General features: G+C 70.7%; 57 protein-coding genes, 1 pseudogene and 1 riboswitch. Of the genes and pseudogenes, 32 read left to right on the forward strand and 26 right to left on the reverse strand.

All coding sequences use genetic code 11. From position 1 onward, the window contains the following. Positions 1–111: 111 nt before the first annotated feature. The 3 genes from ACGWYL_RS15900 to ACGWYL_RS15910 are packed head-to-tail and all read right to left on the reverse strand — an operon-like array spanning position 112 to position 3,001. On the reverse strand, positions 112–984 hold the full coding sequence (locus ACGWYL_RS15900; RefSeq protein ID WP_395487677.1) for a type II secretion system F family protein: 873 nt from the start codon (positions 982–984) through the stop codon (positions 112–114). Then, on the reverse strand, positions 981–1,835 hold the full coding sequence (locus ACGWYL_RS15905) for a type II secretion system F family protein (protein WP_269302729.1): 855 nt from the start codon (positions 1,833–1,835) through the stop codon (positions 981–983). Before ACGWYL_RS15905 ends, ACGWYL_RS15900 begins: the two co-directional genes overlap by 4 nt. After that, on the reverse strand, positions 1,823–3,001 hold the full coding sequence (locus ACGWYL_RS15910) for a CpaF family protein (protein WP_395487678.1): 1,179 nt from the start codon (positions 2,999–3,001) through the stop codon (positions 1,823–1,825). The genes ACGWYL_RS15905 and ACGWYL_RS15910 overlap by 13 nt, the downstream gene beginning before the upstream one ends. A 222-nt stretch (positions 3,002–3,223) precedes the next feature. On the opposite strand from ACGWYL_RS15910, the gene ACGWYL_RS15915 reads away from it, so the two are divergent. Both ACGWYL_RS15915 and glnA read left to right on the forward strand, forming a co-directional pair. Next, the gene (locus ACGWYL_RS15915) at positions 3,224–4,558 is read left to right on the forward strand and encodes a CHAP domain-containing protein (RefSeq protein WP_395487679.1); all 1,335 of its coding nucleotides are present in this window, start codon (positions 3,224–3,226) and stop codon (positions 4,556–4,558) included. A 225-nt stretch (positions 4,559–4,783) separates the two neighbouring features. Further along, positions 4,784–6,205 (forward strand): type I glutamate--ammonia ligase, encoded by a 1,422-nt coding sequence (gene glnA / locus ACGWYL_RS15920; protein ID WP_179424031.1) that lies wholly within the window; start codon positions 4,784–4,786, stop codon positions 6,203–6,205. Between the two features lie 27 nt (positions 6,206–6,232). Here glnA and ACGWYL_RS15925 read toward each other — a convergent pair whose 3' ends face one another. Beyond that, complete coding sequence (locus ACGWYL_RS15925) at positions 6,233–7,345, reverse strand: tyrosine-type recombinase/integrase (protein ID WP_395487680.1); 1,113 nt, start codon at positions 7,343–7,345, stop codon at positions 6,233–6,235. After that, on the reverse strand, positions 7,335–7,832 hold the full coding sequence (locus tag ACGWYL_RS15930; protein WP_395487681.1) for a hypothetical protein: 498 nt from the start codon (positions 7,830–7,832) through the stop codon (positions 7,335–7,337). Before ACGWYL_RS15930 ends, ACGWYL_RS15925 begins: the two co-directional genes overlap by 11 nt. A 97-nt stretch (positions 7,833–7,929) precedes the next feature. Between ACGWYL_RS15930 and ACGWYL_RS15935 the strand changes: the two genes are divergently transcribed. The 13 genes from ACGWYL_RS15935 to ACGWYL_RS15995 all read left to right on the forward strand — a co-directional run bounded on the left by ACGWYL_RS15935 (position 7,930) and on the right by ACGWYL_RS15995 (position 17,403). Beyond that, positions 7,930–8,106 (forward strand): helix-turn-helix transcriptional regulator, encoded by a 177-nt coding sequence (locus ACGWYL_RS15935; RefSeq protein ID WP_395487682.1) that lies wholly within the window; start codon positions 7,930–7,932, stop codon positions 8,104–8,106. Further along, complete coding sequence (locus ACGWYL_RS15940) at positions 8,076–8,396, forward strand: hypothetical protein (protein ID WP_395487683.1); 321 nt, start codon at positions 8,076–8,078, stop codon at positions 8,394–8,396. Before ACGWYL_RS15935 ends, ACGWYL_RS15940 begins: the two co-directional genes overlap by 31 nt. A gap of 380 nt (positions 8,397–8,776) precedes the next feature. Further along, a complete protein-coding gene (locus ACGWYL_RS15945; RefSeq protein WP_395487684.1) occupies positions 8,777–9,838 on the forward strand; it encodes an AAA family ATPase in 1,062 nt (353 codons plus the stop codon). Between the two features lie 235 nt (positions 9,839–10,073). Beyond that, complete coding sequence (locus tag ACGWYL_RS15950) at positions 10,074–10,256, forward strand: WhiB family transcriptional regulator (protein WP_395487716.1); 183 nt, start codon at positions 10,074–10,076, stop codon at positions 10,254–10,256. Further along, positions 10,253–10,534 (forward strand): hypothetical protein, encoded by a 282-nt coding sequence (locus tag ACGWYL_RS15955; protein WP_395487685.1) that lies wholly within the window; start codon positions 10,253–10,255, stop codon positions 10,532–10,534. The genes ACGWYL_RS15950 and ACGWYL_RS15955 overlap by 4 nt, the downstream gene beginning before the upstream one ends. Then, positions 10,531–11,481, forward strand: coding sequence for a hypothetical protein (locus ACGWYL_RS15960; RefSeq protein WP_395487686.1), 951 nt, complete (start codon positions 10,531–10,533; stop codon positions 11,479–11,481). Before ACGWYL_RS15955 ends, ACGWYL_RS15960 begins: the two co-directional genes overlap by 4 nt. Beyond that, entirely contained in the window at positions 11,478–11,765 is a 288-nt protein-coding gene (locus tag ACGWYL_RS15965; RefSeq protein WP_395487687.1) for a hypothetical protein, read from the forward strand. The genes ACGWYL_RS15960 and ACGWYL_RS15965 overlap by 4 nt, the downstream gene beginning before the upstream one ends. 125 nt (positions 11,766–11,890) lie before the next feature. Further along, positions 11,891–15,259, forward strand: coding sequence for a phage tail tape measure protein (locus ACGWYL_RS15970; RefSeq protein ID WP_395487688.1), 3,369 nt, complete (start codon positions 11,891–11,893; stop codon positions 15,257–15,259). A gap of 87 nt (positions 15,260–15,346) precedes the next feature. Continuing rightward, positions 15,347–15,547 (forward strand): hypothetical protein, encoded by a 201-nt coding sequence (locus tag ACGWYL_RS15975; protein WP_395487689.1) that lies wholly within the window; start codon positions 15,347–15,349, stop codon positions 15,545–15,547. 309 nt (positions 15,548–15,856) lie between these two features. Continuing rightward, positions 15,857–16,018 carry a hypothetical protein gene (locus ACGWYL_RS15980; protein WP_395487690.1) on the forward strand — a complete coding sequence of 54 codons (162 nt, stop codon included), beginning with the start codon at positions 15,857–15,859 and terminating at the stop codon, positions 16,016–16,018. After that, positions 16,015–16,674, forward strand: a complete 660-nt coding sequence (locus ACGWYL_RS15985; protein WP_395487691.1) for a Fic/DOC family protein — start codon at positions 16,015–16,017, stop codon at positions 16,672–16,674. The genes ACGWYL_RS15980 and ACGWYL_RS15985 overlap by 4 nt, the downstream gene beginning before the upstream one ends. A gap of 146 nt (positions 16,675–16,820) precedes the next feature. Beyond that, positions 16,821–16,994 carry a helix-turn-helix domain-containing protein gene (locus tag ACGWYL_RS15990; RefSeq protein ID WP_395487692.1) on the forward strand — a complete coding sequence of 58 codons (174 nt, stop codon included), beginning with the start codon at positions 16,821–16,823 and terminating at the stop codon, positions 16,992–16,994. A 217-nt stretch (positions 16,995–17,211) separates the two neighbouring features. Next, positions 17,212–17,403 carry a hypothetical protein gene (locus tag ACGWYL_RS15995; protein ID WP_395487693.1) on the forward strand — a complete coding sequence of 64 codons (192 nt, stop codon included), beginning with the start codon at positions 17,212–17,214 and terminating at the stop codon, positions 17,401–17,403. Positions 17,404–17,455: 52 nt separating this feature from the next. Here ACGWYL_RS15995 and ACGWYL_RS16000 read toward each other — a convergent pair whose 3' ends face one another. Both ACGWYL_RS16000 and ACGWYL_RS16005 read right to left on the reverse strand, forming a co-directional pair. Beyond that, positions 17,456–17,665, reverse strand: coding sequence for a hypothetical protein (locus tag ACGWYL_RS16000; RefSeq protein ID WP_395487694.1), 210 nt, complete (start codon positions 17,663–17,665; stop codon positions 17,456–17,458). Next, positions 17,665–17,907 carry a hypothetical protein gene (locus ACGWYL_RS16005; protein WP_395487695.1) on the reverse strand — a complete coding sequence of 81 codons (243 nt, stop codon included), beginning with the start codon at positions 17,905–17,907 and terminating at the stop codon, positions 17,665–17,667. Before ACGWYL_RS16005 ends, ACGWYL_RS16000 begins: the two co-directional genes overlap by 1 nt. Before the next feature lie 438 nt (positions 17,908–18,345). On the opposite strand from ACGWYL_RS16005, the gene ACGWYL_RS16010 reads away from it, so the two are divergent. From ACGWYL_RS16010 to ACGWYL_RS16035, 6 genes are all read left to right on the forward strand, one after another. Beyond that, positions 18,346–18,984 carry a M23 family metallopeptidase gene (locus tag ACGWYL_RS16010; protein WP_395487696.1) on the forward strand — a complete coding sequence of 213 codons (639 nt, stop codon included), beginning with the start codon at positions 18,346–18,348 and terminating at the stop codon, positions 18,982–18,984. Further along, positions 18,981–19,847, forward strand: coding sequence for a PhzF family phenazine biosynthesis protein (locus tag ACGWYL_RS16015; RefSeq protein ID WP_395487697.1), 867 nt, complete (start codon positions 18,981–18,983; stop codon positions 19,845–19,847). The genes ACGWYL_RS16010 and ACGWYL_RS16015 overlap by 4 nt, the downstream gene beginning before the upstream one ends. 44 nt (positions 19,848–19,891) lie before the next feature. Then, positions 19,892–21,457 carry a peptide chain release factor 3 gene (locus ACGWYL_RS16020; RefSeq protein WP_395487698.1) on the forward strand — a complete coding sequence of 522 codons (1,566 nt, stop codon included), beginning with the start codon at positions 19,892–19,894 and terminating at the stop codon, positions 21,455–21,457. A gap of 64 nt (positions 21,458–21,521) precedes the next feature. Beyond that, complete coding sequence (locus ACGWYL_RS16025) at positions 21,522–23,087, forward strand: hypothetical protein (RefSeq protein WP_179424021.1); 1,566 nt, start codon at positions 21,522–21,524, stop codon at positions 23,085–23,087. A 79-nt stretch (positions 23,088–23,166) separates the two neighbouring features. Beyond that, positions 23,167–24,708: a sodium-dependent transporter gene (locus ACGWYL_RS16030; RefSeq protein WP_395487699.1), complete on the forward strand. Its 1,542-nt coding sequence runs from the start codon at positions 23,167–23,169 to the stop codon at positions 24,706–24,708. After that, positions 24,705–24,833: a methionine/alanine import family NSS transporter small subunit gene (locus ACGWYL_RS16035; protein ID WP_179424019.1), complete on the forward strand. Its 129-nt coding sequence runs from the start codon at positions 24,705–24,707 to the stop codon at positions 24,831–24,833. Before ACGWYL_RS16030 ends, ACGWYL_RS16035 begins: the two co-directional genes overlap by 4 nt. A gap of 26 nt (positions 24,834–24,859) precedes the next feature. On the opposite strand, the gene ACGWYL_RS16040 is transcribed toward ACGWYL_RS16035, so the two are convergent. Further along, complete coding sequence (locus ACGWYL_RS16040) at positions 24,860–25,438, reverse strand: dihydrofolate reductase family protein (protein WP_269302748.1); 579 nt, start codon at positions 25,436–25,438, stop codon at positions 24,860–24,862. Positions 25,439–25,621: 183 nt separating this feature from the next. Here ACGWYL_RS16040 and ACGWYL_RS16045 point away from each other — a divergent pair, with 183 nt between their 5' ends. Continuing rightward, positions 25,622–25,912 (forward strand): hypothetical protein, encoded by a 291-nt coding sequence (locus ACGWYL_RS16045; protein WP_179424017.1) that lies wholly within the window; start codon positions 25,622–25,624, stop codon positions 25,910–25,912. A gap of 13 nt (positions 25,913–25,925) precedes the next feature. Then, positions 25,926–26,927, forward strand: a complete 1,002-nt coding sequence (locus ACGWYL_RS16050; protein WP_395487700.1) for a 5'-3' exonuclease H3TH domain-containing protein — start codon at positions 25,926–25,928, stop codon at positions 26,925–26,927. On the opposite strand, the gene ACGWYL_RS16055 is transcribed toward ACGWYL_RS16050, so the two are convergent. Genes ACGWYL_RS16055 through ACGWYL_RS16075 form a run of 5 tightly spaced genes read right to left on the reverse strand, consistent with a single transcriptional unit; the run spans position 26,924 to position 32,976 of the window. Next, a complete protein-coding gene (locus ACGWYL_RS16055; RefSeq protein WP_395487701.1) occupies positions 26,924–27,664 on the reverse strand; it encodes an NUDIX hydrolase in 741 nt (246 codons plus the stop codon). The genes ACGWYL_RS16050 and ACGWYL_RS16055 overlap by 4 nt on opposite strands. A gap of 17 nt (positions 27,665–27,681) precedes the next feature. Continuing rightward, positions 27,682–28,479 (reverse strand): DUF1295 domain-containing protein, encoded by a 798-nt coding sequence (locus ACGWYL_RS16060; RefSeq protein WP_395487702.1) that lies wholly within the window; start codon positions 28,477–28,479, stop codon positions 27,682–27,684. Beyond that, a complete protein-coding gene (locus ACGWYL_RS16065) occupies positions 28,473–29,741 on the reverse strand; it encodes a cyclopropane-fatty-acyl-phospholipid synthase family protein (RefSeq protein WP_179424013.1) in 1,269 nt (422 codons plus the stop codon). Before ACGWYL_RS16065 ends, ACGWYL_RS16060 begins: the two co-directional genes overlap by 7 nt. Continuing rightward, complete coding sequence (locus ACGWYL_RS16070; RefSeq protein ID WP_269302757.1) at positions 29,738–30,985, reverse strand: cyclopropane-fatty-acyl-phospholipid synthase family protein; 1,248 nt, start codon at positions 30,983–30,985, stop codon at positions 29,738–29,740. Before ACGWYL_RS16070 ends, ACGWYL_RS16065 begins: the two co-directional genes overlap by 4 nt. Further along, a complete protein-coding gene (locus ACGWYL_RS16075) occupies positions 30,982–32,976 on the reverse strand; it encodes an FAD-dependent oxidoreductase (protein ID WP_395487703.1) in 1,995 nt (664 codons plus the stop codon). The genes ACGWYL_RS16070 and ACGWYL_RS16075 overlap by 4 nt, the downstream gene beginning before the upstream one ends. 95 nt (positions 32,977–33,071) lie before the next feature. On the opposite strand from ACGWYL_RS16075, the gene ACGWYL_RS16080 reads away from it, so the two are divergent. Then, positions 33,072–33,473 carry a hypothetical protein gene (locus tag ACGWYL_RS16080; RefSeq protein ID WP_179424010.1) on the forward strand — a complete coding sequence of 134 codons (402 nt, stop codon included), beginning with the start codon at positions 33,072–33,074 and terminating at the stop codon, positions 33,471–33,473. Here the strand turns inward: ACGWYL_RS16080 and ACGWYL_RS16085 are convergent. The 3 genes from ACGWYL_RS16085 to thiM form a co-directional block, all read right to left on the reverse strand. Beyond that, a complete protein-coding gene (locus ACGWYL_RS16085) occupies positions 33,470–34,942 on the reverse strand; it encodes a bifunctional hydroxymethylpyrimidine kinase/phosphomethylpyrimidine kinase (protein ID WP_395487704.1) in 1,473 nt (490 codons plus the stop codon). The genes ACGWYL_RS16080 and ACGWYL_RS16085 overlap by 4 nt on opposite strands. After that, positions 34,939–35,589, reverse strand: a complete 651-nt coding sequence (gene thiE / locus ACGWYL_RS16090; RefSeq protein WP_269302766.1) for a thiamine phosphate synthase — start codon at positions 35,587–35,589, stop codon at positions 34,939–34,941. Before thiE ends, ACGWYL_RS16085 begins: the two co-directional genes overlap by 4 nt. Further along, a complete protein-coding gene (gene thiM / locus ACGWYL_RS16095; protein ID WP_395487705.1) occupies positions 35,586–36,395 on the reverse strand; it encodes a hydroxyethylthiazole kinase in 810 nt (269 codons plus the stop codon). Before thiM ends, thiE begins: the two co-directional genes overlap by 4 nt. After that, positions 36,386–36,479: riboswitch (TPP riboswitch) on the reverse strand. Its footprint overlaps the gene before it by 10 nt. 55 nt (positions 36,480–36,534) lie before the next feature. Between thiM and ACGWYL_RS16100 the strand changes: the two genes are divergently transcribed. Continuing rightward, positions 36,535–37,575: a hypothetical protein gene (locus ACGWYL_RS16100; protein ID WP_395487706.1), complete on the forward strand. Its 1,041-nt coding sequence runs from the start codon at positions 36,535–36,537 to the stop codon at positions 37,573–37,575. A gap of 3 nt (positions 37,576–37,578) precedes the next feature. Here the strand turns inward: ACGWYL_RS16100 and ACGWYL_RS16105 are convergent, their stop codons facing one another. From ACGWYL_RS16105 to ACGWYL_RS16115, 3 genes are all read right to left on the reverse strand, one after another. Beyond that, complete coding sequence (locus ACGWYL_RS16105; protein WP_269302773.1) at positions 37,579–38,226, reverse strand: response regulator transcription factor; 648 nt, start codon at positions 38,224–38,226, stop codon at positions 37,579–37,581. Between the two features lie 47 nt (positions 38,227–38,273). Next, entirely contained in the window at positions 38,274–39,560 is a 1,287-nt protein-coding gene (locus tag ACGWYL_RS16110; RefSeq protein ID WP_395487707.1) for a sensor histidine kinase, read from the reverse strand. A 148-nt stretch (positions 39,561–39,708) separates the two neighbouring features. Beyond that, complete coding sequence (locus tag ACGWYL_RS16115; protein WP_395487708.1) at positions 39,709–40,347, reverse strand: alpha/beta hydrolase family protein; 639 nt, start codon at positions 40,345–40,347, stop codon at positions 39,709–39,711. Between the two features lie 81 nt (positions 40,348–40,428). Between ACGWYL_RS16115 and ACGWYL_RS16120 the strand changes: the two genes are divergently transcribed. The 4 genes from ACGWYL_RS16120 (at position 40,429) to ACGWYL_RS16135 (ending at position 43,676) form a co-directional block, all read left to right on the forward strand. Next, positions 40,429–41,391 (forward strand): alcohol dehydrogenase catalytic domain-containing protein, encoded by a 963-nt coding sequence (locus ACGWYL_RS16120; RefSeq protein WP_395487709.1) that lies wholly within the window; start codon positions 40,429–40,431, stop codon positions 41,389–41,391. A 46-nt stretch (positions 41,392–41,437) separates the two neighbouring features. Then, positions 41,438–42,487, forward strand: coding sequence for an aromatic acid exporter family protein (locus ACGWYL_RS16125; RefSeq protein ID WP_179424001.1), 1,050 nt, complete (start codon positions 41,438–41,440; stop codon positions 42,485–42,487). A 107-nt stretch (positions 42,488–42,594) separates the two neighbouring features. Further along, on the forward strand, positions 42,595–42,942 hold the full coding sequence (locus ACGWYL_RS16130; RefSeq protein ID WP_269302781.1) for an STAS domain-containing protein: 348 nt from the start codon (positions 42,595–42,597) through the stop codon (positions 42,940–42,942). After that, positions 42,939–43,676 (forward strand): GAF and ANTAR domain-containing protein, encoded by a 738-nt coding sequence (locus ACGWYL_RS16135; protein ID WP_218845733.1) that lies wholly within the window; start codon positions 42,939–42,941, stop codon positions 43,674–43,676. Before ACGWYL_RS16130 ends, ACGWYL_RS16135 begins: the two co-directional genes overlap by 4 nt. A 4-nt stretch (positions 43,677–43,680) precedes the next feature. On the opposite strand, the gene ACGWYL_RS16140 is transcribed toward ACGWYL_RS16135, so the two are convergent. From ACGWYL_RS16140 to ACGWYL_RS16150, 3 genes are all read right to left on the reverse strand, one after another. Further along, on the reverse strand, positions 43,681–43,980 hold the full coding sequence (locus tag ACGWYL_RS16140) for a uracil-DNA glycosylase family protein (protein ID WP_395487717.1): 300 nt from the start codon (positions 43,978–43,980) through the stop codon (positions 43,681–43,683). Between the two features lie 76 nt (positions 43,981–44,056). Further along, positions 44,057–44,746, reverse strand: a complete 690-nt coding sequence (locus tag ACGWYL_RS16145; RefSeq protein WP_395487710.1) for a DUF981 domain-containing protein — start codon at positions 44,744–44,746, stop codon at positions 44,057–44,059. Positions 44,747–44,885: 139 nt separating this feature from the next. Continuing rightward, complete coding sequence (locus tag ACGWYL_RS16150; RefSeq protein ID WP_395487711.1) at positions 44,886–45,719, reverse strand: sulfurtransferase; 834 nt, start codon at positions 45,717–45,719, stop codon at positions 44,886–44,888. A 70-nt stretch (positions 45,720–45,789) separates the two neighbouring features. Between ACGWYL_RS16150 and ACGWYL_RS16155 the strand changes: the two genes are divergently transcribed. Continuing rightward, entirely contained in the window at positions 45,790–46,578 is a 789-nt protein-coding gene (locus ACGWYL_RS16155) for an MBL fold metallo-hydrolase (RefSeq protein ID WP_395487712.1), read from the forward strand. On the opposite strand, the gene ACGWYL_RS16160 is transcribed toward ACGWYL_RS16155, so the two are convergent. After that, entirely contained in the window at positions 46,575–48,296 is a 1,722-nt protein-coding gene (locus ACGWYL_RS16160) for an AMP-binding protein (protein WP_395487713.1), read from the reverse strand. The genes ACGWYL_RS16155 and ACGWYL_RS16160 overlap by 4 nt on opposite strands. Before the next feature lie 179 nt (positions 48,297–48,475). Continuing rightward, positions 48,476–49,585, reverse strand: a complete 1,110-nt coding sequence (locus tag ACGWYL_RS16165; protein WP_395487714.1) for a ScyD/ScyE family protein — start codon at positions 49,583–49,585, stop codon at positions 48,476–48,478. Positions 49,586–49,773: 188 nt separating this feature from the next. Here ACGWYL_RS16165 and ACGWYL_RS16170 point away from each other — a divergent pair, with 188 nt between their 5' ends. Next, positions 49,774–50,370: a TetR/AcrR family transcriptional regulator gene (locus ACGWYL_RS16170; RefSeq protein WP_395487715.1), complete on the forward strand. Its 597-nt coding sequence runs from the start codon at positions 49,774–49,776 to the stop codon at positions 50,368–50,370. 38 nt (positions 50,371–50,408) lie between these two features. Further along, entirely contained in the window at positions 50,409–50,954 is a 546-nt protein-coding gene (locus ACGWYL_RS16175) for a MarR family winged helix-turn-helix transcriptional regulator (protein WP_179423995.1), read from the forward strand. A 2-nt stretch (positions 50,955–50,956) separates the two neighbouring features. Here the strand turns inward: ACGWYL_RS16175 and ACGWYL_RS16180 are convergent, their stop codons facing one another. Both ACGWYL_RS16180 and ACGWYL_RS16185 read right to left on the reverse strand, forming a co-directional pair. After that, entirely contained in the window at positions 50,957–51,136 is a 180-nt protein-coding gene (locus ACGWYL_RS16180) for a hypothetical protein (protein WP_179423994.1), read from the reverse strand. A gap of 240 nt (positions 51,137–51,376) precedes the next feature. Beyond that, a pseudogene (locus ACGWYL_RS16185) lies at positions 51,377–51,632 on the reverse strand (tetratricopeptide repeat protein); the annotation flags it as partial.

Consider the following 51,632-nt stretch of genomic DNA (forward strand, 5'->3'; position numbering starts at 1 on the left):
CGCGCTGCCTATCGTTGGCAACGCCTTCTCCTGTGTCATCGCGAGAGATGCGGGTGTAGATCACAGCTCGCTTGGCACGCTTCGACATGTTTCTCATTCTACGTACATTGCTCAGATGGTGTAGGCGATCGTGACCGGGAGGATCAGGAAGACGACCGGCACCATCATCGCGATCTCGCGACGTCCGCCCGACTCGATGAGCTCGCGGCGAGCGGTCTCGCGGACGTCGGCCGCTTGGGCGTGGAGCACGTCGATCAGCGGTGTCCCCCGGTCGATCGCGACCGCGAGCGCCTCCGCGAAGCGCGCCACGCTCAGGACTCCCGTGCGCGCTGCAAGCACGTCGAGGGCATCGACGACCGTGGCGCCGGCACGAACGTCGGCCAGCACGCGGCCGAGCTCCAGTGACAGGGCGCCGTGGCTGACGCGGCTCACGCGCTCGATCGCGGCGACGGGGCTCTCCCCTGCGGCGACCGACAGCGCGAGCAGGTCGGCGATGGTCGGGAACTCGGCACGCATCCGGGTCTCGTGCCGGCGGACCTGCGAGGAGAGCGCCTGGTCGCAGGCGAGGCAGCCGCCGACGAGTCCGGCTCCGCACCACAGCAGCAGCGCCACGACCGGCGGGTGCGCCGCCGACCACGCCAGCAGCGAGACGGCGACGGCGATCGCGAGCCCGATCGCGCCCCACGTGGCCTGGCGGACCCGGAAGTCCTCGACGTCGTCATCGCTCGCGCAGCGACGCAGCCGGCGAGTGATGGCGGCGTTGCTGCCCAGCGACTCGCCGATGGAACGAGTCAGCCGCCGCCACGTCGGGCCCACGAGCTGCTCGATCAGACGACCCGTCGGGACCTCTGCCGCAGCCGGGTGGACATCCCTGACGTACGGCACGACGCGATCCGCGAGGGAGGGACGGCGAGCACGCCGCCACCCGTCGACGACGAGCAGGAGGCCGGTCGTGAGCATTGCCGCCACGACGGCGCCGGTCACGCGAGGATCCTCTGCTCGGTGGGCAGCCGGCCGAGGCGCAGCATGAGCCGGTAGGCGACGAGGCACGTGCCGGCCCCGGCCACGAGCAGTGCGACCCCCGACGGCGTGGCGAACCTCGCGATGACGTCGCGCTGGAGGCTCATGGTCAGCAGCACCAGCCACGGCGCGGCGACGGCCAGCCGGGCGGCGCCGATGGTCCAGGACTGCCGCGACTCGATCTCGCCGCGGGTGCGCAGGTCGTCGCGCAGGAAGCCCGAGAGCGACCGCAGCAGCCGTCCGAGATCTCCCCCGCCAACCTCGCGCGCGATCCGGAGTGCCTCCACGACGCGGTCGCCGACGGGATCTGCGAGCCGTGCCTTCAGCCGGTCGAGGCTCTCGGCGAACCGCCCTGACGAGCCGTAGTCGCGGCCGAACTGGGTGAACGGGTCCCGCAAGGGCTCGGGACCGCGCTGCCCCAGCTGGATGAGCGCCTCGGGGAGAGACAGGCCCGCGCGCACGGCCGAGGCGAGATGGTCGACGGCATCGGGCCAGGCCTCCGCATGCTCGCGCTGCCGTCGGGCGGCTCGCGAGCGGACCACGGCGAACGGCGTCCACGCGGCCGCGGCGCCGGCGAGCAGGGCCATGACCGGAACCGACGTGACCGCACCAGCCGCCGTCCCGGCGACCGCTGCCGCGGCGACGGCGGCGACGACGACCGTGCGCGGGGCGACATCGGGCATCCCGGCGCGGAGCAGCAGCGACTCGAGCGGGTGCCGCCGCACGGCGCGCTGGGGCCGGCTCGGCCTCGGGTTCCAGCTCTCGGCCATGAGCAGCAGGCCGATCCCGAAGGTCAGCCCGATCAGCGTTCCCACAGCGCTCCCGGGTCGATCCCAGCGGCCTCGAAGGCCTCGTGGCGCTGCGGCGTGCCGGCGCCCCTCTCGAGCACCCCGGCTCGGCGGACGAAGATCGGCTCGGCCTCGATGATCCCGTTCTCGGAGCGCCCGGTGGTGGCGACGATCTCGCGCACCGCGCGGCGGCCCGACGTGTCGATCCCGGTGTGCACGACGATGTCGACCGCGGTGGCGACGGTGGGAACGACGAAGCCGGCGGAGACGTTCTCGCCGGCGAGCAGGGGCAGCGTGCAGAGCTTCACCAGCGCCTGCTTCGCCGAGTTCGCGTGGATGGACGCCATGCCCGGCAACCCGGAGTTGAGGGCGAGAAGCAGGTCCAGCGCCTCCTCGGCGCGGACCTCGCCGACGATGATCCGGTTCGGCCGCATCCTCAGTGCCTCCTTGACCAGCATCCGCAGGGTGATCTCGCCGGTTCCCTCGAGGCCCGCCTGGCGGGTCTGCATCGCGACCCAGTCGGGGTGCGACGTCTTGAGCTCGAAGACCTCCTCGACGGACACCAGTCGCTGGGTGCCGGGGATGGCTGCTGCGAGGCAGTTCAGGAGGGTCGTCTTGCCCGCCTGGGTGCCTCCGCTGACGACGATGTTGAGCCCGGCCTGGACGCACGACGTGAGGAACGCCGCCGCGCGGTCGTCGATGGTGCCGAGCGCGACGAGGTCGTCGAGCCCGCCGGCCTTCGCGACGAACTTCCGGATGTTGACGGCCGTGAAGCCGCGCGTGATGCCGTCGAGCACGACGTGCAGGCGGTGCCCGCCCGGCAGCATGGCGTCGACGAACGGCTGGCTGAGGTCGAGACGTCGTCCACTGGAGGACAGCATCCGCTCGACGAGCTCGCGCACCTGCGCCGCCGTGAGCATCACCGAGGTCAGCTCGTGACGCCCGGCGCGGGCCACGAAGACGCGCTCGGGCTCGTTGATCCAGAGCTCCTCGACCTCGGGATCGTCGAGGAAGCGCTGCAGCGGCCCGAAGCCGACCAGGTCGGCCACGAGCTGGCCGACGACGTGGTCGGGCTCCTCGAGCGCCCGGACGGCTCCCGTGAGACTGCGCTGCTCGTGCTCGGCGACCGCCTCCGCGGCCGCGCGACGCACGGCGTCGATGTCCGTGCGTGGGTCGATGCGCCGTTCGCGCACCAAGGCCCTCACACGGTCCCCCAAGACATCCATGCTTCCCCCCGAAAGCCGTCCAGACTGCGCCGCATCCTGCCGGGCTCGCCGTGACCGGCGCAAGGGGTCGTCCCACCGCTGTGGACAGACGCTCTTCTGAGCGGGATCGAGGGGACGGCAGATGCGGATGGGCCAGAAGTGTTGCACCCTTTTCGCATGGTGCGCGTTGCTCGTCGGGGAAGCACGGCCATGGCCCTCGCCCTCGTCCTCTCACTGATCGCCCTGCCCAGTCATGCCGAGTCGGTGGAGCCCGAACCCGAGGTCGCGCCGTCGGCCGAGGTGACGTCGGAGCCCGCCGAGCCGGAGGACGTGGCCGAGCCGGAGACCGGGTCGCCTGAGGCGTCCGAGCCAGCCGCAGAGCCCGCCGCAGCGGCATCCGCCGCGCCCGCCCGCCGAGTCACCGCGTCCCGCGCCCCCGCCGCCACCGCTGCCTCCGCGCCCTCGGTGAACGCCCCCGCGAAGTCCGGCCGCTGGGTCAGCATCCGCATCAACAGCGGCGCCGACACCCGCGTGCTCACCCGCGAGAACTTCTGGCTCCGCGGCCGCGTCCTCACCACCAGTGGCAAGCCGCACGCGCGCACTAAAGTCCGGATCTACCGCGACACGAAGAACGGCCGCGTGAAGGTCGCCACGGTGCGCACCTCGGCCAAGGGCTGGTACTCGTGGATGCCGAAGGTGCCCAAGAGCGGGAAGTACCGCGCCATCGTCAGCCGCCACCGCTACTCCCCCAAGATCACGGTGAAGCGCACGTACGGGAAGCGCTCGCTCGCCAGCCGCGAGAAGGCGATGTCGTTCCTGCTCGGCTCGCCGAAGGGCGGCGTCAAGCGCGCCAGGAACTACGTCTACCGCGAGTACACGAAGGCCACGCTCCTCCAGTACGGCGGCCGCACGTCGGTCGTGCGCACCCACGCTCTCAAGCAGATGCGCGCTCGCGGGGGCGCAGGCGGATCGCTGGGCGCCCCGACCGGCGACCTGCGCTGCGGCCTGCCCGAGGGCGCCTGCCTGCAGCAGTTCCGCACCGGCGCGGTCTACGTGAACAAGAAGGCCAAGAAGACCGTCACGTCGGCCGTCTCGCCCAAGCTCGGCGCCGCCGACCTCGTCGCCGTCGCCCGCTCACAGGTGGGCTACCGCGAGCCCAAGCCGCGCAAGAGCAAGTACAACCGGTGGATCAAGCGCACGGGCGCCTACGACCCGTGGTGCGGCTTCTTCGTCTCCTGGCTCGCGTACGCGGCCGACAAGCCTGGCTCGGTGATCAAGGCCAAGTCCTTCGGCTCGCTGCTCAAGGCGGAGCGCAAGCGCGGCCGCACCTCGCAGACGCCGCGCGTCGGCCGTCTCGCCTACATCGGCTACTTCAGCAAGGGCACCGCGTCGCACGTCGGCATCGTCGCGAAGCACCAGGGCGACTACGTGTGGACGGTCGAGGGCAACGTGTCCTCCGGCGGCGGGATGGCCCATCCGCGCGGCGTGCACATCGTGAAGCGACACACGTCGAACGTCGTCTTCTACGCCGACCCGAAGTACTGAGCCGCGCCCCCACGACCGATTCCGCCCGGATTTCCAGCCCGCGAGGGTCCGTCGGCGTGCCCTTCGAGCCTCACACCCGGCGCCTCGGCACCGACCTGCAAACGCGTAACCTGCATGTAACAATCCGGTGATGGACGGGAAACTGCCCCGACCTAGCCTCTAGGTGGACGCAGGGAGATGCTGTCCGCACCGATCTACCAGCCGCACCGCGGTCGAGGAGGCCCAATGTTCGGCAATGCCGACGAGTTCTTCAAGTTTGTCCGGGACGAGGGCGTCGAGTACATCGACATCCGATTCACCGACCTCCCGGGCATCCAGCAGCAGGTCACGATGCCGATCTCGGCGTTCGACGAGGGAACCGCCGCCGAGGGCGTCGCGTTCGACGGCTCGTCGATCCGCGGCTTCCAGACCATCGACCAGTCGGACATGAAGCTGCTGCCGGACTACGGCACGGCGTACGTCGACCCCTTCCGCAACCCCAAGACGATCGCGATGGACTTCTTCGTCCACGACCCGATCACCGGCGAGGCCTACTCGCGAGACCCGCGCAACATCGCCCGCAAGGCCGAGGCCTACCTGAAGACCACCGGCATCGGCGACACCGCGTTCTTCGCGCCCGAGGCCGAGTTCTACATCTTCGACCGCGTCTCCTACGGCACCAGCGCCCACAAGAGCTACTACGAGATCCAGTCGGCCGAGTCCGCCTGGTCCACCGGCGACGAGTTGCACGAGAACCGCGGCTACAAGGTGCGCTACAAGGGCGGCTACTTCCCCGTCCAGCCCACCGACCGCTTCGCCGACCTGCGCAACGACATGATGACCCACCTGTCGAACGCAGGCCTGGTCCTCGAGCGCGGCCACCACGAGGTCGGCACCGCCGGCCAGGCCGAGATCAACTACAAGTTCGACACGCTGCTCAAGGCCGCGGACGACACGATGAAGTTCAAGTACCTCGTGCGCAACACCGCGTGGGCGAACGACAAGACCGTGACGTTCATGCCGAAGCCGATCTTCGGCGACAACGGCTCGGGCATGCACGTGCACCAGTCGATCTGGAACAACGGCGAGCCGCTGTTCTACGACGAGTCCGGCTACGGTGGCCTGTCCGACACGGCCCGCTGGTACATCGGCGGCATCCTGAAGCACGCCCCGTCGCTGCTGGCGTTCACCAACCCGTCGGTGAACTCCTACCACCGCCTGGTGCCGGGCTTCGAGGCCCCGATCGCGCTCGTCTACTCGGCCCGCAACCGCTCGGCCTGCGTCCGCATCCCGATCACCGGCGCCAACGCCAAGGCCAAGCGCATCGAGTTCCGCTGCCCCGACCCGTCGAGCAACCCCTATCTGGCGTTCTCCGCGCTGCTGCTCGCCGGCATCGACGGCATCAAGAACAAGATCGAGCCGCCGGCCCCGATCGACAAGAACATCTACGAGCTCCCGCCGGAGGAGTACGCGGAGATCGACATGGTCCCGACCTCGCTCGGTGCCGTGCTCGACGCGCTTGAGGCCGACCACGAGTTCCTGACCGTCGGCGACGTGTTCACGCCCGACCTGATCGAGACGTGGATCGACTACAAGCGCAACGAGGAGATCCTCCCGATCCAGCTGCGCCCGCACCCGCACGAGTTCGAGCTGTACTACGACATCTGACAGTCGAGGACTGGAACGGCAGGGATTTCACGCTGTGACCTCCCTGCCAGTCCGCAAATAGTCCGCAACGTCTGGCACCTGGGCCGCGATCACACCGTCGATCGCGGCCCTTGTGCTGTCGTCAGAGTCCGGCCAGAGGTGGCCGTAGACGTCGAGCGTCGTCTTCGCCGACTTGTGACGCAGTCGCGCCTGGACGACCTTCACGTCGGCGCCCGACGCGATCAGCAGCGAGGCGTAGTAGTGGCGCAGGTCGTGGAACCGGAACTCGAGCGGCAGGCCATGCGACACGGCCACGACCTCGCGCGCGTTGCGGAATGCCCGATCGAGGACGCGGGGCGCGAGCTGGTCGGTCCACTCGTTACGGAAGAGGTGTCCGCCGCGGCTCGCGTGGCTGCCGGCGTGGGTCGACAGGATCGTCGCCAGCGACCTGGGAATCGGGACGGGAGTCTTCGACGCCTCGGTCTTGAGGGGTTCGTCGGGGTACTGCGCCCGCGGCTTCACCACGCCGCGCATGTAGTCGAGGTCAGTGACCGCGAGTCCACACACCTCCGCCGTGCGCAGCCCAGCGAACGCCCCGAGCATGACCGCGGCTCGCAGGTGCTCAGGCATCGCGTCGTGCAGTGCCCACACCTGTTCCGTCGTCGCGACGTAGGGCTTCTGTCCGCCCGCCTTCGGTGACGTCCGGCGTGAGCACGGGTTCTTCGCCACGAGATCGTCATGGATGGCGTCGGTGTAGATCTGCGAGAGCCGGCGGTGCAGCGCGTAGATGTAGGACTGCGAGAGGTTCTGGCCCTGGAGCTTCACGATCCACGCGCGCACGTCAGTCGGCTTCACAGCCGCGAGCCGACGGGCGCCGAACTCAGTCTCGATGTGGGCAAGGTGCGTCCGCGCCTGCCGGACGGTCGACGCTCGGTTCACCGAGTAAGCGGCCAGCCACCGCTCACACCACTCCCCCACGGTGATCCGCGCGTCCTTTGGTGCGACATAGGTGCCGCGGTCAAGGTCGGCCGTGATCTTGTCGAGCCACTGCTGAGCGTCGATCTTCCGGTCGAAGTGGCGAGCATGTTCCTTGCCGGCGTCATCGCGGAACCGTGCCCGCCACTTGCCGCTGTCGCGCTTCGCGATGCTCTTACTCGGCATTGACGTCTCCAAAGTGCCAGAGGTTCTCGCGCAGCACCGTCCTGATCTCACGCCGCTTCTCGTCGAGTAGCTCGCGAAACGCGGTGAGCCTCGACTCAGGCAGATCCTGGCGAGACGACTCCAGGTTGACTTCGAACTGCTCGGCGACGTCTCGCAACTGCTCAACCGCAGTCCCCAGGGCTCGAACCTCGTGCTCCAGCCGTGATCCGATCGAACGCATCGCCCATTCCGCCTCCCATGTCTCTTCCGCGGAGGCCAGGAGTTCCTCGATGGCGATGTGAAACAGGTTTGAGAGGTCGAACGCCTCGCTCAACTTCAGCGGCCGATCGCCCTTCTCCACCGCCCACACCGTTGCTTGGGACCACTTGTGCCCGAGGCCGCGCATCTGATCCGCGAGCTCTTTCTGTGACAACGGATCGCGAGCGCGCTCGACCGCCTTGCCGATCTCGACGTCGATCTGCTTGCGGTCTGCGGGGGCCGGTGCCATGCCGCCGACACTACTAGCGATGGTTGTTGACCGTCAACTAGAAATCATGGTTAACTAGAAGTGTTAGTTGGAGCATGACAAGAGTACGGAGTCACGGATGGACGAGTTGCTCACCACCGAGGAAGTTGCCGAGATCGCACGAACGTCTCCTTCGACGGTGCACTTCTGGCACACGCGGGGAACGGGGCCGCGGTCTGCGAAGATCGGCCGCCGACGCTTGTACCGGAGGGCCGACGTGGAAGCGTGGCTGGAGGCAGCAAGGGCCGCCGGGTGACAGTTCGGCACTCCCCCACGCCGAACCCGCCGGCCAAAGCGGAGAAGTTCTCAGAGCGCGAGTTCTTGCATCCGAAGATCCTTGCCCGCGAGGCCGCGAAGGTTGCGCAGGCGAACGGACTGACTCTGCACCCCGCCGAGATCCGAAGGCTCGTATCGAAGTACACGCAGCACAGAGATCCCGTCAGCGAGCAGATCGAGCTGTTTCGGTCATGGGTGCTCACGTACGCCGACCCCACGGGCGATGCCGCCGTCGACAACGTACTCGCAGAAGGTCGCAAGACCGCATAACAACCGAATACCGAAGAGCAGAAGGCCCCCGAGCGCACCAATCGCTCGGGGGCCTTCTGCATGTTCAAGGAGAGCACCGTGAACAACCACCACTCAACTACCCCCCATTCTACTGACGATCATTCTCGTTTGCGGGCCGAGATCGTGTCCGAGATCAGGGCGCAGCTGCCCGACCCTGGCGCCGTCCGCCGTCGAGCCGATCGGGTCAGGCGGCGCCAGGCCCGGAAGCTGTTCCCGACCCGTCCTGCCCGTCCGTCGACACCTACGGCGTACGGACTGACAGCCGCCGGGATTCTTCGCCACGCTGCCCAACTGAGGGCACAAGGGTGGACCGACGCCGAGATCCGCGCACGGCTCATCGACCCGAGGCAGGTGGCCGCGTGACCGACCTCGACGCGCACTACAGCGCGATGATCCGAAGCGGCGACTGGCTCGACGCCCAGGACTTCCCGCCACTGCGGTGGGCCGTCCCTGGGATCGTCCCCGAGGGCTTCGGTCTGCTGGTCGGTCCGCCGAAGGCCGGCAAGTCATGGGCGGCCCTGTCGATCATCCTGGCCGTCGCGAGCGGCGGGAAGGTCTTCGGCACGGTCGACGTCGGCACGGCGCGCCCAGTTCTGTATCTCGCTCTCGAGGACGGCGACCGACGCCTACAGGACCGTGCTCGTCTCTTGCTGGAGCGTGAGGCCATCCCGAAGCTGATGGAGTTCGCGACCCGTACGACACCAGCCGACGCGGTTGGCCTCATGGCGTGGTGGCTCGAACGGAACCACGACGGCTTGATCGTGCTGGACACGCTCGGCAGGGTCTCCCCGCCGTCAGTGCCTGGCGAGTCGGCTTACGCCCGCGACTACCGCATCGGCTCGACGCTCAAGCGGCTCGTGGACGACCACCCCGGCTCGACCCTAATCGCCGTGCACCACGACCGAAAGGCCGGCGCCGAGGACTTCGTCGACAGCGTCAGCGGCACGCACGGCCTTGCGGGCGCCAGCGACTTCCTGATCGTGCTCGATCGACACCGCCAGGAGCAGGACGGCGTCCTCAAGGTCACAGGTCGCGACGTGCGCGAGGCCGAGTACGCCGTGACGATGAACGGCCGCGGCCAGTGGACGCTTCGGGGCAACTCGCTGCACGAGGCCGCGCAGGCTGCTTCGGCCGTGAAGTCCAAGGCCGGCTTGGGTGATCGGTCCGCGGAGATCATCGAGTTCGTCACGAGCCAGCCGACCGCGGTCTCGGCCGGGGAGGTTCAGGAGGCACTCGATGTGCCTGATGCTCGTCGCTATCTCGCACGCTTGGTCGATGCCGGGCGACTGCATAGACCGGCGCGTGGCCTCTATGCCGGTGTCCCAAGTGTCCCACTGTCCCAAGAGGGGAATGTCATCTATCCCTCAGGTTGGGACAACGGGACAGATGGGACACCCACTGACAGTGGAGACGCTTCGTGACCCGCCTTCGCTCGCTCGTTGATTGCCACGCATGTGGGTGCGGTGCCTACTTCTGCCAGCTCCGCCGGCTCGAGGACGTCGGGCCCTGCTGCACGCGCTGCTCGCACAGGCTCGAGGGCACGTCGTGAGCCGCCCACCGAAGAACGCGATCGAGGAGCCCGGTCGCGCTCACGCACTCGCCGACCTGTACCTCGCTATCGCCGATGCGCTGGACACCGGCTCGAGCGTTCCGTGCATGTCCGAACCGAGCTTGTGGCTGTCCGATGCCCAAGCCGATCAAGAGGCCGCGGGCTGGCGATGCATGGCATGTCCGGCCATTGGTGCGTGCCGTAGGTACGTGCTCGCGTTCCCGGAGCCGTCGGCTGTGTGGGCGGGCATGACGCCCAGCGAACGATCCAAGAGCAGGAGAAAGCCATGAAGTCCGTGAACCTGAAGCGCCTAGCGCGCCAACTCAACGCGTCGTCCGAACTCGATCCCGATGCCCCCGAGGGCCGAAACCGATTCCCAGACACGTGGATCGACCAGCGGCTACCGAACCCCGGATCGGCGGTCGTATTCGGCCTCGGACTGCCCATGTTGGTCGTCGATCAGCACGGCGGCACGCACGTCGTGCGTACGAGCGCCCAGTACCGAGATACACGAGGGGACGCCAGCGCCGTCCTCACCCCCGACCTGAACACCAAGGAGAGCCGATGACCAGCCAGACCGTGACCGAACTGCGCGAAGCCGCATACGCCCTCATCCCCGGCTATGCGGAGTGCGTCCGAGCACTCGCCACTGCGAAAGCGTGGCCGCGCCCCAAGCTTCCCGTGAGCGACCTTGACGCGGACCTCTGGACGGCGGCTGCCGAGGGGCGCCCACTGCCCGGAGGAATTCTGGCCGCGTATGCCGAACGGCTGAGTGCCTTCAACGCCATCGGCGAACTTGAGAATGCGATCGAAAGCGTGCGCTCGCGAGCCGAGTTCGAACTCAAGGAGTTGCTGCGCGAAGAGTCGGCCCCGGCTCTCGCGTACCTCGATGACGAGCTGCGCGCACTCATGTCCGAAGTCGCCAAACTGGACGCCTCCGCGCCAGCAACCGTCGAGCAAGCAGTCCACGCCGGAGGCAAGGCCGCCCAGGAGTGGAGGGCACTCACCGCCGCGGTGGGCAGGTACGACGCCATCCGCGCCCTGCAACGCGAACTGGTCAAGAACGCCGACCCCGACTGGACCAACACCCCGAGCATCACCGCCGAGATGATGACAGGCGTGTGGCGGCTCGGAGTCTCGGGCATGTTCGCCGACGCCATCGACGTCGAGCCGTACTGGATCGAACGACGACGCGACACCGCCCTTCGCATGCAGGACGGACACTCGACCGCCGTGCAGGAGTACGCACAGTGGCTTGCCCTGGCCAAGCCTGCCCCGTTCGGTACCTCGCGGACCGGCTGGTGGCCAGAAGGCGCCGACCGAGTCGACTTCCTGCGATGGGTCGCCACCTCAACCCGCGCGTGGGTGCCCGACCTCGACGCACTCACAGCTGCTCACGAGGCCAACACCGAGGCCACTGCGCGCCTCCTTTGGGGTGACGGCATCCGGGTGGATCTGGACTCCCAGTTGCGCCGCAACGCTGATGCGCGCGCGCATATCGAGGCTCTCTCGTGAGCGCCCAGATCACCGCGGCCGAGGTCGCTCGGCAGATGCAGATGATCGTCGACTGTTCGGTCCTGTCCGCCGCTCTGCGGAACGGCCAGATCGACGAGGCCGGCGTCCTGCTGGGCAAGGCGATCGACAACTATCCCGAGTTCGAGGCCGGACTGCTGTCCGTCGCCAAGGCCACCTTGGACCTCCTTATTGATCGGGACCTACTCACCGAGGACGAGACCGAGCATGCGCGCACGCTCGCACGGTCCGCGAACGCTCGCGTGGCGAGCATGACTTCCGGCTAACGGCCAGAAGTCCGGCGACCAGCTGAAGGGGGAGCTTCGGCTGGTCGCCATTGGTCATCGCTCCGATTGAGCGACGACGTTCATCCATAACAAGACACCGGGCATCAGATCGAAGGAGAACTCTGATGGCCGACAGAAGTGTCGTGATTCGAGTAGGCGCCAATGTCTCAGGCGTCGTGAACGGGATGAGGACGGCGAAGGGCGCCGTCGAGGACTTCGGCAAGTCCGCGACGGGCTACTTCTCCAAGAACCGAGCGGCGCTCGACGACCTCGCGTCAACGATGGGCAAGGTCGGGCTCAGCGCTGGCGCCCTGGGAGCGATCGCGGTGCGCGCGTTCGCGAACTTCGACGAGGCAATGTCAGCCGTCGAAGCGACAGGCAAGGACGCCGCGGCCAACATAGAGCAGCTCGGCGACCTCGCGATCGATATGGGCGCGAAGACGAAGTACTCCGCGACCGAGGCCGCTGGCGCGATCGAGGAGATGCTCAAGGCCGGCGTCTCGGCGAAGGAGGTCATCGGCGGCGGCCTCCAGGGTGCGCTGGACATGGCCGCGGCGGGCAACATCGAAGTGGCCGAGGCAGCCGCGTACGCCTCGCAGGCGATGAATCAGTTCAGCCTGAAGGGTGAGGATGTCCCGCACATCGCGGATCTCCTCGCCGCGGCGGCGGGCAAGGCGAACGGCGAGATCTCCGACTTCGGGCAGGCGCTCAACCAGACAGGTCTGGTGGCCTCGGATGCGGGACTCTCGCTCGAGGAGACGACCGGCGGCCTTGCTGCCTTCGCCCAGGCTGGCCTTCTCGGCTCGGATGCCGGCACGTCGTTCAAGACGATGCTGCAACGGCTCAACCCGCAGTCGAAGGAAGCCTCCGACCTTATGAAGAAGCTCGGGCTCTCGGCGTACGACAGCAAGGGCCGCTTTGTCGGCCTCGCCGAGTACGCCGGCCGCCTCAAGGCGTCCATGAAGGACATGACTGACGAGCAGCGCGCCGCGGCGATGCAGACCCTGTTCGGGTCGGACGCGATCCGGGCCGCGAACGTCCTGTATCGCGAGGGTGAGGTCGGCGTCCGCAATTGGACGAAGGCGGTCGACGACCAGGGTTTCGCCGCCGAGACGGCCACCACGAAGATGGACAACCTCAAGGGCGACTTTGAGGAGCTGACCGGCGCGCTCGAGTCGGCGTTCATCACGACGGCGGCCGGCACCGACGGTCCATTGCGTGACCTGACCCAGATGCTGACCGGGCTCACCGACGCGTACAACGAACTGCCTCAGGGCATGAAGGACGCGACGATGGGCGCCATCGGTCTCACCGCTGCCGTCGGAGGCGGCGCATGGGCGACCTCGAAGGCTCTCGCCAGCTACGAGAAGATGGCCACCACCTTCGACAGCTTGGGCGGCTCGTACGAGAAGACCACCAAGAAGGCGTTGCTGGCTCGTGGTGGCGCGCTTGGTGTTGGGCTTGCGCTGGGATCGCTGTCAGATGACATCGGCGAGTTCGACGAGCGCGCTGGGGTCGCCACCGATGCCCTGTCCGGCATGGCTGTGGGCTTCAGTGTCGGTGGTCCGTGGGGTGCTGCGATCGGTGGCGCGATCGGGCTCGTGAAGGGCTTCGGTGACGCACACGCCGACGCGGCAGCCGAGATCGCGGCGATGGTCGAGCTGTACGACCAGGCCACCGGCAAGATGACCGAGGCCGCCCGCTCGAAGGCGATCAAGGATCTCTCCAAGCCGTTCCAGCAGGGCCTATTCGGAACCGGCTTCGGTGCCGTGGACATGACGCCGCTCGAGGCCGCCAAGACCGCAGGCATCGACCTCCAGACGCTCACCGATGCCGCGATGGGTAGCGGTCGCGCCATGCAGGAGGTGACCGCGCGCCTCGACGAGCTGTGGAGCATCGCCAAGTCCGGCGACCTGAACGCCGAGGCTGACCGGCTCGGCGTCAGCAGCCGCGACCTCGCCGACGCCACGGCCTACCTCGGCGACCACATCGACGAGAACGCCGAGAAGTGGCGCCAGGCCGGCGCTCGCGCCCGCGATGCCGCGGTCGCCACAGCTGGCGAGATCAAGACGACCAAGGAGTTCGCCGCCGCACTCGGGGACGTCCCCCCGGGCGTCGAGACGGAGCTGAAGCTGCTCGGCTACAAACCCACCGAACTCCAGCTCGACGAGATCATCCGACGGTACGAACTCACCCCCGAGGAGGTGCAGACCGTCTTGGCTGCGCTCGACCGGGCCACCCCACTGATCGAGAAGGTCGACGACAGGCGGAACCGGCTCGACGGCTCGACGGCCACCGTGCGGCTCGCTGCCTTCGATGCTGCGTCAGGTGCCATCGCGGCAGCCCGTACCGCGCTCCAGTCGCTGGACGGACGATCGGCGACGGTCAGCATCCGAACCAAGGGCGCGAAGCCGAACATGAACGACCTCTACGGCCGTGCAGACGGGGGCCTGGCGGTGGGCGGCACGTGGAAGCGGTTCGCCGACGGCGGCTTTGACGAGTTCGGCCGTCCCGTGCAGCGCGTCCCGCAGATCCGTTCCGGTTCGCAGGGCACCGTCATGTGGGGCGAGCCCGAGACAGGGTGGGAGGCGTACATCTCCGGCAAGCCGGGCAAGAAGGACCGGAACCGCGCCATCGCGTCGGAGGCTGTCGGTCGCCTCGGGGGCTCGGTTCAGTGGTTCGCCGACGGTGGCTTCACGGAGGCTGCGACCGCTCGCGAGTACACCGCCATGCGGATTCGTGTCCGCGAGCTGAAGCGGTCCCTTCGCGAGACCGAGGTCGTCGGCAAGGGCAAGAGCAAGCGGCGCCGCAAGGTGCTGCGCGGAATCTACGCGACCGAGGCCCGCCAGGAACTCCGCGAGGCTGAGGCTGAACTCGCCGAGCAGCGCAAGATCCGTAGCCGCATGAAGAAGAACGGCTGGTCGGCGGCGAAGTACAACAAGGAGATGCGCGACCGCGAGGACGCGAAGAAGGAACGCGACGACGCTCGCCAGGAGGCCATCGACAAGGCCGCCCGCGACAAGGAGAACCGCCAGTCGGTGGCGTCGTCGTTCGCTGATGGCCTCGGCTCGGATGCGTTCAAGTCGCCGGCCAGTCTGGAGCGGACGCTGTCGAACCTGCTGCGTGACTCGGCCGAGTTCACGGGCCTGCTCGCCGACCTGCGCAAGCGAGGCGCATCGCCGTGGCTGCTCGAGCAGATCATCAAGGCGGGCCCGTCGCGTGCGACCAATCGGACGATGCGGGCGCTGCTGGCTGACTCGGCGAAGTTGGCGCGCCTTAACGCCACTGCCGACTCGATCGTTTCGGTCGGCAACCAGTACGCGGCACTGACGACCGGCAAGGGCTTCACGCCGACGTTCTCGGGCGCCGCGGGCTTCGATCAGGCGGCGCTCCAGAAGGCCCTCGGCTCGATGTCGTTCAACCTGTCTGTCGGCGGCCGTCAGTTCGCGCTCGCGGTCCAGGACGCTCAGGTGCACGCCCAACTGCACGCGTAACGAGGTAGCGGGGCAGGCCGTCAGTCTCGCCCCCGCAACCTCGCGGTCGGTCTATCGTCAAACCAATTTGAGGCAAAGGAGTCAGAGATGATCGACGTGAAGGCCGCGCACGAAGCGCTCCAGTCGTTCGAGGACTACTCGAACAGTTTGAGTGTCATGCTCCAAGAGGGACTCGCCAAACCACCGATTGAGGACATGGTTGGTCGACTGCTCGTTGAGGTCGGAGCGGTCGCCTCCATTGTTCGGCACCTACTTCCGGACCCCGAGTTGACGCCTTACTTGGACTGAGCCCGCCACCCCAGGGGGTAGGGCCGGGCGGGCACTCCATCGGGACCGCAGGGGAGAGACGAAAAAGGTGCGGAGGGTTCAAACATTTTCGGGTTTCCAGAAACCCCGGAACCTGTACACAGGAAAACTCACCTGCCCGGCGGTTCGAACGAAGACTCCCGCCGGGAGGGCCCGTGCGGTGGGGTCTAGCGCCGGCCGTGCGAACTCGATCGGTTCGGCGACCAAGAAAATAGGCTAGTTTCAGGAACTTGCGTTACCGTAGACGCCACGACGGACTTCACCGACCCGTCCGGAGGAGAAAATCCAGCCATGACTGCACATGAACTGCTTATGCTCGAAATCGAGCGGGGACAGCAGGTTGCGGGACACTTCCCGTCACAGGAAGCGTTGCACCGCGCCGAGATGGTGCTGTGCGGCCAAATGACGCCCGACCAAGCGTTCGCTGAGCTCGACGCTAAGTTCGGTCTTTGATCGGGGCCCCCGACCACTACTGCTATCCCGGGACACGGGTCCTCAAGAACAAGGCGAACATCCAGAGCGAGTCCGAACTCGACGAAGCGATGAACGACTATGCGTCAATCGCTTGGGCGATCTTGCGCGCCTCGCCGCCGACGCGCGACTTGGACTTCGAGTACCTCGCTGACGCGCATCACTACATGTTCGGCCGCCTCTTCACTTGGGCCGGGCACTTGCGCAACGTGAACCTGTCGCCAGCGGGCATCGATGGGGACTATTGCCCTCATGGCGAGGTAGAGGAACGGCTTGAAGTCCTCTTCGGTCGCCTTGCCGAAGAGGACTACCTACAAGGTGCCGACGACTGGGACTTCTGCCAGAGGGTTGCGCACTACTGGGGACGCCTCACCGACATTCACCCATTCAGGGACGGGAACACCCGCTCGCAGGGCCTCTGGGTCTCTGCCCTGGCCACCCAGGCTGGCCATGAGTTGAACTGGGCACTCATCGACCCAGTCGTGCTTCGCACGGCCAGGATGTCGGCGCGACAGGGGTACGAGGCGGGCCTTTCTGACTACCTCCGAGAGCGCCTACTGCCGCCAGGGGCGAACATGGCGGCCCCCGACTTCAAGGGGCCCGCGTCCCTGAGTGCGGACAAACCCGGCGACGTCTAGAGGAAGGCGAATGGAGCCCGGCGGCTTGACGTTGCCAAATGACAACCGTTCCCACCTCGGTGTCGAACGCGTCACCGCCCGCGGGTACGGTCACGGCTCATGAACACACGAATCCTGACTGACCTGCCGATCGATCTGGTGGCTCTATGATCGAGCCGCGTGCATGCTCGCTCGACGACGCAGCGTCCGCCCTCGGAGTCAGCCGCAAGCACGTGCAGCGGCTCGTCAACAACGGCGAACTCGACTCCCTGAAGTCCGGCGCGCGCACCCTCGTCGTCGTCGCCTCCATCGACTCGTACGTCGAGCGCCACCGGAGGTGACGAATGGGGCGCATACTCGTTCCATGCGTCGTGCTCTCGTCATTGCTCTCGAGCGCAGTTGTGGGTCGCTGGATCGAATGCCTGGCGTCTGGTGGTCGCGCGAGGACGGCCTGACGTTCGCGCGGCACAGTTGCTACGGGTGCTATCCGCTTCGTCTCTCGAATCTCTCCGTGTCGCTCGACGAGCGCTAGGAAACCGGCGTTTGGACGTCTGCCTGATGCCCGGAACTCATCTGTTCGCACCGGCACTCATGGAGAAGCCGACCGCCGCCCACTACATCGCCGTCTCGCCGCGCAAGTTCGATCAGCTCATCGAACAGAAGCGCGTCACGCCCTACCGCCTCGACGGCAAGCGCGTGTTCAAGCGCGAGGAGCTGGATGCTCTCGTGGCCAACCTGCCCGAGTGGTGACAACGAACCGCCCTGCCCGAGAGTGGGAGTCTGGGCAGGGCGGATCGACAGGTCAGTCGGCGTCCTCGACCCGATTCAGCAGGAGGTCGAAGGCGAGCTGCCTTCGACCCGGGCAGAGAATCCGGCAGACGTAAAGTGTCTTGGATTCCGGGTTGTAGGACGCGCAGGAACCGTCGCGAGTGGCGCACGTGTCGTCGGGCTCGGTCTGCTCGACCGTCACCCCGAGGGCCAGCGCGAACTCCTCGATCAGCGGCGCGCTCATCAGAGCGCCCCTGCCTGCTCGATCGCCCGCACGAGAGCCGTCCTTCGATCGTCGGCGTTCAGATGCACACAGACGTATGCGACGCGGTTGAAGCGGTCGTACGTGGCATGGCTGCCGTCGCAGTCGACGACTGTCCGAACGCTGACGTTGTGACGCTCGCTGAGTTCGAGTATCAGGCGGGCGTCCTCCTGGCTCTCGTTCGCCGAGAGGCTTGCGGCTGTGGTGGTCGTAGGCTTGCTCATGATTCGATCTCCTCTGTAGATCGGGTCCACGCCCCCGGCTGCTCTAACAGCGCGGGGGCACTCTGTTTCTCAGTTGGCCGCAATGATCGTGCGGCGGTGTGACATCCGTAGTTCTCTGGGGCGGCACCGTTCCGGCGGAGCGCGCTCTGGTCCGCAAATAGTCCGCAGGACGTTCGCGAACAACCAATGTGTGCCAACGCCATGAGGTTGGAAATGCCTGAAATGACGGCGCCAGTCATGACAGTCGGCGTTGTCCGTCACTCGGTCGAGAGTTCGAGCTGTACTACGACATCTGAGTCGACCTGCTCGACGATCGGCCCCCGACCTGCGAAGGTCGGGGGCCGTTCGCGTTCCCCGGGCGACGAACGATGAGGCATTCGTCCCCGCTGGGGTACCCGAATGCATCATTCTGAGTGGAGTCGGCGGGAGGTCGGCAGGGTGATCGTCGATCTGGAATACCCGTTCACGGGGCGGTGGCTGGTGCGGAACAGCCCGGCGAACCGGGTGCCGAGCCACGGGACCGCGCTGTTCGCGTCCTCGTTCGCGATCGACTTCGTGCCCGTCGGAGAGGAAGGGCGGACCGCGCCGATCACCGCTCGGTCGCTGGTCGGACCTGAGGCGCCGGAGCGGTTCCCCGGGTTCGGCCGTCCGATCCTGTCGCCGGTCGCGGGGACCGTCGTCGGGATGCACGACGGAGCGCCCGACCACGAGGCGTACCGCGGGCTGCCGTCGGTCGGCTACGCGCTCACGCAGCGCGGGCGAGCCACCGAGGGCTGGGTCGCACTGGCGGGCAACCACGTGATGATCGAGACGCCGGACGGCGTCGTCGCCGCGGTGTGCCACCTCCAGCAGTCGAGCGTCCGGGTGCAGCTCGGCCACACCGTGCGGGTCGGCGAGCCGCTCGGACGATGCGGGAACTCGGGCAACAGCACCGAGCCGCACGTCCACGTGCAGGCCCTCGACCGCGCCGACGTGCCGAACGCCACGGCCGTGCCGATCGCGTTTCGTGGCCGGCTGCCCCGCAACGGCGAGATCATCGACGCGGAGCAGACGCCCGAGGAAGAGGAGCCACGATGACCGAAGTGCTGCGGTACGCCGCGTTCACGACCGACCAGGGCGGCGGGAATCCTGCCGGCGTGGTCCTCGACGCGCGCGGCCTGTCCGACGCGGAGATGCTCGCGATCGCGCAGGACGTCGGCTACTCCGAGACGGCCTTCCTCGTCGCGGGCGAGCCGACGAACGGCGAGGTCGCGGCGGACATACGCTACTTCAGCCCCGTCGCCGAGGTCGCCTTCTGCGGGCACGCCACGGTGGCCACCGCGGTGGCGTGGGCGGAGCGCCACGGCCCCGGGTTCCTCCGGCTGAGCACCCCCGCGGGGCCGGTGAGCGTCGACACCCGGCTCGAGAACGGGCACCTCGTCGCCACCCTCACCTCTCCCCCGGCGCACACGCGCCCCGTGGACCCCGACGTCCTGGACGAGGCGCTGAACGCGCTCCGATGGAGCCGCGACGACCTCGACCCGGCCTACCCCGCACACGTCGCGTTCGCCGGCAACGACCACCTCCTCGTGGCCGTCCGCGACCGCGCGACACTGGCCGCGCTCGACTACGACTACGCCGCCCTCGACGCGCTCATGGCGCAGGAGCGGTGGACGACGGCGCACCTGTTCTGGGCCGAGGACGCGACCACGTTCCACGCCCGCGACCCGTTCCCGCCGGGCGGCGTGGTCGAGGATCCGGCCACCGGAGCGGCCGCCGCCGCGTTCGGCGGGTACCTGCGCGACCTCGCGCTCGTGCCGCTGCCCTCGCGCGCCACGATCCACCAGGGCCACGACATGGGCCGCCCGAGCGAGCTGCTGGTCGACCTCGACGAGGACGTGGAGACCGTCGCCATCAGCGGCCGCGCCGCGCCGATCGACGAGTCCGGCGCCGACACGTGACCCGTCCCGACCCTGCCCCCAGGGTCGCCGAGTAGATTCGATTGGTGTCCGACAAGCGCCCCCGGCGTACCTTCGCAGTGATCAGCCACCCCGACGCCGGCAAGTCCACCCTGACCGAGGCGCTCGCGCTGCACGCGCGCGTCATCAACCAGGCCGGTGCCGTGCACGGCAAGGACGACCGCAAGGCGACCGTCTCGGACTGGATGGACATGGAGAAGGCGCGCGGCATCTCGATCACGTCCGCGGCGCTGCAGTTCGTGTACCGCGACCACGTGGTCAACCTGGTGGACACGCCCGGCCACAGCGACTTCTCGGAGGACACCTACCGCGTCCTGTCGGCGGTCGACTCGGCGGTCATGCTGGTCGACGCCGGCAAGGGCCTCGAGCCGCAGACGCTCAAGTTGTTCCGCGTGTGCGCGCTGCGCGGCATCCCGGTGATCACCGTCATCAACAAGTGGGACCGGCCGGGCCTGTCGCCGCTGGGCCTCATGGACGAGATCGAGCAGCAGATCAAGCTGCGCCCCACTCCCCTCACCTGGCCGGTGGGCGAGGCCGGCGACTTCCGGGGCGTCCTGGACCGCCGCACGGGCGAGTTCGTGAAGTACACCCGCACCGCCGGAGGAGCCGAGCGCGCACCCGAGCGCCGGCTGGCACCGAGCGAGGTCGAGGACATGGACGCCGACGTCTGGTCCGCGGCGACCGACGAGAGCGAGCTGCTCTCCCTCGACGGTTACGACCACGACCAGGCCACCTTCCTCGCCGGCGAGACCACGCCCGTCATGTTCGCCTCGGCGCTGCAGAACTTCGGCGTCGCGCAGCTGCTCGAGCTGCTCCTCGAGCTCGCCCCCGGGCCGAGCGCGACCACCGGGGTCGACGGCACGGTCCGCGAGGTGGACGACGCCTTCAGCGCGTTCGTCTTCAAGGTGCAGTCCGGGATGAACACCTCCCACCGCGACCGGCTGGCCTACGCGCGCGTGGTCTCGGGGACCTTCGACCGCGGCATGATCGTGACCCACGCGTCCACCGGGCGTCCCTTCGCCACCAAGTACGCGCAGGCCGTCTTCGGCCGGACCACGTCCGCGGCCGAGCACGCGTCGCCGGGCGACATCATCGGCTTCGTCAACGCCCAGGCGCTGCGCGTCGGCGACACGGTGTACGACGGCGACCCCATCGACTACCCACCGGTGCCGAGCTTCGCCCCCGAGCACTTCATGACGGCCACCGCGGTCGACATCGGTCGGTACAAGCAGTTCCGCCGCGGGATCGAGCAGCTCGACCAGGAGGGCGTCGTCCAGGTGCTCCGCTCCGACCTCCGCGGCGACCAGAGCCCCGTCCTGGCGGCGGTGGGTCCCCTGCAGTTCGAGGTCGTCGAGGAGCGCATGAAGAACGAGTTCTCCTCGCCCATCCGCCTCTCGCGCCTGGAGTACCAGGTGGCCCGACGGACCGACACCGACGGCGCCCGGGCGCTGGCTGGCACGCGCGGCGCCGAGGTGCTGCAGCGCGCGGACGGCACGCACCTGGCGCTCTTCACCGACAAGTGGCGAGCCAGCAAGGTCGCCCGTGACAACCCCGACGTCATGCTCGACGAGCTGCCGGCCGGCGGCAGCTGAGACCTCGTCCTCCCCCCGATTCCAGGGGCTCCGCTGCGGTGAGCGGGACAGTAGGTTCAGCACCATGCGTCTCCTGCGTCCCGTGCTGCTCGCCGCTCTGGCCCTCGTGCTCGTCCCCCTGTCCGCCGTCGCTCCGGCACACGCCGCGACCGGGACCATCACGGGCGTCGCCGTCGGCCCCGACGGCAAGCCGCTCCCGAACGTGAACTGGGAGATCTACGAGCTCAAGGACGGGTCGTGGCAGACCTACCCGTTCGGTCCGAAGCTGACCGACGCGAAGGGCCGCTTCTCCTGGAACGTGCCGGTCGGCGGCAGGTACCGCGTGTGCTTCTCCGACAGCTGGTACGGCCAGGCGTCCTCGACGAGCTTCTGGCAGCCCGAGGTCCGCCACCGCGACACCTGCTGGCCCAACGCCACCTCGCACCAGACCGCGACGACGTGGACCTCGACGACGGCCGCGCCGTCCAAGACCTTCTCGGTGACGCTGCCCCGGCAGGGCCTGGGCATGGCGCCCGTCGACCCGTTCTTCGTCGGCTCCTTCCGCACCGGCGAGCCGATCACGATCGTCGGTCAGGAGGGCTGGCGCCCGACGCACGCCACGTTCACCTACCAGTGGATGTCGCAGCGCGACAACGCCCTCGCGGCCCCGATCGCGGGCGCGACCTCGGCCAGCTTCACGCCCACCCCGGCACAGGAGGGCGCGTGGATCTTCGCCCGCGTCACGGCGAGCCGTGCGGGCTACAAGCCGGCCACCCTGACCACGCCCACCACCAAGGTCGGCGGCACGCAGCACGTCCAGCCGACGTCGCCGCTGCAGATCTCCGGCACGGCCTCGCCCGGCTCGACGCTCACCGCGAGCTTCGGCAAGCCCGCCAGCACGTACAGCGAGATCAGCTGGTTCGTCGACGGCGTCCCGCAGCCGGCCGCGACCTCGTACGACGCCGCCAGCTCGCGGTTCACCGTGGCCGCCGCGCACGCCGGCGCCCGCATCGACGCGCGCCTGAAGATCTACAAGAAGGACGCGCAGGGCAACTACGTCGACGGCAGCGACGCGTACCAGCGCGCCCAGGTGCAGGTCGCGGGCAGCCGCCCCGTCCAGGCCCTCAAGGCTGCCCCGGCGCCCCGGGGCACGGCCACCGTCGGTCGCACGCTGTACGGGCCGACCGGCCTGACCGCCGACCCCAACGCGACCGTCAGCTACCAGTGGGTGCGCGGCTCGACCGCGATCTCGGGGGCGACCGCCCGCACCTACACCGTCCGCTCCGCCGACGTGAACCAGCGCCTGAAGGTCCGCGTGACCGTCCGTCGCCCCGGCTGGTGGAACGCCTACGTCAGCAACTCGAGCACCACGGTCGCGAAGCGCGCCCTCAAGCCCGGCACCGTCAAGGTCGTCGGCACCGCGAAGGCGGGGAAGAGCCTCAAGGCCAAGACCGCGAAGTGGGGACCCAAGCCGGTCCGGATCCGCTACCAGTGGCAGCGCAACGGCAAGGCCATCCGCGGCGCCACGAAGGCGACCTACAAGCTCAAGAAGGCCGACCGCGGCAAGGTCGTCCGGGTCCGCATCACGGTCTCGAAGTCGAGCCACCTGACGGTCGCCAAGGTCAGCAAGGGACGCAAGGTCAAGCGCTGACCCCGGGCGGCCGGTCCGCCGCGGGATGACAGGATGAGGTGATCCAGCACCCCCGACGCCTCAGCCCGAGAGGATCCCGATGACGACCGAGGTCACGACCGAGAAGGCCAGGCGGGGAGCGTTCTCCTCACGCAAGGTCTTCATCTTCGCCGCGATCGGCTCCGCCGTCGGGCTGGGGAACATCTGGCGCTTCCCGTACGTCGCCTACGAGAACGGCGGCGGCGCGTTCCTCGTCCCCTACCTCGTCGCGCTGTTCTGCGCGGGCCTGCCGTTCCTGTATCTCGACTACGCCCTCGGTCACCGCTTCCGCGGGTCCGCGCCCCTGTCGTTCGCGCGGCTGAGCCGCCCCGCCGAGGCCATCGGCTGGTGGCAGGTCGGCGTCTGCTTCATGATCGCCGTGTACTACGCCGCCGTGATCGCATGGGCGCTGCGGTACACGTTCTTCTCCGTCGACACGGCGTGGGGCGACGATCCCGAGACGTTCTTCATGAAGGACTTCCTGCAGACCGGAGACCTCACGGTCGACCTGACCGTGGTGGCGGGCGTCCTGGTCCCGATGGCGATCGTGTGGCTCGCGGTGATCGTCGTCATGGTGGTCGGCGTGGAGAAGGGCATCGGCCTGACCTCCGTGGTCGCGATTCCCATCCTGGTGGTCGCGTTCCTCGTCCTCGTGGTCCGCTCGCTGTTCCTTCCCGGCGCGACCGAGGGCCTGGAGGCCTTCTTCACGCCCGACTGGAGCACCCTCACCCACGCGGGAGTCTGGGCGGCCGCCTTCGGACAGATCTTCTTCTCCCTGTCCATCGGCTTCGGCATCATGATCACCTACGCGTCCTACGTCGGTCGCGACACCGACATGACCGGCTCCGGCACGGTCGTGGGGCTGGCGAACTCCAGCTTCGAGCTGCTCGCCGGCATCGGCGTGTTCGCCGCCCTCGGCTTCATGGCACAGGCCCAGGGAGTCGCGGTCGACGAGGTCGTCGGCGGCGGTGTCGGGCTGGCCTTCATCACCTTCCCGACGATCATCGGCGAGGCCACCGGAGGCGCGCTCATCGGCGTGCTCTTCTTCGGCTCGCTCGTGGTCGCGGGCATCACGTCACTGGTCTCGGTGCTCGAGGTGGTCGTGTCCGCCGTGCGGGACAAGTTCGAGATGTCGCGCCCGATGGCCGCCGCCGTCGTCAGCATCCCGGCGGCCGTCATCAGCCTGGTGTTCTTCTCCACGGCCAGCGGCCTGTACGTGCTGGACATCCTCGACCACTTCATCAACCAGTTCGGGATCCTGCTGGTCGCGATGGTGTCGATGGTGGTCGTCGCCTGGTCCCTGCGGGCCCTGCCGCAGCTGGCCGACCACATGAATCAGCACGGATCCGTGAAGCTGCTGCTGTGGTGGCGACTGCTGGTGGGCGTCGTCGTCCCGATCGCGCTGGCGTACCTGGCGTTCGACTCGTTCCGCGCCGTGGTGGAGACGCCGTACGGCGGCTATCCCGCCTGGATGATCGCGCTGTTCGGCTGGGGCGCCGCGGCATCGGTCATGGTCGCGGGATACCTGCTGGCCCCCATCCCCTGGCGCGCGGGGACGACCCTGCAGGTGCCCGCCGAGGACACGGAAGGAGGCGAACGATGAGCGCCGACGCCATCATCATGATGATCGTCGCGATGGTCGCCCTCTGGGGCGGTCTCGTGGCGGCGATCGTCAACCTGAACCGCAGCGGTCCCGGCCGCGTCGAGGACGTGCACCGCGACCTCTGAGCGACCGCCCCCGACGTCACCGGGGCTCAGCGCGACGGCTCCGATGCAGGCGGTCCGTCGAGCACGGTCGGGACGTACTCGAGCAGCTGCATCCCACCGTCGAAGGCCCGTGACGCGACGAGCTCGAGCCGGACGTCCGGCCAGCCGTCGTAGACGCGATCGCGTCCCGTCGCTCCGGTGACGACCGGGAACACGACGACGCGGTAGCGGTCGACGAGTCCCGCGGCGAGCAGGGCGCGGCACAGGCTCAGGCTGCCGATCGTGCGCAGCGGGACCTCGCTCGCGTCCTTGAGAGACCGCACGTGCACGACCGCGTCCGCCCGGACGAGCGTCGAGCCCTCCCATGCGAGCGGCTCTCGCAGCGTGCGGGAGAAGACCAGCTTCGGCGTGCCGCTCAGCCCGCTCATGTCCTCCTCGCCCGACTCGATGAAGCCGGTGAACAGCCGGTAGGTCGTCGCACCCATCAGCAGCACGTGGTCCTGCGCGCCCTCCTGCCCGACCCAGTCCAGGTAGTCGGCGCTGTGCATCCCCCACAGCCCCGGCCAGCCCTCGGCCGCGCCGAAGCCGTCGAGCGAGGTGATGAAGTCCACCGTCAGGTCCGCCATGTCCGCGCCTCCTCGAGTGCCGGGCACCTCCGGCCCGTCCTCCCATCGTCGTCCCGGGCGGGCAGAGAACAACCCCTCCCGATGTCCGAAGACGCGGTCCGCCCGACTCTCGTACCCGGTGACGGAGCACGACGACAGGACGAAGGACATGCACCACCACTCACGCGCGACGGGAGCGACCTCATGAGCGCCTCCATGCCGATGCTGGCCGGGATCGTCTCCACGGTGATCTTCGCGTCCAGCACGCTGCCGATGCTCGTGAAGGCGCTCCGCACGCGCGACCTGACCTCCTACAGCCTGGGCAACCTCGCCCTGGCGAACGTCGGCAACGCGGTGCACTCGCTGTACGTCTTCAGCCTGCCGCCGGGCCCGCTGTGGGCGCTGCACTCGTTCCACCTGGGCAGCACGGTCTTCATGCTGGTCTGGTACCTGCGCTTCGGGCTCGGCCGGACGCTCGCGGAGCCGCGACTATGATGGCGAGCACTCCATGGCCGCCTCAGACGCTCGTCCCCGCCAGCTGTTGCTCGTGGTCGACGCACCCTCGCTCCTGCACCGCAACCACCACGCGCGGGCGCACACGCGGCTGATGGACCGGGCGGGACGGCCCGCGTGGGCGCTGCACGGCATGCTGCGCCAGATCATCGAGGCGATCGAGCGGTTCGCCCCCGACGCCGTGATCTTCGGGCTCGACGACCGGACCGCGTCCGAGCGCGCGGACCTCTACCCGGACTACAAGGCCGGCCGGGCGCCCAAGGACGCGGCGCTCGTCGAGCAGCTCGATCGCTCGGGCGCGTTCCTCGACGCCCTCGGCCTGGCGACGCTGACTCCCCCGGGGCTCGAGGCCGACGACGTCAGCGCGTCCGGGGCGAGGTGGGCGCGCGACCACGGCTGGAGCTGCGTGATCATCACGTCCGACCGCGACGCGTTCGCCCACATCAGCGAGCACACCCAGGTCCTGCGCCTCATCAACGGCGGCATCGACGGCTCGCCGCTGCTCAACCCGACGCGACTCCTGAGCATGTACGGCGTCGCCGCCGAGAGCTACCTCGACTTCGCCGCCCTGCGCGGCGACCCCAGCGACAACCTGCCCGGCGTCTCGGGCATCGGCGAGAAGACCGCGGCCACCCTGCTCACGCAGGCCGGCTCGATGCAGGCGGTCTGGGCCGACATCGAGCACAACGAGGGTCGCGTGCTGGCCGCCACGCTCGACGCCTGGGCCGTGGAGACCGGCTCGCGTCGCATGGGCGCCACCGTCGTCCGCCGGCTCGCCGTCCCCGAGGCGCGCGAGCGCTACGACTTCAACGTGCGGATCATGTCGGGGCGCGACGACCTCGACCTCGGACTCACCCCGGAGGTGCCCGGCACTCCCGGACTGCTCCCGCTCGAGCTCGGCCACGTCCACCGGGTCGTCGGCTTCCTCGGCGTCGAGTCGACCACGACCCTCGCGGTCCGCGTGCTCAGCACCGACCCGGCGTCCGCGCGGGACTAGCGCCAGGCGAAGGTCGGCTGCTCGAGGTCGTCCACGCGGGTCGGGTCGCCCTCGAGCCCGAGTCGCCGCAGCTGCAGCAGGACGGCTCCGGTCGGCGCGTGGACGCGGTCGGTCTCGCCTAGCGGGATCTGCACCACGGGCCGGTCGCTCTCGGGGATGTCCAGGAAGCGCGGCGAGTCCGACCGCAGCAGCTGGTGCAGGCCGACCCGGAAGGCCGCGAGGACCTCGTCGGGCGAAGGCCGCAGGTCGAGGCGGCCACCACCCCACAGCACGACCGGCGTGATCACGTAGCCCGAGCGCGTCGGGTAGTCGTCCATGAGACCGAGGACGTGGTCGGGTCTCAGGCGCACCCCGAGCTCCTCGTCCGTCTCACGGATCGCGGCCGTGACGGCGTCCTCGCCCTCGTCGATCCGACCGCCGGGCAGCGCCCACTGCCCCGAGTGGGTCCGCAGCCGGCCGGAGCGGCGGCTCAGCAGGAAGGCGGCTCCGCCCGACACGTCCTGCATGCGGCCGTCGAGCTCGTGGACGACCTCCTCGGCCGGGGCGAGCTCGGGGTCGCCCGGCACGGGATCGATGCGGGCCTCCCCGGGCTCGGAGTCGACGAGGACGACGGCCACGGCGGCGTGCCGACGGCTCTCGTCGTCGACCACGCGGCGCTCGTGACCGGCGAGGTGTCCGGCGATGCGGTCACGCAGCGCGAGGTCGTAGGGCAGAGGCGCAGGGACGGTGGGACTCACGTCACCAGTGTGGCGCGTCAGCTCCGACGAGGTGGGAGCGGGACGAACACCGAGGTCCGGGCGGCGTACTCGTCCCAGCCGGTCCGGCCGCGCATGCGTCGCTCGGCGATCCGGACGCCCGAGACCACCGTGACGATCGCGGTCAGCACGATCGGCGCGGGCAGCGTCCACAGCAGCGGCCCCCACCCGCTCGCCGCGCCGGCCGAGAGCCAGATGCCCCACCACGTCACGGCCTCGCCGAAGTAGTTCGGGTGGCGGCTCCACGACCAGACGCCCGAGGACAGGACCGGCTCGCGCTCCTGCTTCGGCGTCGCACGGTAGACCGCGAGCTGGCGGTCGGCGACGGCCTCGAGGACCACGCCGGCCACCGTGACCAGCGCGCCGGCGACCGCGACGGCCGGCCAGCGAACCGACAGCGAGACCGACACGAACGCCGCGTAGCCCACCGCGAGCACCAGCACGGCCTGGAGCCCGTAGACCTTCGTCAGGAGCGCGAGGAACGGCACCTCCCGCGCCGAGCCGCCCATGTACTCGAGGTACCGCGGGTCGTCCTCCTCGGCCGCGAAGGTCCGCGCTCCGAGGTGCGAGGCCAGCCGTCCCGACCACAGCAGCACCAGCACGAGCACGAGCACGCCTCGCCAGGCCTCCCCGAGATCACCTGCGAGGCCCACCGATGTCGCTGCCGCCATGCCCACGCCGAAGGCCACCGGCCAGGCGACGTCCACGATCGCGAACGTGTTCCTGACGCGGGACGCCACGGCGCCGGCCGTCATCACCAGGACGACCCCCGCCAGTGCCGCCAGGACGGTCACCATGCGCGCGGCTCGCGGTCGAGGCCGTGCGGCGCTCCGGGACGCACCGCCAGGATCTGGTCGACGCCCATGCGACCGTCGCGGAACGCCGCGGCGCCTCCCGCGAGGTAGAGCCGCCAGACGCGCACGACCTCCTCGCCGACCAGCTCGGTCAGGCGGTCGGTGTGGGCCTCGAAGTTCTCGATCCAGCCGGCGACGGTGCGCACGTAGTGCTCGCGCAGGGCGTGGACGTCGCGCACCTCCAGACCGGACTGCTCGAGCAGGTCGACCGTCTGGCCCACCGGACGCATGTGCATGTCGGGAGCGATGAAGCTCTCGATGAACGGGCCCCCTCCGGGCCAGCGGCCCGTGCGCGACATCTGCTGGATCAGGACCCGCCCGCCCGGGCGCACGCGGTCGCGCAGGACGCCGGCGAACACCGGGTAGTTCTCGGCACCGACGTGCTCGCCCATCTCGACCGACGCGGCGGCGTCGTACACGCCCGCGGCGTCGCGGTAGTCGCACAGCTGCACGTCGACGAGGTCCTCGAGACCAGCGCGGCGCACGCGCTCGGCGACGAAGTCCCGCTGTTCCGCGGCGATCGTGACCGCGTTGACCTGCGCCCCGAACTCCCGGGCGGCGTGGATGGTCAGCGATCCCCAGCCGCAGCCGACGTCGAGCAGCCGGCTGCCCGGGCCGAGCCCCAGCTTGCGACAGATCAGCGAGAGCTTCGCCTCCTGCGCCTGCTGCAGCGTGGCGTCGTCAGAGGTGTAGTAGCCGCACGAGTAGGCCATCGTCGGGTCGAGGATCTGCTCGTAGAACTCGTTCGACAGGTCGTAGTGGTGCGAGATCGCGGCACGGTCGCGGTCGCGCGAGTGCAGCCGTCCCTTGACGACCGCCTGGGACGCCGGGGGCGCCGGGCGGCGACCGATCGCCCCGGCCCTGATCAGCAGCGGCAGGGCGCGCGCCATCGTCCTCGCGGTCCGCGCGGGCGGAACCGGTCCTGCCTCGCGCCCCGCGGCCAGCAGCGTCGTCAGGGCGGCGTCGAGGTCGCCCTCGATCTCGGCCTCGCCCGAGACGTACGCCTGCGCGGCGCCGAGCTCGCCCGGGCTCCACAGCAGGCGTCGCAGGGCCGCCGGCGACGTGATGCGCACGATCGGGCCGCGCGCCGGCCCGACGACCGACCCGTCCCAGAACTCCAGGCGCACGGGGATCTCCCCCACGACCGGCTCGAGCACGGCCGCGGTCTGCCCGGCCAGTCCGTCGATGCGCTGTCGATGGCTCATCGTCCGCTCTCCTTCGTGAAGACGAGGTGGTGGTCGTCGAGGTAGCCCGAGCTGAACCCGGCTCGCGAGTACTGCAGGTAGAAGTGCCACATCCGGCAGAAGGTGTCATCGAACCCGAGGGCCCGCACCTCGTCGGCGCCGGCCAGGAAGCTCTCGTCCCACTGGCGCAGCGTCTCGGCGTAGTGGGCTCCGATCGCCTCGGTCGACGTGAGGCGCAGCGACGTCCCCGCCGTCGCCTCCTCGAGCGCCCGGACCGACGGCAGCGACCCGCCGGGGAAGATGTACGTCGTGACCCAGGTCTGGGTGTTGCGGGTGACCCGCATCCGGTCGTGCGGCATCGTGATGGCCTGGATCGCGGCCCGTCCCCCGGGCGCGAGCACCCGGTCGATCGTCGCGAGGTAGGTGCCCCAGTGGCGCCAGCCGACGGCCTCGATCATCTCGATCGACACCACGGCGTCGTAGCGGCCCTTCACGTCGCGGTAGTCGCACAGGTCGACGTCGATCCGGTCCTGCAGGCCGGCCGCGGCGATCCGCTCGCGGGCCAGCTGCTGCTGGGCCACCGAGAGGGTGATCGTCCGGACCCGCGCGCCGCGACGGGCGGCCCGCATGGCCAGCGAGCCCCAGCCCGACCCGATCTCCAGCAGGCGGGTGCCCTCGCCCACACCGGCGAGGTCCAGCAGGCGGTCGAGCTTCCGCTCCTGGGCCTGCTCCAGGTCACCGCCGACCACCGGGGTGCCGTCCGAGGTCTCCTCGAACAGCGCACTCGAGTACGTCATCGTCGGGTCCAGGAAGGTCTCGAACAGGTCGTTCGAGAGGTCGTAGTGATGCCCGACGACGCGCTGCGTGTCGGCCTTGTCCCCCCGCTCGTCGCGCGGAGGCCGCGGCATGACGGCACCGCGCATGACCTGCAGCGACCGCGGCACGAGCGTGCGGATCCCCGAGGCCAGCACCGTGAGGAACGCCCCGAGGTCGTCCGCGTCCCACGCTCCCGTCATGTAGGACTCGCCGAAGCCCGTCGAGGGCCGGGCGCCCAGACGCTGGAAGAACTCGTCGGGACGGTGAATCGTCATCAGCGGGCCGCCCGCTCCGAGGGTGCGGCCCTCGATCCTCACGCTCACGTCGAGCCGCTCCACGGCCGATTCGAAGAGGCGTCGCGCCAGGGCGGCCCTGACGTCGGTCGCGCGCGAGGGGGACGGCAGGTCCAGGGTCGGCCAGTGCGAGGCCGAGAGGCTGAGGGTCGTCATCGGACACCTTCCTGGTGATGGGTGGGACGAGGGTGGATCGGCAGGCGCCGGGCCCACAGGACGAGGCCGTGCGCGGTGATGGCGAGACGGTCGACGAGTCCGGAGACGGCGGCCCGGCGGTGGCCGGACGTCCGCCGGCCCCGGATCGAGGCCTGGAACGCCCCGCCGTGGGGCAGGTCGAGCTCGACGCGGACGTCGAGAGCGTCCGTCGGCACGGGGGCCGACACCCGGTACGAGCCCTCCACGCCGTGGAACGGCGAGACGTACATCGCCTTGTCGACCCGGCGCTCCGTCTCGGTGCCGCCGTCGAACAGGTAGGCATGGCGGTCGCCGTAGGTGTTGTGGACCTCGACGACCGTGGCCAGCGCAGTGCCGTCGGGCGTCGTGCACCACCACACGCTGATCGGGTTGAAGCAGAAGCCGAAGGCTCGGGGGTGGGCCATCAGGCGCACGGTCGCGTCGCCGAGCTCGAGTCCGTTCCGGGCCAGGAACGCCGCCAGGTTCTGGCGCAGCGTGGCCTTCGGGTCGCCGAGGTGGTCGCGCGACTCGATCGTGCCGCCGGTCACCCGGCGCCACCGCGACTGTCCCGCCTGCCGTGCGGCCTGCTGGTCGATGTCGACGACCCACGTCGAGGACCGCTGCTCGAACGACCGGGTGAACGGCTGCGTCCGGCGATGGCCGACGGTGGTGCGGAAGACCTCCGGGGCGCGGGCTGCGGGGGCGGGGGCGCCCAGCCCGAGCCTCCGCACGGCCTCGGCGCCCGACCGAGCGCCGTCCTCGTGGAATCCCCAGCCGTGGTAGGCACCGGCGAAGACGATGCGATCGGTGTCGATCTCGGGAAGTCGTCGCTGGGCCGCGACGGTCTCGGCCGTGTAGACCGGGTGCTCGTAGTCCATCCGCGCGATGACCGTGGCGGGATCGACGAGATCCTCGCCGCCCAGGGTCACCAGGTAGCGCCTGTCAGTGGGCAGCCGCTGCAGCCGGGTCATGTCGTACGTGACCGTCACGCGTCCGTCGGGCGAGCTCGGCAGGCGCAGGTTCCACGCGGCCTGAGCCCCGTCCGAGCGCGGCAGCAGGCTCTCGTCGGTGTGCAGCAGGGCCGGGTTCGGCGAGTACGGCATCGCGGCCAGGACCTCGCGCTGTGCCGGCGTCGGCGCGGAGAGCATCGCGAGCGCCTGGCGGGGATGGGTGGCGACGACGACGCGGTCGAAGCGCTCCCGGCCTCCGCCGGCGTCGAGCACGGTCACGCCGTCGACGTCCTCCTCGATGCCCGTCACCGGGGTCGAGACCCGGATGTCCGGGAGCTCCTTGGCGATCCGTCGCACGTAGTCGTGGGACCCGCCGACGACCGTCCGCCACCGCGGGCTGCCGAACACCGCGAGCATGCCGTGGTTCGCGAGGAACGCGAACAGGTGACGCGCCGGGTACCGCCCCGCGATCTCGGGATCGCAGGACCAGACCGCCGCCACGAGCGCGCGGATGAAGTGCCGGCGGAGCCGGTCGCTGAACCGGTGCCGGTCCAGGAACTCGTCGAGGGTCGGGTCGCCCGCCTCGGGCGGCGACGCCAGCAGGCGGCGGGCTGCCCGGTGGAAGCGCGGGATCTCGGCGAGCATCCGCCAGTGCCCGACGTCGAGCACGCGACGCGGCTCGGGGAACAGCCCGCGCCGTCCCTTGGCACCCGCCCACTCCAGTCCGGTCGCCACGTCGTGCACCGACAGGGACATCTCCGACGGCTGCGTCTGCACGCCGAGCTCGTCGAACAGACGGCACAGGACCGGGTACGTGTGGCGGTTGTGGACGATGAAGCCCGTGTCGATCGCCAGCTCGCGGCTGCCCTCGGCGACCACATGCGTGTCGGCGTGCCCTCCCAGGCGGTCGTCGGCCTCGTAGACCACCACGCGGGCGCCCGCCTGGGTGGCGAACCAGGCCGCGCTCAGCCCGGAGATCCCGGAACCGATGACAGCGACCCGGGTGTTCTCCGGTGCATCCATGCGAGTCATTCGGAACCGAGGCGTCGTCGGATGGGTCCCGCGCGGAGTTCGGCGAAACGTCGACCGTCTGCACGGCGAACGGGCAGGCTTCAGGCATGCGCACCCTGCCCGCCCTCCTCATCGCTCTCGCCCTCGCGGGCTGCGGCGGCAAGGAGATCACCGCCGGCGACGCGACGGTGCTCGTCGGCGAGCGGTCGAGCTCCGGCGCCGACGCGCTGGGCGGCGGCACCCTCGAGCTGGTCGGCGGGTGTCTCGGCGCGGACGGCATCGTCGTGATCTGGCCCGTCGGCACCGACGTCGTCGACGAGGACCCGCTCACGATCGACATCCCGCACCTCGGCGAGCTCTCGCTCGGCGACCGGGTCGAGGTGCCGGGCGGGATGGTCCTCGAGCACTCGTCGGACACGGTGCCGCCCGGACCGCTCTCGATAGCAGGCGTCACCGTGCCCGAGTCGTGCGCGGAGCACGACGTCTTCCTCGCGCGACGAGGCGGCTAGACCGTTCCGTCCGGCGGAGCAGCGAAGAAGGCCAGCTCGTGCTCGCACGAGGCGCGGAACGCCCGCCACATCGCGTCCCGGGTGGCGTCGTCGGCCTCGGCGGCGAGCCGGGTGACGACGACGATCGCCTGCTCGGTCGCGGACTCGAACGCGGGATCCCCGTACGTGAGCAGCCAGTCGCGGTAGGGGTGCCCGTCGGTCGCGAGCCCGCGGAGGCGCTCGCCGAGGTCGGCGTAGATCCAGTAGCAGGGCAGCACCGCCGCCGCGAGCACACGGTGGTCGCCCCGCGCCGCGGTGGCCAGCAGGTGGTCGAGGTACGCCGTGGTCGTGGCGCTCGGCGCGGCCGGCTCCACGCCACCCAGCCAGTCCGTGTGCAGGGCCAGCTCGGTGACGAGGGCGCCGTGGGCGCCGGACGCCCAGAACGCCTGCTCCCCCAGCGTCGGCGCCAGCCGGCTCGCCTCCGCCAGCACCCGCGCGTAGTCCCGCAGGTACAGCGCGTCCTGGGCCAGGTACCAGCCGAACGCCTCCTTCGACAGCGTCCCGTCCCCCAGTCCCCGCACGAAGCCCAGATCGTCGATCGCCGCCCGGACGTCCGCCACGGCGTCCCACCAGTCGCGCTCCACCTCGGCGGCGGTGGGCCGGGTCGTGAGGCCTCCGCGGGCCCACAGCCCGGCGAAGTGGCTGACCGGGCCATGGCCCGAGCCGACGCGCAGATCCTCGCCGTGGGCGATGCTCTCGGCCAGCCAGCGCTTGGCGTCGGCCGTCGCCTGCTCCCACGAGCCGGTGCGCGCGACGATCGTCGCGACGGCGGACGAGAGCGAGCATCCCGTGCCGTGGGTGGACGTGGTCGTGATCCGGGCCCCGGTGAACTCGACGACGCGACTCCCGTCGACCAGGGCGTCCGGGACGGACTCGCCGTCGAGGTGGCCGCCCTTCGCCAGCACCCGCACCCAGTACGCCACCGAGACGCGGGAGGCCTGCGCCAGCACCTCGCCCCACGAGGTCGCGGGAGCCTCCTCGGCGAGGACCGCCAGCTCGGGCACGTTGGGCGTGATGAGGTCGACCCGCGGCAGCAGGCCCCGCAGCGCCTCCTCGGCGTCCGCGTCGAGCAGCCGATCACCGCTCGTCGCGACCATCACGGGGTCGAGCACGACCACCGGCGGTCGTGCGCGGTCGAGCCACGCGCTCACGGTCTCCATGACCTCGCGGCCGGCCAGCATCCCGATCTTCACCGCGTCGATCTCGACGTCGTCGCTCACCGCATCCAGCTGCTCGGCGAGGAAGGCGACCGGCGGCACGTGCACCGACCGCACGCCGTGCGTGTTCTTCGCGACCAGCGCGGTGACCACGGCCATGCCGTAGCCGCCCTGGGCCGCGATGCTCTTGAGGTCGGCCTGGACGCCCGCGCCGCCCGTCGGGTCGGTGCCGGCGATGGAGAGCACCCGCGGCACCTGCACCGGGGCGCTCACGCCAGACCCCACGCGTCAGCGTGCTCGCGCGCAGCCGCGCGAGGGTCTGCCGCACCGCAGATCGACGAGACGACGGCTGCTCCGGCCGCACCCGCGGCGCGCAGTGCCGGCAGGTCCGCGCTCGTGATGCCGCCGATCGCGACGGCGGGCAGGGAAGTGCTCCGCGCGAGCCGCTCGAATCCCTCGATACCGAGCGGCGGCGGCGCGTCCGGCTTGGTCGTCGTCGCCCGCAGCACCCCGATCCCCACGTAGCCGACCCGGCCGGGATCCAGTTCGGCGGCGGTCAGCTCCGCAGGCGTGGCGGCGCTCAGGCCGATCAGCGCCTCGGGGCCGACGAGCTCGCGAACCACCGCAGACGGCAGGTCCGCCTGCCCCAGGTGCACGCCCGTGACCCGGGCGCCGCGGGCCCGGGCGGCGAGGAACACGTCGACGCGGTCGTTGACGATCAGGGCGACGTGCTCCGGCAGGACCTCCGACACGGCGACGACGGTGGCGAGGAAGTCGGCGGCCGGTGCCTCCTTCTCGCGCACCTGCACCGCGGTCACTCCCCCGGCGGCCGCCTCGGCGACCACCTCCACGACCTCCCGTCCGCGCGACGCGGCGACCGCCGCGTCCGTGACGAGGTAGACCGACAGGTCGGCGCTCACGACAGCCGCGCCCGCGCGTCGAGGTCGGCTGCGTCGATTGAGGCCAGCGCGTCCAGGAAGGCCGGGCCGAAGGTGCCGGGGCCGGCGCTCTGCTTCGCGGCGAGCTCCGCGGCGACGGTGTAGACGGTGACCGCGGCAACGGTCGTGGCCAGACGGTCGTCGTCCACCGCGGCGAACGCCGCCATCAGCGCGCCGAGGGCACAGCCGCCACCGGTGATCCGCGTGAGCAGCGGGTCGCCGTTGGCGATCCGGACCAGGCGCTCGCCGTCGGTCACGACGTCGACCGGTCCGGAGACCGCGACGACGCCACCCGTGCGGACGGCCAGAGCGCGCGCCGACTCGACGGCCCCCTCGACGTCGTCCGTGGCGTCGACACCGCGGCCACCGCCCCCGGATCCACTGACGGCGATGATCTCCGATGCGTTGCCGCGGACCACGGTCGGCCCGAGGTCGCGCAACTGCTCGGCGAGCGCGGTCCGCACGGGCAGCGACCCGACCGCGACCGGGTCGAGGACCCAGGGGGTGCCCGCGGCGTTCGCGGCCTCGGCGGCCTCGACCATCGCGGCCCGCTGCTCGGCCGTGGGCGTGCCGAGGTTCACCAGGAGCCCGTCGGCGACGGCGGCGAACGGACCGGCCTCGTCGGGGATGTCGACCATGGCCGGCGCCGCCCCGGCGGCGAGCAGGGCGTTGGCGGTGAAGTTCACCACGACGCTGTTGGTGATGCAGTGGACGAGCGGCCCTCGGGCGCGGACGCGGCCCAGGGCCTCGGAGGTGAAGGAGGACAGGTCTGCAGGCGTGCGCGACATCGCGACATTCCCTTCGCTAGGACGAACTAGATCAGGTTCGACGGGTGTGATCTCAGCCCCGGTGGGGCACCCCGTGTCTCGCCTGCAGGCTAGCCCGCGCGTCCGACGTGCTCGCGGGCGGCCGTGTGATCATGGCCCGGTGGGCATCCGAGGCACGATCGTGGCGCTGCTCGCCTGCGTCGTGCTGGCGGGGTGTGCGGGCTCGACCGAGGGGTCGGCGGTCACGCCTGCGTTCACGCTGCCCGTGGGCCCGACCACGTGGGACACGACCGCGCCGGCCTGGCTGCTCGACGGCACGCTGCACGTGGGCGACGTGACCGTGGAGCTCGGCGACGACGTGGACCAGTTCGTCCTGGGCGCGACGGGCGTCTACTGGAATCGCGGCGGGACCCTGCTGTTCACCAGCGCCGAGGGCGACATCCGCGAGGTCGCCGACGTCGGGTGGGACAACCTCGCCGTCTCGGCGGACCGCTCCGTGCTCGCCACGGTCGACCAGTCGCGCGGCCCGACCGACCGCTACGGCACCCACGTCATCCAGGTCGCCGCGTTCGACACCCGCACCGGCGAGCAGCTCTACCGCACGCCGGACGAGAAGCCTGACCGCGAGGCCGACCTCGCCGACCTGTACGGCGAGATCATGCCGCTGCTGCACGGCGTCAGCACCGAGCACGTCTTCTTCGACGGTGCCACGATCGACCTCGAGGACGGCTCGCGCGAGGCCGCGACCCTCGATGCCGACGGCCTCGAGGTCTACCCGCACCTGGCCGACACGCTGTTCCCCGCGGGCTACCGCGTCAGCATCAGCGGCGAGGGTCGTCACCGCGAGCTGTCGGACTCCTCGCTGTACGGACCGGGGCTCCTGTCACCCGATCGCAGCACGATCTTCGACACCTCGGCGTGGCCGACCCAGGCCGTCGTCTACGACGCCGCCAGCGGCGACCAGCGCGGGATCGACGCACCGTGGGAGCACTTCACGCTGGCCGGCTGGAGCGACGCGGACACGTTCTTCGGCGTGGCCGAGGAGATCGACGAGGCCGACGTCGACAACATCGTCCGTGCTCGGCAGGTCGTCACGTGCGAGCTGCGCTCCCTGCGGTGCGAACCCGTGAGCCCCGTGGTCCCCACGCCCGAGGAGGGCGACCCGGCGACTCTGCTGGTCGAGGGCACCGCGGCGCTCTGAGCCTCAGCGCGAGGTGGAGCGCAGCCACCCCAGCACGGCGCGCACCCGCCGGTGGTCGCTCTCGTCGGCGTACAGGCCGAGCTTCGCGAAGATGCGCTGCGTGTGCTTCTCGACCGCGCCCTCGGTGACGTGCAGGGCCTGCGCGATCGCCTGGTTGGAGCGGCCCTCGGCCATCAGTGCGAGGACCTCGCGCTCGCGCGGAGTCAGCGCCGCGACCGGGTCGGCCCGGCGTCCCATCCACTGCTGGACCACCTGCGGATCGAGCACGGTGCCACCGGCGACGACCTGGTCGAGGGCGCCGAGGAAGTCGTCGACGTCGCTCACGCGGTCCTTCAGCAGGTACCCGACCCCGCCCTCGCCTCCGGCCAGCAGATCGTCGGCGTACGAGACCTCGACGTACTGGCTCAGCACGACGATCCGCGCCTGCGGCCACCGGCCCCGCACCTCGACCGCAGCCCGCAGTCCCTCATCGGTGTGGCTCGGCGGCATCCGCACGTCGACGACGCCGAGGTCGGGACGGTGCTCGGTCATGGCTGCCACGAATCCGGGCCCGTCGGCGACCTGTGCCACGACCTCGTGACCCGCTTCGGTCAGCAGCAGCCGCAGGCCCTCGCGGAGCAGGACCGAGTCGTCGGCGATCACGATGCGCATCGCACCAGCATCGTGCATCGGCCCGGTCGCGGTCCCGCCGCCGGTGGTCACCCGGCCGGGATGCGCGCGGTGACGAGCGTCGGACCGCCCACCGGCGAGTCGACCTCGAGCGTGCCGCCGACCGCCGCGACTCGCTGGGCGAGGCCCGCGAGGCCCTGTCCCTTGCCCGGGTGGGCCCCGCCGACGCCCGCGTCGCGCACCTGCACCAGCAGGTCCGAGCCGTTGGGCACGACGCGCACGTCGGCCGTGTCCGCGCCGGAGTGCTTGGCCACGTTGGTGAGCGCCTCCGAGACGGTGAAGTAGACGGCAGTCTCCACGTGCGGCGACAGGCCCGCGGGCAGGTCGTGGACGAGGGTCACCGGGACGGCGCTGCGGACGACCAGCTCGTCGAGCGCGACCCCGAGGCCCCGATCCACCAGCAGCGGCGGGGCGATGCCGCGCGACAGCGCGCGCAGCTCGTCGAGCGTCTCGCGTGCCTGCTCCAGGGCCGACTCGATCGTGGCGGAGGCCTGCTCGGGGTCCGCACCGACCTGACGGCGCGCCCGACCGAGGTCCATCGTCAGGCGGACGAGGCGCTGCTGCGGCCCGTCGTGGATGTCGCGCTCGAGGCGGCGCAGCGCCACGGCCTCGGCCTCCTGCGCGGCGTCGCGCGCCCCCTCGGCGCGCTCGACCCGGGCCGACATCGAGCTGCGGCCGTTGAGCACGACGTCGGCGAGCGACGCGTGCAGCCACGCGGCTCCGCGGACGACCCACGGCAGGGTCACGAGCGCCGCCAGGCCGATCGCGAGGTTCAGCAGGCTGTCCGCCAGCCGCCCGTCGCCGAGGCCGATGAGCGACGCCAGCGTCTCGTTGCCCTCGCTCTGCGGAAGCCAAATCTGCCAGAACCAGTAGGTCAGCCCGGTCAGCACGCCCGCCCACCAGACCACGGTCACGATGAACGCGGCGAGGCCCGTGACGAACGCGAGCGGACCCCACAGCGTGTCGAGCCACATCTGCGGGTCGCGCAGCGGCGCGATCAGACGGGCGACGCGGCCCTCGCGCCCGGTGCCGACGCGGTACGTCGTCGGCCGCGGCTCGCGGCCCTGCATCGCGACGAGCCGCACGCGCTCGAGGCGCGCCAGCCACGACGAGACGACCAGCGTCGCGGCGAGGACCAGGACGCCGACCCACACGATCAGGGTCGCGACGCCGGTGGCGACGCCCACGATCGTGATCACGAAGCCCAGGAGGCCGAGCGGGAAGGCGGTGAGGGCGTACAGGGTGTCCCACCCGACGCGGGCGGCCAGCGGTGACGGGTCGCGCCGTGCGGTGGTGGGGATGCTCATGGTGGTCATGTCTCGATCGTCGTCGTGTCGCGGCCGGGACACGATCCTGCCACCCCGACACCTGGTGTCGGGCCAGCCCGACCCTTCGACCCGCCGGCGGACGCGACGGCCACGAGCGGCCGACGGGGTCGCCGCGAACAGTCGACGGACGGTCGGGTCAGCCGATCGCGGCGAGGAAGTCCCGGAGGAAGACCTCGTAGAACGCGTCGGGATCGAGCCACGGTGTCGGCACCTTGTTCGACGGCAGCGGCGACATGAAGTCGAAGTGGCCGACGCCGTCGTAGGAGTGCAGGTCGAGGCCGGCCGGCGCCGGGCGGAGCAGCTCGGCCGACTCCGGTGGGGTCACGGTGTCCTCCGAGCCGACGAACGCGGTGACGGGGGCGGTCACGGCGTCGAGCGCGTCAGGGCCCGCGAACCAGCCGGTCGCCGGCGCCAGCACCACCACGCGCGAGACGCGCGGCTCGGTCGGGACCTCGAACGGCTCCCCGGCCCGCGTTCGGGGACGGGCTCCCGCGAGGCACAGGGCGGCGCACCCACCCAGCGAGTGTCCCGCCGCCACCACGGGCAGGTCGTCGCGGTCGAGCCCGGCGAGGGGCGCGACCAGCGCCTCCACCCTCCGGCGCACCACGTCGTCGGAGAACGTCTCGGTGAGCTCGTGCTCCGGGGCACGGACGAGGAAGCCGGCGTCCGCCGCCGCGTCGAGCAGCCGGCGGTAGCGCGTGGGGTCGCCCCCGGCTCCCGGCGCGAAGAGCAGGATGCCGCGGGGGTCCTCGGGGGTCAGGGAGATCGCGCTCATGCTGGCACCCTACGCACGGTGTGCCCGTGCGGCGAGGCGTTCGCTTGACCTCAACGGGGGTTGAGGTTGTCCGATGGGGTCATGCACGCGATCCGCCACCACGAGTTCGGGCCCGCCGACGTCCTGCGCCTCGAGCGCCTCCCCGACCTGGCCCCTGCCCCGGGGCAGCTCCGCATCGCGGTCGAGGCCGCCGGCGTGCACCTGCTGGACACGTCGATCCGGGCGGGTGACTCCTTCGGCGCGGGCCCGCGGCCCGAGCTGCCGCTCGTCCCGGGCCGTGAGGTCGCCGGCGTGGTCGACGAGGTCGGCGCGGGTGTGGACGCCGGCTGGCTCGGCCGGCGCGTCGTCGCCCACCTCGGGTTCGGCGGGGGCGGCTACGCCGACCAGGCCGTCGTGGCCGCCGACCGGGCGCATGCGATCCCCGACGGCATGGACGCACCGACCGCCGTCGCGACGATCGGCACCGGTCGCACCGCCACCGCGATCCTCGAGCTCGCCGGGCTGCGTCCCGACGACGTCGTCGTCGTCACGTCCGCTGCCGGAGGCCTCGGCCCGCTGCTGCTCCAGGGTGCGCGGAGCGCGGGCGCGCGCACCGTCGGCGTGGCCGGCGGTCAGGAGAAGACGGCGCTCGTCGGGCGGCTCGGCGCGGACCTCGCCCTCGACCGCCTCTCCCCCGGCTGGGAGTCGCGGATCGCCGAGGCCGGGACGCCGACCGTGGTGCTCGACGGGGTCGCCGGGCCCGTGGGACGCGTCCTGTTCGGTGGGCTGGCCCCGGGCGGGCGGCTCGTGCGGTTCGGCTGGTCGTCGGGCGAGCAGAACGCCTACGCCGATCCCGAGCGCCGGGTGGTCGACGTGCTGGGGCCGCCGATCCTCGACCGCCTGCCCGAGCTCGAGCGAAGGGCACTGGCCGCGGCGGCGGACGGGACCCGGGTGCCCCTCGTGGGCACGGTCCTGCCGCTGGCCGAGGCGGCCGAGGCCCACCGGGCGCTCGAGACCCGGGCCACGGTCGGCAAGGTCGTGCTGACGCCCCACGGGAACGGCTGAGCCAGGACGAGGTGCCGCCGTCGGCGGCTCGTGTCACGGTGAGGTGATGCACGCAGCGACCCGATGGCTCCTCGACCGGTGGATGATGCATCCCCGGATCGCCCTCGCACTGCGTGCGGCCGTCGCCGCCGGGCTGGCGTGGATCCTCGTGCGCTTCGTCCCGGGATCGCAGGACTATCCGTACTACGCGCCGTTCGGCGCGATCATCGCCACGACATCCACGCTGGCGGGCTCGGTGCGCGAGTCCCTGCAGGCGGTCGGGGCGATCGTCGTCGGCGGCGTGATCGCCTGGCTCGTCGACACGGCCACCGGGGACTACGTCGCGGCCGTCACGCTGGCGCTCGTCGTCGCGATCTCCGTGAGCGTCGCGGGCTGGCGGCCCCTCGGCGCCATGGGCGGCTGGGCGCCCACGGCGGCGGTGTTCACGCTGATCATCGGTCACGGCGAGGCCAACTTCATCGCCGCGTACGGCGGGCTGACACTCGTCGGCGCGATGGTCGGCATCGCCGTGAACATGGTCGCGCCGCCGCTGCCGCTCGCCCCCGCGCGACTCGCCGTCGGACGCACCCGAACGGTGCTGGCGGCCCAGCTGCGCGAGCTGGGCGACCTCATGGTCCAGCACGAGCTGCCGACGCTCGACGAGTGGCACCGTGAGCACTCCGAGCTCCGGCGGGCCCGGACCGCGATGCGCGACGCCGTCACCCTGGTCCACGAGTCCCTCACGGCGAACGCGCGCGCCCGCCGGCACCGTGACGCGCTGGACGTGCTGACCCAGGAGGCGGACTCGCTCGACCGCGTGTCCCTCCTGGTCTCCGACGTCAGCGACCTCGTGCTGCTGCCCCACGGCGTCCCCGGGGACCCCGAGGGTCGTGCCGCACTCTCCGACGACGCTCGCGAGCCCATTGCCCGCGCGATGCACCGGGTGGCCGACGCCCTCGACGCCTACCAGTACGGCGGGGACACGCAGTCCACGCTCACGGCCGCCGACGCCGAGCTCGAGCAGCTGCTGCGGAACCAGCCCGGCGAGACCCACGAGCAGCTGCTCGTCCACAGCGTCGTGCTCGCCCTGCGCAGGGCGCTCGACACGTTCGGCTGACACGCCCTCCCTGAATTGCTCCGGGCACCCCTGCACTTGTACTTTGGGGCTCTAGCGCGGTGCTTCAAACCCAGGCACTGATCCTCCTCCCCCAGAGGAGGTCTGCCTTGCAGACCGATTTTCAGTTCTCGTGCGATCCACCGCTGGCGCAGGTGCGCATCTTCGGCGAGCTCGACCCGTCGACGACCGCACACCTCGCCGACGTGCTCGAGAGCCTGGCGACGCGCGGGTGCACCCGCGTGGAGGTGGACGTGGAGGAGGTGACGTACGTGGACGAGTCGAACCTGCGGGTGCTGCGGGACGAGCAGCTGAGGCTGCGTGCTCGTGGCGGAGATCTCGAGGTGGTCGGCGACTCCGACTACCACCGGGTGGTCGCGCGCCGTGCCGGCTGCGCCGACCTGTTCCCGTCGTCCCTCGCCGAGGACGCAGAGCCGTGGGAGGGCGTCGGCTCATGAGCGAGGACCTGCCGCTCGCCGAACGGCTCGCCGAGGCCGCACGCAACCTCCAGACCGCGCCGAGCGCGAGCGCCACGATGGAGACCGCCGTGCAGCTGGCGGTCACGAACATCCGCCACTGCGACTCCGCCAGCGTCACGCTCGTGCGACGGCGCGGGGCGCTCGAGACGCCCTCGTCCAGCGACGGCGTCGCGCTGGCCTGCGACCGGCTCCAGTACGACCTCGGCGACGGCCCGTGCCTGCAGGCCGTGTGGGACGAGGCCGTCGTGCACTCGCCCGACCTCACCGACGACGCCCGCTGGGGCATCTGGGGACCGCGGGTCGCCGAGGAGCAGGGGGTGCTGAGCGTCCTGTGCCTGCGCCTGTTCACCGAGAAGGACGACATCGGCGCCCTCAACCTCTACTCGCAGCGCCGTGACGGCTTCAGCGAGGACGACCGCGACGAGGGCACCGCGCTCGCCGCCCACATCGCCGTCGCGCTCGCCGCCGCCCAGGCGCAGGAGAACCTCACCCGCGCGCTGGACGCACGCACGCTCGTCGGACAGGCCGTCGGCATCGTCATGGAGCGCTACGGCGTCAACTCGGCGGCCGCGTTCCAGGTGCTCGTGCGGATCAGCTCGCACAGCAACCTCAAGCTGCGCGACATCGCGCAGGAGCTCGTCGACACGGGCAACCTCCACGGCAGCGACCGCGCCGCGAAGACCCGTCCCGAGCTCGAGTCCGAGCAGCAGTAGTCGCTCACGCGGCGTCGGCGGCGCGTCGCAGGTCGACGGCGAGGTCCTGCAGCCCGGTGGCGTCGTCGCCGCGGTCGCGCAGGCGCAGCAGCGCCGAGGGGGCGTGGTGAGCACCACCGCGTAGGGGCGCGTCGACCTCGAGCACGTGCCCGCGCTCCTCACGGATCCGCACGGTCCGACCCAGCACCGAACGGCCCGCCGTGGCGCCGAGGCGGACGACGACGCGCGGCCTCACCACCTCCAGCCCGCCCTCGAGCCACGGGTGGCAGACGTCGATGTGGCTCGCGGCGGGCTCCTGATGGATCCGAACTCCGGGCGAACGAACGGGCGGGCGGTGCGCTCACGCGTCACCGCCCGCCCGTTCGGGGTGCCTCAGGCCGTCACCAGTTGTAGTTCGTGCCGTACTCGATGTTGTGATACATCCCGATGTGCGTGTAGAAGTTCATCGCACCGAACAGCAGGAACACCACGCCGCCGATCACGAAGGCCCACACGACCCAGCGCAGCAGCTGCGGGCGGTCGGTCAGCAGCGCGAACGCGAACAGCAGCGCGCCTACCGCGACGATGCCCCACAGGCCGCCGAGGAACAGCGCCTCGAGGATCGGCAGGTGGCCGAAGCGGCCGCTGATGGGCTCCTCCGGGGGCGCGGCACCCAGTTGGAACCGCACGAAGGCGATGGCCAGGACGGCCATGCCCAGGCCGAGGGCGCCGACGAAGATGCTCGCGGGCTTCACGGCGGACAGCACCGCGTCCCGGACGAGCTGCTGCTCGCCGGCGAAGAGCTCGCGGTTGCGCCACAGGTAGATCGCGGCGAACAGCAGCAGCGCGCCGAAGGCGGCGGCCGGCTGGCCGAAGGCGATGTTGGCGTACTCGAAGCCCTCCCCGCCGAACGGCCAGGTCACGGTGGTGTGCACGCCCAGGACGAACAGCAGCAGACCGGTCAGTCCGAAGAACGCGGCCCATCCCTCGCTGTCGACGCGCTTGCCCCGCAGCAGGTGGTGCAGGAACATCGCGACGCCGAGGAGACCCGCGCCCGAGGTGACGGCCACGATCTCGTTGTAGACGACCATGTCGCCCACTTCCTCTCTTCCTTGATGGTGGGAGCGCCCTCCGGGCGCTTAGTTGAAGGTTCAACTACCACCCTACGCCTCTCCCCAACCCCGACCCGAGCCAGGGGCCGGCGACGGATCGCCGGCCCCTCCTCATGTCTCAGCCCTGCTCGAGAGGACGCGCCGGGTCTGCGGTCCAGGCGTTGAGCGAGCCGTCGTAGATCGCGACGTCGTCGCGGCCGAGGCCCTTCAGCGCGAACGCGACGGCCGTCGCCGCGATCCCGCCGCCGCAGTACGTCACGGGCGCCACCTCGGGATCGAGCGCGCCGACCGACTCGAAGAGCGGGCGCAGCTCGTCGAGGCTGCGCAGGCGTCCCTGCTCGTCCACGAGCTCGCCGAACGGCACGTTGACACTGCCCGGGATGCGACCGCCGGCGAAGGACTCGCGGTCGAGGGAGTTGATGAGCAGGACCGAGCCGTCCTGCGTCGCGGCCTCCACGTCGGCGGTGCTCGCGATGCGCTCGCTGCTGCGCGAGGGCGTGAACCGCGCCGGCTCGTAGGTCGCGTCGCCCGTCTCCACGGGCAGGCCCGCGTCCTGCCAGGCCTTCAGTCCGCCGTCGAGCACGACGACGTCGGGGTGCCCCTCGAGCTCGAGCTGCCACCACAGCCGCGTGGCCCAGATGCCGTTGACGTGGTCGTAGACCACGACCGTGTGCCCGTTGCCGATGCCGAGGTCGCCGATCACCCGCGCGAACTGGTCGGAGGGCGCGGCCTCGAACGCCGCCTCCCCGTCGTGGACGGTGAGGTCGGCCAGCTGGTCGGCGAACGTGGCCCCGGGGACGTGGGCCTCGCGGTAGGTCGCGCGACCCGACTCGGTGTGCGCGCCCTCGGCGTCGAAGGTGAGGTGGACGGTGGCGTCGACGACGCGGATCGAGGGATCGTCCAGGCGATCGCGGAGCCACTGGACGTCGACGAGGCGGGGGTGGGAGGTCATGCCCTCGAGCCTAGGTCGGGCGAGGTGGTCGCTCCCTCGCGTCTCATCTGGCGTGCGGGCGGCGGGGTGCATGTCCCGCCGTCGCACGGGTACTCCCTTCGAGGAGCGAGCGGAGGACCTCATGGGCATCACCCAGGTGCGCGACGGGATCGTGCGGATCGAGCAGGCGGGGACCAACTGCTACCTCGTCACCAGCGCCGGCGCGCCCTACTTCGTCGACGCCGGACTCTCCCGCACCCGCGAGCTCGCCGAGCAGGCCCTGCGCGAGAGTGGTCACGACTGGGGCGACGTCACCGACGTCCTGCTGACGCACGCGCACTTCGACCACCTCGGCTTCGCGGCCCACGCGTCCCGGGCCGGCGCCCGCATCTGGGCCCATCCCGGCGACCACCGGATCGCCCGTCGCCCCTACCGCTACCAGCCCGGGCGGCCGCGCCTGCTCTACCCGCTGCGCCACCCGGCCTCGGTCCCCGTCCTCGCGCGCATGGTCGCTGCCGGCGCCCTGAAGGTCGAGGGCGTCGCGCAGATCGAGAACCTCCACCCCGGGGCGGACGGTCTTCCCGCCGGCGTCGAGGTGGTCGCGACGCCCGGCCACACCGACGGCCACTGCGTGCTGCTGCTGCCCGACTCCGACGTCGTCTTCACCGGCGACGCGCTCGTCACGCTGGACCCGTACACGGGTCGCACCGGCCCGCGCATCGTGGCGCGCGCCGGCACGAAGGACGCGCGCGGTGCCCTGCGGTCGCTCGACGCGATCGCGGCCACGGGTGCCGGCACGGTGCTGCCGGGCCACGGCGAGCCGTTCCGGCGCGGCGCCGCGGCCGCCGCCGAGTCCGCGGCAGGCGCCGGAGTCGCCTAGTCACGGTCGCGGTGACTGAACATCTCCTGCACCTGACGACGCATCACCTTGCCGATCTGCGAGCGCGGCAGGTCCTCCACGAACTCGACCCGGCGCGGCAGCGCGTAGCGCGCGAGACGCTGCTCCCCGTGCGCCCGGACCGTCTCGACCGAGGGCGTCGCGGCGCCGGACTCCATCACGAACGCCGCGAGCACCTCGTGGTCGCCGGCACGCGTGCTGACGCCCACGACCGCGACGTCGGTGACGCCGGGAAGCAGTCGCAGGTGGTCCTCCACCGTGGACGGGTACACCTTGAAGCCGCCGACGATGATCATCTCCTTGACCCGGTCGACCAGCGTGACCCAGCCGGTCGCGTCGACCTCGACGACATCGCCCGTGCGCAGCCAGCCGTCCTCGAGCAGCTGGTGGGCCGTCTCCTCGGGCCGGTTCAGGTAGCCCGTGAAGACCTGCGGACCTCGGACCAGCAGCTCGCCGCGGCGGACGCCGCTCTCGTTCGGCCCGACCTCGCGCGTGTGGTCGTCGACGTCGACGATCCGCATGTCGGTGTTGGGGAACGGGACGCCGAGCGTGCCGGGGCGGCGCGTGGGCGCGCACGGGTTGCCGAGGGCGATCGGCGCGCACTCGGTCATGCCGTAGCCCTCGATCAGCAGTCCCCCGGTGAGCCGCTCCCAGCGCTCCACCGTGGCGGGAGGGATCGGCATCGCGCCGGCGAAACCGAGCCGGCACTCCCGGAAACCCTCGGCGGGAGGCTTGCCCGAGGCCTCGGCGGTCGCGGCGATCCGGTCGAACATCGGCGCGACCCCGGCCATGAACGTGGCGGGCCGGCGGCCGAACGCCTGCACGACGGCCGCGGGATCGAAGTTCGGGAACATCACGAGGGTCGCCCCGATGTGGCCGGGCAGGTTGAGGCAGAACGTCAGCCCGAAGGCGTGGAAGAACGGCAGCACGCCGTAGACGGTCTCCTCGCCCTCCCGGAAGCCCGCCCACGCCTGGCCGTGCACGAGGTTCGCCACGAGGTTGCGGTGCGTCAGCATCGCCGCCTTCGGCGTTCCCGTCGTGCCGCCGGTGTACTGCAGCAGCGCGAGGTCGTCGGCCCGAACCGTGGCCGGCGGCACCTCGCCCTGCGCCCCGGCGACGAGATGGTGCCAGTCGGCGATGTCGGACGGCACGGTGCCGAGCAGCGCCTCGCGCTTCGCCCGAGCGGGCTTGAGCGGCAGGCGCAGGAGCAGGCGCGAGAGCATCGGCAGGTCGCGACTGACGTCGACGCTCACCACGGTCTCCAGGGGCGTCGTGGCCCGCGCCGGGAGGACCCGCTCGACGGCCTTGTGCCACACCAGCGCGTGGGTCGCGCCGCAGTCGCCGAGCAGGTGCTCGAGCTCGGCCTGCGTGTACGTCGGGTTGAGGTCCACAACGACCGCACCCAGGCGCAGGACCGCGTGGTACGCCACGAGGTGGGACGGGCAGTTCGGCAGCACGAGCGCGACCCGCGATCCCGCGTGCACGCCCAGCCCACTCAGCACCACCATGGCGCGGCGCACGGCCTGCTCGGTCTCGGCGTACGTGGCGGTCGCGCCGAGGAAGTCGGTGGCGATCCGTTCCGGGAAGCGCTGCGCCGATCGCGCAAGTCCTGCCGTCACCGGCTCGTCGGGGATCTCGATCTCCGCCGGGACGCCGGGTCCGTAGTGGACGGCCCACGGGCGCTGGTCGTGCTGCTCCATCATCTCGCCTTCGGCTTCCGGCCGGACGCCCCAGCGGCCTCCGGCGAACCCTTCGAGTCTAGGGACGTCCACGGTCATCGGCCCGACCGCGTCACCGGACCGAGGGCACCCCGTGCCGAGGACACCACAAGGGCGCCGGTCCCGAGCACCAGCGCCCCTGCGGCCGAGACGTGCCTCCCTCAGGAGGCCCGGCGGAACGCCCGGTCCGAGACCTTCACGACCTGCCCGGCACCCTCGATGCCCAGGAAGCCCGCGATCGACCAGGCGGTGGAGTACAGCGACTTGCCCGAGATCACGAGGCCGGTCGGCATCGTCACCTGCGCGTACGTCCGCTTGCCCCACGGGGAGACCTTGACGATCTGCCCGACGGTGGACGGATCGAAGCCGGGTCCGGGCTCACCCTCGGGCATGCCCTCGAGGACCTCGCTCACGTAGATCGTGCCGTCGCGGCGCACCGCCACCCCGGTCGGTGACGTGAAGCCCTTGATGACACGCTTCACCTTGCCCGTCCGGGCGTCGAGCACGTACACGCGACCCTCTCCGGGTGCCTCGCCGGTCAGCGCGGACACGTAGAGCGTGTTGCGCGGACCGTAGGCCAGACCCGTCGGGACCGCGTCGCAGCCCACGGTGCTCGCGTCGTTGTTCGGCCGGCCCTCACAGGCGCCGGTGTTGACGGTCGGCGGGACGAAGAACGTCGAGACCTTGCCCTTCGCGCTCACGCGCAGCACCGCGTTGGCGCCACCGTCGGCCACGAGCACTCCCCCGTGGCGTCCGCGCTCGGCCAGCAGGCTGAAGGGGTTCGACAGCGCGTCCAGGGGCGCACCGTCGGGGCCGAACTGCGTCTGGCCGTCGGGGTTGTACTTCAGCTCGTGCGCCATCAGGTCGGCGAACACGCTCACCTTGCCCTTCTTGGCGACCAGCACCGAGGAGCCGGGGTACGGGCCCGCCGGCGCCGACGGATCGGCCTCGCCGGTCACGATGGCGATGTACTTCCCGACACGGACCGCGCCGCTGGCGGCGTTCGGCCCCAGGCCGCTCACCAGCGTGCGCACCTTGCCCCGGTGGCGCGGATCCACGGAGATGACCCGGCCGGCGCCGGACTCCATGACGAGCAGCCGGTGGCCGACGTCGCGCGAGACTTGGAACGGCCCCTCGAGCCCGTCTGCGACGACGGTGATGGGTCGGTGGGTGGGGCGGTGCTTGCCGTGCGCGGACGCTGACGGTGCGAAGGTGAGGGCGACGGCGGTCGCCGTCGTCGCTGCGGTGAGAACTCTCCATACTGGACGCATCTCGGACTCCTTGAGAGGGGACGGTTTTCCCGAGACGATAATGTGATCTATGTCACACGTATCACGGATGCCGAGCGAGGTGAACCCCTCCCTCGGACCCCAGTCCCGGGGGCGTTCGTCCCTGTAAACCGGTGTTCCCAGAGCCGTCCGCAGAGAATCGACCTAGGCTCGCCGCACGGAGGTGGAACGTGGTCAGGCTTCATGCCGAGGAACGACGCAGGCAGCTGCTGGCTGTCGCGCGCGAGGAGTTCGCGCGGGTCGGACCCGAGGGTGCGCGCATCGGCGACATCGCCAAGCTGGCGGGTGTCAACGTCGCCCTGCTCTACCGCTACTTCGAGTCCAAGGAGCAGCTGTTCGAGGAGGCCGTCGTCGAGCCGATCGACCACCTGCTGCAGGACGTCCTGGCCCAGACCGTCGCCGGGAGCATCAACGGCTCGTCCGAAGCGGTCACGATCTTCTACCGCGGCCTGCTGGAGGTCTTCGTCGAGTACCTCGACCTGTTCAACGTCGTCCTGTTCAGTGACCGCGACAGCGGCCAGGAGTTCTACCTGCGCCGCATCGCGCCGTTCATCGACTCGCTCGCCGAGCACGTACGCGGCGCCGCCGGCACCCTCTGGGCCCAGAACGCCGATCCGGCCCTCTCCTCGCCCATGTGCGTCGGGATGTGCTGGGGCATCGCGATGGACGCGCACTTCCGCGGGGTGGAGCTGGACACCGACGAGGTCGCCCGCGTGCTGACGATGATCACGGTCCAGGGGCTCCGGGGCGAGACGCCTCCGCGCTGACCCTCGCCGTCCACCCGACATCGGCTAGCGTCGCCACCATGAGTGAGAGCGAGCGCTGGCTCGACGACGACGAGGCCGAGGCGTGGCTCGCGCTGGTGTCCATCCTCGAGGTGCTCCCGGCGACCCTGGACTCCCAGCTCGGGCGCGACGCCGACTTGACGTTCTTCGAGTTCCTCGTGCTGGTGCAGCTAGCCGAGACCCACGAGGACTCGATGCGGCTGACCGACCTCGCCACCGCCATGAACACCACCCCGGCACGCCTCTCGCGCGTCGTGACCCGACTGGAGCACGACGGACTGCTGCTGCGGACGGCGAGCCCTGACGACGGACGCTCGCGGCACGCTCGCCTAACCCCGTCGGGCTGGGAGCGACTCGAGGCCGCCTCCCCCGGTCACGTGGACCTCGTCCGCGAGGTCTTCGTCAGCCGGCTGACGCGTGAGCAGCTCGGCCAGGTCCGCCGGATCGGCGACCGGCTGCTGGCGGGACTGGACCCCGGTCAGCGCGTGCTCGCGGGCACACGGGGTTCGACCCGTGGCCGCCAAGGACTCTCTCGGTTCCCTGAGCGGCCTCGGGCCGAAGACTGAGATCAGCTGCGATGCACCTTCCAGACCCCGAGCAGGAAGGTCGAGATCGCGGAGGCGATCGCGAGCGCCGTCCAGACGGCGGCCTCCCCCGTGGTCGTCAGCGGTCCTTGCGCCGGCAGCCGGATGAGCTGGACCAGCGACACCACCCACAGGACGGCCATGAGGACCAGGCCGACGTTCATGACCAGCCCACCGAGCGCGGTGGGCCCACCCTCTCGGACCGCATCACCTTCGCGCGCACCTGTGCGGTCGGCCTTCTGGGCGTCACCGCGTCGACTGTGATGCAGGCTGTGTGAGAGGGCCATCCTCGGCGTCCTTCCAGAGAGCGGTAGTTGTATCTACAACTTTCTACTGCGAGTCTATCCCCGGCCAGAGGAACCCACAACCGGAGGAGACTCTCCGCTCCCGAAACCCGCGACGGGTTAGTTTTCGAGTTGTTTGAGGCGGTCGTGGACGTCGGTGGTGTGGTGGGTGTCGGTGCCGGCGGTGCGGTGGAACCAGGTGATGGCGTCTTGGGTGTTGCCGGTGGCGAGGAGGGTGTCGGCGTAGGCGTAGCGCAGGCGGGTGACCCAGTCGGAGCGGTTGGTGGTGTGGAGGGGTTCGGTTTCGAGGATGTGGAGGGCGGCGTCGAGGTGTCCGAGGTCGCGGCGGGCGCCGGCGATGACGATGGACAGTTCG

Origin of the sequence: Aeromicrobium sp. JJY06, from assembly GCF_044069275.1 — a bacterium.
GTDB lineage: Bacteria > Actinomycetota > Actinomycetes > Propionibacteriales > Nocardioidaceae > Aeromicrobium > Aeromicrobium tamlense.

What these genes read in the sequence shown, in the direction of transcription:
- ACGWYL_RS15915 (WP_395487679.1), top strand. Translation starts at nt 3,224, where the DNA reads ATGGCCCTCGCCCTCGTCCTCTCACTGATCGCCCTGCCCAGTCATGCC.
- glnA (WP_179424031.1), top strand. Translation starts at nt 4,784, where the DNA reads ATGTTCGGCAATGCCGACGAGTTCTTCAAGTTTGTCCGGGACGAGGGC.
- ACGWYL_RS15925 (WP_395487680.1), bottom strand. Translation starts at nt 7,345, where the DNA reads ATGCCGAGTAAGAGCATCGCGAAGCGCGACAGCGGCAAGTGGCGGGCA.
- ACGWYL_RS15930 (WP_395487681.1), bottom strand. Translation starts at nt 7,832, where the DNA reads ATGGCACCGGCCCCCGCAGACCGCAAGCAGATCGACGTCGAGATCGGC.
- ACGWYL_RS15935 (WP_395487682.1), top strand. Translation starts at nt 7,930, where the DNA reads ATGGACGAGTTGCTCACCACCGAGGAAGTTGCCGAGATCGCACGAACG.
- ACGWYL_RS15950 (WP_395487716.1), top strand. Translation starts at nt 10,074, where the DNA reads ATGTCCGAACCGAGCTTGTGGCTGTCCGATGCCCAAGCCGATCAAGAG.
- ACGWYL_RS15955 (WP_395487685.1), top strand. Translation starts at nt 10,253, where the DNA reads ATGAAGTCCGTGAACCTGAAGCGCCTAGCGCGCCAACTCAACGCGTCG.
- ACGWYL_RS15960 (WP_395487686.1), top strand. Translation starts at nt 10,531, where the DNA reads ATGACCAGCCAGACCGTGACCGAACTGCGCGAAGCCGCATACGCCCTC.
- ACGWYL_RS15970 (WP_395487688.1), top strand. Translation starts at nt 11,891, where the DNA reads ATGGCCGACAGAAGTGTCGTGATTCGAGTAGGCGCCAATGTCTCAGGC.
- ACGWYL_RS15975 (WP_395487689.1), top strand. Translation starts at nt 15,347, where the DNA reads ATGATCGACGTGAAGGCCGCGCACGAAGCGCTCCAGTCGTTCGAGGAC.
- ACGWYL_RS15980 (WP_395487690.1), top strand. Translation starts at nt 15,857, where the DNA reads ATGACTGCACATGAACTGCTTATGCTCGAAATCGAGCGGGGACAGCAG.
- ACGWYL_RS15990 (WP_395487692.1), top strand. Translation starts at nt 16,821, where the DNA reads ATGATCGAGCCGCGTGCATGCTCGCTCGACGACGCAGCGTCCGCCCTC.
- ACGWYL_RS15995 (WP_395487693.1), top strand. Translation starts at nt 17,212, where the DNA reads ATGCCCGGAACTCATCTGTTCGCACCGGCACTCATGGAGAAGCCGACC.
- ACGWYL_RS16000 (WP_395487694.1), bottom strand. Translation starts at nt 17,665, where the DNA reads ATGAGCGCGCCGCTGATCGAGGAGTTCGCGCTGGCCCTCGGGGTGACG.
- ACGWYL_RS16005 (WP_395487695.1), bottom strand. Translation starts at nt 17,907, where the DNA reads ATGAGCAAGCCTACGACCACCACAGCCGCAAGCCTCTCGGCGAACGAG.
- ACGWYL_RS16015 (WP_395487697.1), top strand. Translation starts at nt 18,981, where the DNA reads ATGACCGAAGTGCTGCGGTACGCCGCGTTCACGACCGACCAGGGCGGC.
- ACGWYL_RS16025 (WP_179424021.1), top strand. Translation starts at nt 21,522, where the DNA reads ATGCGTCTCCTGCGTCCCGTGCTGCTCGCCGCTCTGGCCCTCGTGCTC.
- ACGWYL_RS16030 (WP_395487699.1), top strand. Translation starts at nt 23,167, where the DNA reads ATGACGACCGAGGTCACGACCGAGAAGGCCAGGCGGGGAGCGTTCTCC.
- ACGWYL_RS16035 (WP_179424019.1), top strand. Translation starts at nt 24,705, where the DNA reads ATGAGCGCCGACGCCATCATCATGATGATCGTCGCGATGGTCGCCCTC.
- ACGWYL_RS16040 (WP_269302748.1), bottom strand. Translation starts at nt 25,438, where the DNA reads ATGGCGGACCTGACGGTGGACTTCATCACCTCGCTCGACGGCTTCGGC.
- ACGWYL_RS16045 (WP_179424017.1), top strand. Translation starts at nt 25,622, where the DNA reads ATGAGCGCCTCCATGCCGATGCTGGCCGGGATCGTCTCCACGGTGATC.
- ACGWYL_RS16050 (WP_395487700.1), top strand. Translation starts at nt 25,926, where the DNA reads ATGGCCGCCTCAGACGCTCGTCCCCGCCAGCTGTTGCTCGTGGTCGAC.
- ACGWYL_RS16060 (WP_395487702.1), bottom strand. Translation starts at nt 28,479, where the DNA reads ATGGTGACCGTCCTGGCGGCACTGGCGGGGGTCGTCCTGGTGATGACG.
- ACGWYL_RS16065 (WP_179424013.1), bottom strand. Translation starts at nt 29,741, where the DNA reads ATGAGCCATCGACAGCGCATCGACGGACTGGCCGGGCAGACCGCGGCC.
- ACGWYL_RS16070 (WP_269302757.1), bottom strand. Translation starts at nt 30,985, where the DNA reads ATGACGACCCTCAGCCTCTCGGCCTCGCACTGGCCGACCCTGGACCTG.
- ACGWYL_RS16075 (WP_395487703.1), bottom strand. Translation starts at nt 32,976, where the DNA reads ATGGATGCACCGGAGAACACCCGGGTCGCTGTCATCGGTTCCGGGATC.
- ACGWYL_RS16080 (WP_179424010.1), top strand. Translation starts at nt 33,072, where the DNA reads ATGCGCACCCTGCCCGCCCTCCTCATCGCTCTCGCCCTCGCGGGCTGC.
- thiM (WP_395487705.1), bottom strand. Translation starts at nt 36,395, where the DNA reads ATGTCGCGCACGCCTGCAGACCTGTCCTCCTTCACCTCCGAGGCCCTG.
- ACGWYL_RS16105 (WP_269302773.1), bottom strand. Translation starts at nt 38,226, where the DNA reads ATGCGCATCGTGATCGCCGACGACTCGGTCCTGCTCCGCGAGGGCCTG.
- ACGWYL_RS16110 (WP_395487707.1), bottom strand. Translation starts at nt 39,560, where the DNA reads ATGACCACCATGAGCATCCCCACCACCGCACGGCGCGACCCGTCACCG.
- ACGWYL_RS16115 (WP_395487708.1), bottom strand. Translation starts at nt 40,347, where the DNA reads ATGAGCGCGATCTCCCTGACCCCCGAGGACCCCCGCGGCATCCTGCTC.
- ACGWYL_RS16120 (WP_395487709.1), top strand. Translation starts at nt 40,429, where the DNA reads ATGCACGCGATCCGCCACCACGAGTTCGGGCCCGCCGACGTCCTGCGC.
- ACGWYL_RS16125 (WP_179424001.1), top strand. Translation starts at nt 41,438, where the DNA reads ATGCACGCAGCGACCCGATGGCTCCTCGACCGGTGGATGATGCATCCC.
- ACGWYL_RS16135 (WP_218845733.1), top strand. Translation starts at nt 42,939, where the DNA reads ATGAGCGAGGACCTGCCGCTCGCCGAACGGCTCGCCGAGGCCGCACGC.
- ACGWYL_RS16145 (WP_395487710.1), bottom strand. Translation starts at nt 44,746, where the DNA reads ATGGTCGTCTACAACGAGATCGTGGCCGTCACCTCGGGCGCGGGTCTC.
- ACGWYL_RS16150 (WP_395487711.1), bottom strand. Translation starts at nt 45,719, where the DNA reads ATGACCTCCCACCCCCGCCTCGTCGACGTCCAGTGGCTCCGCGATCGC.
- ACGWYL_RS16155 (WP_395487712.1), top strand. Translation starts at nt 45,790, where the DNA reads ATGTCCCGCCGTCGCACGGGTACTCCCTTCGAGGAGCGAGCGGAGGAC.
- ACGWYL_RS16160 (WP_395487713.1), bottom strand. Translation starts at nt 48,296, where the DNA reads ATGGAGCAGCACGACCAGCGCCCGTGGGCCGTCCACTACGGACCCGGC.
- ACGWYL_RS16165 (WP_395487714.1), bottom strand. Translation starts at nt 49,585, where the DNA reads ATGCGTCCAGTATGGAGAGTTCTCACCGCAGCGACGACGGCGACCGCC.
- ACGWYL_RS16175 (WP_179423995.1), top strand. Translation starts at nt 50,409, where the DNA reads ATGAGTGAGAGCGAGCGCTGGCTCGACGACGACGAGGCCGAGGCGTGG.
- ACGWYL_RS16180 (WP_179423994.1), bottom strand. Translation starts at nt 51,136, where the DNA reads ATGAACGTCGGCCTGGTCCTCATGGCCGTCCTGTGGGTGGTGTCGCTG.